35 protein-coding genes and 1 tRNA gene (1 of these 36 cut by a window edge) are annotated in these 43,573 nt (G+C 67.3%); 29 read left to right on the forward strand and 7 right to left on the reverse strand.

The window, feature by feature from the left end; all coding sequences use genetic code 11:
* From trpD to LUTJ29_RS0102755, 4 genes are all read left to right on the forward strand, one after another.
* On the forward strand, positions 1 to 631 hold the 3' portion of the coding sequence (gene trpD / locus LUTJ29_RS0102740) for an anthranilate phosphoribosyltransferase (protein WP_027071206.1). It extends 410 nt beyond the left edge of the window; only the last 631 of its 1,041 coding nucleotides appear in the window; its start codon lies beyond the left edge, outside the window; it ends in the stop codon at positions 629 to 631.
* Between the two features lie 61 nt (positions 632 to 692).
* Positions 693 to 1,049 (forward strand): antibiotic biosynthesis monooxygenase, encoded by a 357-nt coding sequence (locus tag LUTJ29_RS0102745; RefSeq protein WP_027071207.1) that lies wholly within the window; start codon positions 693 to 695, stop codon positions 1,047 to 1,049.
* 97 nt (positions 1,050 to 1,146) lie between these two features.
* The gene (gene trpC, locus LUTJ29_RS0102750; RefSeq protein ID WP_232221138.1) at positions 1,147 to 1,974 is read left to right on the forward strand and encodes an indole-3-glycerol phosphate synthase TrpC; all 828 of its coding nucleotides are present in this window, start codon (positions 1,147 to 1,149) and stop codon (positions 1,972 to 1,974) included.
* The gene (locus LUTJ29_RS0102755; RefSeq protein ID WP_027071209.1) at positions 1,971 to 2,702 is read left to right on the forward strand and encodes a haloacid dehalogenase-like hydrolase; all 732 of its coding nucleotides are present in this window, start codon (positions 1,971 to 1,973) and stop codon (positions 2,700 to 2,702) included. The genes trpC and LUTJ29_RS0102755 overlap by 4 nt, the downstream gene beginning before the upstream one ends.
* A 292-nt stretch (positions 2,703 to 2,994) precedes the next feature.
* Here LUTJ29_RS0102755 and LUTJ29_RS0102760 read toward each other — a convergent pair whose 3' ends face one another.
* The gene (locus LUTJ29_RS0102760; protein ID WP_051322617.1) at positions 2,995 to 3,468 is read right to left on the reverse strand and encodes a GNAT family N-acetyltransferase; all 474 of its coding nucleotides are present in this window, start codon (positions 3,466 to 3,468) and stop codon (positions 2,995 to 2,997) included.
* A complete protein-coding gene (crp, locus tag LUTJ29_RS0102765) occupies positions 3,465 to 4,154 on the reverse strand; it encodes a cAMP-activated global transcriptional regulator CRP (protein WP_027071211.1) in 690 nt (229 codons plus the stop codon). Before crp ends, LUTJ29_RS0102760 begins: the two co-directional genes overlap by 4 nt.
* A 140-nt stretch (positions 4,155 to 4,294) precedes the next feature.
* Here crp and speD point away from each other — a divergent pair, with 140 nt between their 5' ends.
* The gene (speD, locus tag LUTJ29_RS0102770) at positions 4,295 to 5,089 is read left to right on the forward strand and encodes an adenosylmethionine decarboxylase (protein ID WP_027071212.1); all 795 of its coding nucleotides are present in this window, start codon (positions 4,295 to 4,297) and stop codon (positions 5,087 to 5,089) included.
* Between the two features lie 83 nt (positions 5,090 to 5,172).
* Here the strand turns inward: speD and coq7 are convergent, their stop codons facing one another.
* Positions 5,173 to 5,865 (reverse strand): 2-polyprenyl-3-methyl-6-methoxy-1,4-benzoquinone monooxygenase, encoded by a 693-nt coding sequence (coq7, locus tag LUTJ29_RS0102775; protein ID WP_051322618.1) that lies wholly within the window; start codon positions 5,863 to 5,865, stop codon positions 5,173 to 5,175.
* 214 nt (positions 5,866 to 6,079) lie between these two features.
* Between coq7 and rplM the strand changes: the two genes are divergently transcribed.
* The 6 genes from rplM to LUTJ29_RS0102805 all read left to right on the forward strand — a co-directional run bounded on the left by rplM (position 6,080) and on the right by LUTJ29_RS0102805 (position 11,129).
* The gene (gene rplM / locus LUTJ29_RS0102780; RefSeq protein WP_027071214.1) at positions 6,080 to 6,508 is read left to right on the forward strand and encodes a 50S ribosomal protein L13; all 429 of its coding nucleotides are present in this window, start codon (positions 6,080 to 6,082) and stop codon (positions 6,506 to 6,508) included.
* A gap of 2 nt (positions 6,509 to 6,510) precedes the next feature.
* A complete protein-coding gene (gene rpsI, locus LUTJ29_RS0102785) occupies positions 6,511 to 6,903 on the forward strand; it encodes a 30S ribosomal protein S9 (protein ID WP_027071215.1) in 393 nt (130 codons plus the stop codon).
* A 48-nt stretch (positions 6,904 to 6,951) separates the two neighbouring features.
* Positions 6,952 to 7,026: transfer RNA gene (locus LUTJ29_RS0102790), tRNA-Gln, on the forward strand.
* Between the two features lie 122 nt (positions 7,027 to 7,148).
* Positions 7,149 to 7,892, forward strand: coding sequence for a 2OG-Fe dioxygenase family protein (locus LUTJ29_RS0102795; protein WP_027071216.1), 744 nt, complete (start codon positions 7,149 to 7,151; stop codon positions 7,890 to 7,892).
* 34 nt (positions 7,893 to 7,926) lie between these two features.
* Positions 7,927 to 8,478, forward strand: a complete 552-nt coding sequence (locus LUTJ29_RS0102800) for an ECF-type sigma factor (protein WP_027071217.1) — start codon at positions 7,927 to 7,929, stop codon at positions 8,476 to 8,478.
* 5 nt (positions 8,479 to 8,483) lie between these two features.
* The gene (locus LUTJ29_RS0102805) at positions 8,484 to 11,129 is read left to right on the forward strand and encodes a serine/threonine-protein kinase (protein ID WP_027071218.1); all 2,646 of its coding nucleotides are present in this window, start codon (positions 8,484 to 8,486) and stop codon (positions 11,127 to 11,129) included.
* Between the two features lie 13 nt (positions 11,130 to 11,142).
* Here the strand turns inward: LUTJ29_RS0102805 and LUTJ29_RS0102810 are convergent, their stop codons facing one another.
* From LUTJ29_RS0102810 to LUTJ29_RS0102820, 3 genes are all read right to left on the reverse strand, one after another.
* The gene (locus tag LUTJ29_RS0102810) at positions 11,143 to 11,508 is read right to left on the reverse strand and encodes a hypothetical protein (RefSeq protein ID WP_144774633.1); all 366 of its coding nucleotides are present in this window, start codon (positions 11,506 to 11,508) and stop codon (positions 11,143 to 11,145) included.
* Between the two features lie 29 nt (positions 11,509 to 11,537).
* Complete coding sequence (locus LUTJ29_RS15890; protein ID WP_043740067.1) at positions 11,538 to 13,985, reverse strand: hypothetical protein; 2,448 nt, start codon at positions 13,983 to 13,985, stop codon at positions 11,538 to 11,540.
* A gap of 364 nt (positions 13,986 to 14,349) precedes the next feature.
* Positions 14,350 to 15,951: a YadA-like family protein gene (locus tag LUTJ29_RS0102820; protein ID WP_027071220.1), complete on the reverse strand. Its 1,602-nt coding sequence runs from the start codon at positions 15,949 to 15,951 to the stop codon at positions 14,350 to 14,352.
* Between the two features lie 217 nt (positions 15,952 to 16,168).
* On the opposite strand from LUTJ29_RS0102820, the gene LUTJ29_RS0102825 reads away from it, so the two are divergent.
* Positions 16,169 to 17,158, forward strand: a complete 990-nt coding sequence (locus LUTJ29_RS0102825; RefSeq protein ID WP_027071221.1) for a fumarylacetoacetate hydrolase family protein — start codon at positions 16,169 to 16,171, stop codon at positions 17,156 to 17,158.
* Positions 17,159 to 17,352: 194 nt separating this feature from the next.
* On the forward strand, positions 17,353 to 18,021 hold the full coding sequence (gene maiA, locus LUTJ29_RS0102830) for a maleylacetoacetate isomerase (protein WP_043740068.1): 669 nt from the start codon (positions 17,353 to 17,355) through the stop codon (positions 18,019 to 18,021).
* 18 nt (positions 18,022 to 18,039) lie between these two features.
* Here maiA and LUTJ29_RS0102835 read toward each other — a convergent pair whose 3' ends face one another.
* The gene (locus tag LUTJ29_RS0102835) at positions 18,040 to 19,149 is read right to left on the reverse strand and encodes a PilT/PilU family type 4a pilus ATPase (RefSeq protein ID WP_027071223.1); all 1,110 of its coding nucleotides are present in this window, start codon (positions 19,147 to 19,149) and stop codon (positions 18,040 to 18,042) included.
* 91 nt (positions 19,150 to 19,240) lie between these two features.
* On the opposite strand from LUTJ29_RS0102835, the gene LUTJ29_RS0102840 reads away from it, so the two are divergent.
* From LUTJ29_RS0102840 to LUTJ29_RS18580, 16 genes are all read left to right on the forward strand, one after another.
* Entirely contained in the window at positions 19,241 to 19,621 is a 381-nt protein-coding gene (locus LUTJ29_RS0102840) for a DUF4398 domain-containing protein (RefSeq protein WP_027071224.1), read from the forward strand.
* Complete coding sequence (locus LUTJ29_RS15895; RefSeq protein WP_051322619.1) at positions 19,618 to 20,217, forward strand: hypothetical protein; 600 nt, start codon at positions 19,618 to 19,620, stop codon at positions 20,215 to 20,217. The genes LUTJ29_RS0102840 and LUTJ29_RS15895 overlap by 4 nt, the downstream gene beginning before the upstream one ends.
* A gap of 392 nt (positions 20,218 to 20,609) precedes the next feature.
* A complete protein-coding gene (locus LUTJ29_RS0102850) occupies positions 20,610 to 20,828 on the forward strand; it encodes a YdcH family protein (RefSeq protein WP_027071225.1) in 219 nt (72 codons plus the stop codon).
* A 133-nt stretch (positions 20,829 to 20,961) separates the two neighbouring features.
* Positions 20,962 to 22,338, forward strand: a complete 1,377-nt coding sequence (locus tag LUTJ29_RS0102855) for a pyridoxal-phosphate dependent enzyme (protein ID WP_027071226.1) — start codon at positions 20,962 to 20,964, stop codon at positions 22,336 to 22,338.
* Between the two features lie 192 nt (positions 22,339 to 22,530).
* Positions 22,531 to 23,709: a cystathionine gamma-synthase gene (locus tag LUTJ29_RS0102860; protein ID WP_027071227.1), complete on the forward strand. Its 1,179-nt coding sequence runs from the start codon at positions 22,531 to 22,533 to the stop codon at positions 23,707 to 23,709.
* Positions 23,710 to 23,717: 8 nt separating this feature from the next.
* Complete coding sequence (locus tag LUTJ29_RS0102865; protein WP_027071228.1) at positions 23,718 to 24,551, forward strand: ABC transporter permease; 834 nt, start codon at positions 23,718 to 23,720, stop codon at positions 24,549 to 24,551.
* Between the two features lie 4 nt (positions 24,552 to 24,555).
* On the forward strand, positions 24,556 to 25,749 hold the full coding sequence (locus LUTJ29_RS17970; protein ID WP_051322620.1) for an ATP-binding cassette domain-containing protein: 1,194 nt from the start codon (positions 24,556 to 24,558) through the stop codon (positions 25,747 to 25,749).
* Positions 25,750 to 25,756: 7 nt separating this feature from the next.
* The gene (locus LUTJ29_RS17975) at positions 25,757 to 27,136 is read left to right on the forward strand and encodes a methyltransferase domain-containing protein (protein WP_051322621.1); all 1,380 of its coding nucleotides are present in this window, start codon (positions 25,757 to 25,759) and stop codon (positions 27,134 to 27,136) included.
* Positions 27,133 to 30,123 (forward strand): CDP-glycerol glycerophosphotransferase family protein, encoded by a 2,991-nt coding sequence (locus LUTJ29_RS0102880; protein WP_027071229.1) that lies wholly within the window; start codon positions 27,133 to 27,135, stop codon positions 30,121 to 30,123. The genes LUTJ29_RS17975 and LUTJ29_RS0102880 overlap by 4 nt, the downstream gene beginning before the upstream one ends.
* Positions 30,120 to 30,542, forward strand: coding sequence for a glycerol-3-phosphate cytidylyltransferase (gene tagD, locus LUTJ29_RS0102885; RefSeq protein WP_027071230.1), 423 nt, complete (start codon positions 30,120 to 30,122; stop codon positions 30,540 to 30,542). Before LUTJ29_RS0102880 ends, tagD begins: the two co-directional genes overlap by 4 nt.
* Positions 30,542 to 34,864: a CDP-glycerol glycerophosphotransferase family protein gene (locus LUTJ29_RS18295; RefSeq protein WP_084524563.1), complete on the forward strand. Its 4,323-nt coding sequence runs from the start codon at positions 30,542 to 30,544 to the stop codon at positions 34,862 to 34,864. Before tagD ends, LUTJ29_RS18295 begins: the two co-directional genes overlap by 1 nt.
* A 45-nt stretch (positions 34,865 to 34,909) precedes the next feature.
* Positions 34,910 to 36,301 (forward strand): class I SAM-dependent methyltransferase, encoded by a 1,392-nt coding sequence (locus tag LUTJ29_RS18300; RefSeq protein WP_084524565.1) that lies wholly within the window; start codon positions 34,910 to 34,912, stop codon positions 36,299 to 36,301.
* Positions 36,294 to 36,605: a glycerol-3-phosphate cytidylyltransferase gene (locus LUTJ29_RS15910; RefSeq protein WP_343122684.1), complete on the forward strand. Its 312-nt coding sequence runs from the start codon at positions 36,294 to 36,296 to the stop codon at positions 36,603 to 36,605. Before LUTJ29_RS18300 ends, LUTJ29_RS15910 begins: the two co-directional genes overlap by 8 nt.
* Positions 36,606 to 36,782: 177 nt before the next feature.
* The gene (locus tag LUTJ29_RS18305; protein ID WP_186442010.1) at positions 36,783 to 41,054 is read left to right on the forward strand and encodes a CDP-glycerol glycerophosphotransferase family protein; all 4,272 of its coding nucleotides are present in this window, start codon (positions 36,783 to 36,785) and stop codon (positions 41,052 to 41,054) included.
* Entirely contained in the window at positions 41,029 to 42,699 is a 1,671-nt protein-coding gene (locus LUTJ29_RS18575) for a class I SAM-dependent methyltransferase (RefSeq protein ID WP_144774637.1), read from the forward strand. The genes LUTJ29_RS18305 and LUTJ29_RS18575 overlap by 26 nt, the downstream gene beginning before the upstream one ends.
* 17 nt (positions 42,700 to 42,716) lie before the next feature.
* Positions 42,717 to 43,223: a hypothetical protein gene (locus tag LUTJ29_RS18580; protein WP_144774636.1), complete on the forward strand. Its 507-nt coding sequence runs from the start codon at positions 42,717 to 42,719 to the stop codon at positions 43,221 to 43,223.
* The last annotated feature ends 350 nt before the right edge of the window (positions 43,224 to 43,573 follow it).

The following is a 43,573-nucleotide window of genomic DNA, read 5'->3' on the forward strand; positions in this document are numbered from 1 at the left end:
GCAGCCGGCGCAGGTCGCGCGCTGCATCGCCGAAGTCGGCGCCGGTTTCATGTTCGCGCCGATCCACCACCCGGCGATGAAGGCGGTGGCCCCGGTGCGGCGCGAGATGGGCGTGCGCACGATCTTCAACATCCTCGGGCCGCTGACCAACCCGGCCGGCGCGCCGAGCGTGCTGATGGGCGTGTTCCACCCCGACCTGGTCGGCATCCAGGTGCGCGTGCTCAAGGAGCTGGGCACCGAACGCGCGCTCGTGGTGTGGGGCCGCGACGGCATGGACGAGATCTCGCTCGGCGCGGCCACCCTGGTCGGCGAGCTGCGCGACGGCGTGGTGCGCGAGTACGAGATCCATCCCGAGGACTTCGGCATCGCGATGGCGGCCAGCCGCAACCTGCAGGTGTCGGGACCGGAAGCCTCGAAGGCGATGCTGCTCGGCGCACTGCGCGGCGAGGCCGGCCTGCCGCTGGAGATCGTCGCCCTCAATGCCGGCGCCGCGCTGTACGTGGCCGGCGTCGCGGACGGCATCGCCGAGGGCATCGAGCGCGCGCGCGAGGCGATCGCCTCCGGCGCCGCGCTGGCACGGCTCGAGTCCTTCGTCGCCGCCACCCGGAGGCTGGCGCGGGAGGGCGGCTGAGCCGTTCCCGGACACCGCCGATGCTGCGAAAATCCAGGCCAACCCCCACAGGAACGACGAGATGGATCCAGGCCCGTTCGCGACGCTTCCGTCACCGCCGTACTACGCGGTGATCTTCTGTTCCACCCGCACCGCCGACGACGACGCGGGATACGCCGACGCCGCCGGGCGGATGGTGGAGCTGGCGCGCGAACAGCCCGGCTTCCTCGGCGTCGAGTCGGTGCGCGGCGACGACGGCTTCGGCATCACCGTCTCCTACTGGGAGAGCGAGGACGCGATCCTGGCCTGGCGCCGCCACGCCGAGCACACTGCCGCGCGCGAACGCGGGCGGGCGCTGTGGTACGACCATTTCGAGCTGCGCATCGCCCGCGTCGAGCGCGCCTACGGCTGGGACCGGCGCGCGGCCGCGTCCGCGTGAGGACGCGCATCGGCACGGCGCGCGGCGCGCGTGCGATCATGGCCGCCGCGATGCCGCGGCCCGTCGCGGCCAGCGCCCCGGAAGAGGACCCGACACCGTGAACCATCTCCTGCGCCCGTCGCTGCCGCGCAAGGACGACATCCTGCAGCGGATCCTGGCCCGCAAGGCCGAGGAGGTCGCCGCGCGCGTCGCCGCGCGGCCGCTGGCCGAGGTGCGCGCGCGGGCGGCGGACATGCCGCCGGCGCGCGGCTTCGCGGCCGCGATCGAGGCCCGGATCGCCGCCGGCGACCCGGCGGTGATCGCCGAGGTCAAGAAGGCCAGCCCGTCGAAGGGCGTGATCCGGCCCGACTTCGACCCGGGGGCGATCGCGCGCAGCTACGAGGCCGGCGGCGCCGCCTGCCTGTCGGTGCTGACCGACGCCGACTTCTTCCAGGGCGCCGACGCCTACCTGCAGCAGGCGCGCGCGGCCTGCGCCCTGCCGGTACTGCGCAAGGACTTCACCATCGACCCCTACCAGGTGCACGAGGCGCGCGTGCTCGGCGCCGACTGCATCCTGCTGATCGTGGCCGCGCTCGGCGACGCCCAGCTGGCCGAGCTGTGCGGCACCGCCATGGCCATCGGCCTGGACGTGCTGGTCGAGGTGCACGACATCGACGAGCTCGAGCGCGCGATCCAGGTGCCGGCGCCGCTGCTGGGCATCAACAACCGCAGCCTGCGCACCTTCGAGGTCTCGCTCGACACCACGCTCTCGCTGCAGGGCGCGGTGCCGCGCGACCGCCGCCTGGTCACCGAGAGCGGGCTGCACACCGCCGCCGACGTGGCGCGGATGCGCGCGGCCGGCATCGACGCCTTCCTGGTCGGCGAAGCCTTCATGCGCGAGCCTGACCCGGGCCAGGCGCTGCGGCGGATGTTCTTCCCGGCATGAGCACGCCGCAGACGCCGCGCGCGGACGCGCCGCTGGTGGTGTTCGACTTCGACCACACCCTGTACGACGGCGACTCGGGCAGCCACCTGTTCGCCTGGCTGATCCGGCGCAGCTGGTGGCGCACAGCGCTGGCGCTGCTGGCCACGCCGGTGCTGGGGCCGATGGTGGCGTTCCTGCCGACCCGGCGCCGCGGCATCTCCGGCTACGTCTGGATCGGCACCGTGGGCATGCCCGGGCCGCGCACGCTCGACAGCGCGATCGACCGCTACGTCGCCGGCCACGAGGCGCAGATCCGCCGGCGCCTGCTGCCGGTGGCGCTGGAGGTGCTGCACCGGCACCGCGAGGCCGGCGACCGGGTGGTGATCGCCACCGGTGCGCCGCCGGAACTGGCGCGCGCGATCCTGGCCTTCGTCGCCCACGAGGCGGTGCCGGTGATCGGCACCCAGGTCGGCCCGCGGCTGGGCGCGATCGTGGCGGTGCGCCACTGCCACGCCGAGGAGAAGATGCGGATGCTGCGCGAGCGCGGCTACGCCGCGATCGACGTCGCCTACACCGATTCCAGCGCGGACCTGCCGCTGCTGCTGGCCGCCCGCAAGCCGGTCGTGGTCAATCCCAAGCGCGGCAATGTCGGGCGGTTCCGGCGCCTGCTGCCGCCCGGGACGCCGATCCTCAACTGGGGCTGCCGCGACCGCGGCGGCGATCCGGTGCCGGCGCCGGAGGAGGCCTGAGGCGGCCGCCCCGATGCGCGCGGCCTGCCGCGAACCGGCGGACGTGCGGGCAAGGCGCCATCGGAGCGTGGTTGCGCGGGTCGCGGCTGAAGCCGCTCCTACAGGCCACGATCCCTTGCAGGAGCGGCTTCAGCCGCGACCATCGCCAATCAGCGGACCGTAGAAGCGTCTCCAGCCGCGACCATCGCCAATCAGCGGTCCGTAGGAGCGGCTTCAGCCGCGACCATCGCCAGTCGGCGGTCCATGGGGGCGGCTCCGGCCGCAACCATCGCCGGCCCCCCCGCAACCGCCGTCAGGCGTCGCCCATCCGCTTGATGAAGCGCAGGGTCCCGTCGCTGAAGCCGCAGGCCTTGTAGAAGGCGTGGGCGTCGGTGCGCTGCGAGCCGCTGGTCAGTTCCAGCCGGGCCGCGCCGCCGGCCCGGGCGCGGCGCTCGGCCTCGCGCAGCAGCTGCCGGCCCAGGCCCTGGCCGCGGGCGGAGGACGTCACCACCAGCGCCGTGATCCGGCAGGTGACCGTGTCCAGCGGCAGGTAGTACATGAAGTCCAGCGCCACCAGGCCGGACACCACGCCGCCCACGCGCGCCACCACCAGCGCCTGGCGGTCGTTGTCGAGGATGGTGCGGATGCGCCGGGCGGCGTCGTCCCGGTCGCAGGGATAGCCCAGTTCGGACAGCAGGGCGGCGACGTCGTCGGCGTCGACCAGGCTGGCGCTGCGCAGGTCGGCGTCGGGGAGCTCGCCGGGCGGGCCGAAGTGGGCCACGCTCATCGCGTGCCGTAGAGGACGATCGTCTTGCCCCGGGCGTGCAGCTTGCCGTCGGCCTGGAGCTTCTTGAGCACCCGCCCGGCCATCTCGCGCGAGCAGCCGACCAGCCGCGCCAGCTCCTGGCGCGAGACCCGCAGCTGGGTGCCGTCCGGGTGGCTCATCGCCTCCGGCTCGCGGGTCAGGTCGTGCAGGGTGCGGGTGATCCGGTCGGTCACGTCCAGGAACGCCAGGCGGCCGGCCTTGCGGCTGGTGTCGAGCAGGCGCCGGGACAGCTGGGACCCGATCGCGTACATGATCGAGGTGGCGTCGTTGGCCAGGGAGCCGTCGAACAGCTGGTAGAGCCGCTCGTAGCTGATCTCGGCCAGCTCGCAGGGGGTGCGGGTGCGCAGGATCACCTCGCGCACGTCCGACTCGATGAACAGGCCCATTTCCCCGACGAATTCGCCGCTGCCGAAGTAGCCCAGCACCAGCTCCCGCCCGTCGTCCTCCTCGGTGATGATGCTGACCGAGCCGCTGATGACGTAGTACAGGGTCCCGGCCGGGTCGCCCGGGCGGAAGACCTCGGTGCGGGGCGGGTAGCGCCGGCGGTGGCAGTGGGCGAGGAACCGTTCGATGGTCGCGGGGGACGGCGCCATCGGGTGGGCAGGGCGGCGGTAGCTGCTGATGAGGGCCACAGGGCTCGGATTCATGCAGGGGGGAACGGGGGGAGCGCTGAGATTAGGACGTCCGTGCGTGCGGGGCAAACCGTCCGGCAGCGGCCTTGTCCCACCCCCCACCGGCTTTGCCTCATAATTCCGCCCTTCGTCCGCCCGACCGGGGACCGTCCGACGTGGTCAAGCCTCTGCCTCGCCTGAAGCTCCAGGGCTTCAACAACCTCACCAAGTCGCTGTCGTTCAACATCTACGACGTGTGCTACGCCGCGTCGGAGGACGAGCGACGACGCTACATCGAGTACATCGACGAGCAGTACGACGCCGACCGGCTGACCCAGATCCTGACCGACGTGGCCGAGATCATCGGCGCGAACATCCTCAACATCGCGCGCCAGGACTACGACCCGCAGGGCGCGTCGGTCACGATCCTCATCTCCGAGGAGCCGGTGATCGACAAGAAGAGCGCCGGCCGCGAGCTGATCTCCGACGCCGTGGTCGCGCACATGGACAAGTCGCACATCACCGTGCACACCTACCCGGAGACCCATCCGGACAACGGGATCGCGACCTTCCGCGCCGACATCGACGTGTCCACCTGCGGCGTGATCTCGCCGCTGAAGGCGCTCAACTACCTGATCGAGAGCCTCGAGTCCGACATCGTGGTGATGGACTACCGCGTGCGCGGCTTCACCCGCGACATCAAGGGCAAGAAGCACTACATCGACCACAAGATCAACTCGATCCAGGACTTCCTGGCCAAGAACATCAAGTCGCGCTACGAGATGCTCGACGTGAACGTCTACCAGGAGAACATCTTCCACACGAAGATGCACCTGAAGGACTTCGACCTCGACCAGTACCTGTTCGAGGAGAAGGCGCGCAACCTGTCGTTCAAGGAGCGGATGAAGATCGAGGCGCGGCTCAAGCGCGAGATCGAGGAGCTCTACCACGGGCGCAATCTGCTCGACTGAGCCGTCCGCGCGCGCCGCAGCACGACGAAGGCCCCGCCCGGGCGGGGCCTTCGTCATCTGGCGGGGTGGGCGGTCCCGGCCGGTCAGAGCCGGTAGGCGACCGTCTTCATGAACTTCGAGGCGGCCGCCATCAGGGCCGGGATCGGCTGCGGCAGGACCCGGGCCCCGGCCAGCTCGGCGTTGTCGGCGTGGCGGGCCTCGTCGATCTTCATCTGGCGCAGGATTTCCCGGCTGCGCGCGTCGCCCTCGGGCAGCGAGTCCAGGTGTTCGTCGAGGTGGGCCTCGACCTGGCGCTCGGTCTCGACCACGAAGCCCAGGTTCCAGCCGTCCCCGCGCAACCCGGCCAGGACCCCCAGGGCGTAGCTGCCGCCGTACCAGAGCGGGTTGAACAGGCTGGGCCGGCTGTCGAGTTCGCGCAGGCGTTCGGCGCACCAGGCCAGGTGGTCGGTCTCCTCCTGGGCCGCCTCGAGCAGGTGCCCGCGGGTCGATTCCTCGCGGGCGACCGCGGCCTGGCCGTAATACAGGCCCTGGGCGCAGACCTCGCCGACGTGGTTGATCCGCATCAGCCCGGCGGCGTGGCGGCGCTGGGCGGCGTCGAGCTCGGCCTGGGGCAGGTCGCCGGCGGGATTGGGACGGCTGGCCGCCGGCTCGCCGAACACGGTGTCGAGCGCGCGCTGGGCCTCGACCAGCAGCCGGTCGACCGGGCCCAGGCGGCGCCGCGACCGCGGGCGCGGGGCGGGCAGGGGGACGGGAAGGCGGGAAGCGGGGGTGGACATGGTGGCTTGCCGTGGGGGAGGGCATCATGTTGGCCCGCCGGCCCCGCCGACGCCAGCGCGGCCCGGGGGTGGCTTGCGCGGAACGTCGTGCGGGGCTAGAATCCCGCTTCTTTGTTCCGCAGTCCACAACGCGAGGCGAAGTTCCGGGCGCCCTCCCCGCAAGGCGGGACCCGCAACCAGCCCGACCAGGCACCCGCCCGCCCGGAGTCACTTGATGAAGACCTTCACCGCAAAGTCCGAGACCGTCCAGCGCGACTGGTATCTCGTCGACGCCACCGGCAAGACGCTGGGCCGCCTGAGCGCCGAACTCGCGCGCCGCCTCCGCGGCAAGCACAAGCCCGTCTACACCCCGCACGTCGACACCGGCGACTACCTCGTCGTGATCAACGCGGAGAAGATCGCGGTCACCGGCAAGAAGCTGACCGACAAGCTCTACCACCGTTTCACCGGCCACATCGGCAACCTCAAGACCGAGACGCTGGCCCAGGCGCTGGAGCGCCACCCCGAGCGCGTGATCGAGATCGCGGTCAAGGGCATGCTGCCGAAGAACCCGCTCGGCCGCGCCATGTACCGCAAGCTCAAGGTGTACCGCGGTCCCGAGCATCCGCACGCCGCCCAGCAGCCCCAGCCCCTGGATATCTAACGATGGCTATCACCCAGAATTACGGCACCGGCCGTCGCAAGTCCTCCACCGCCCGCGTGTTCCTGCGCAAGGGCAGCGGCAACATCACCGTCAACGGCCGTCCGCTCGACGAGTTCTTCGGCCGCGAGACCGCGCGCATGATCGTGCGCCAGCCGCTCGAGCTGACCAAGACCACCGAGAGCTTCGACGTGGTCGTGACCGCCTCCGGCGGCGGCACCACCGGCCAGGCCGGCGCCATCCGCCTGGGCATCGCCCGCGCGCTGGTCGAGTACGACGAGTCGCTCAAGGGCGAGCTGCGCAAGGCCGGGTTCATGACCCGCGACGCGCGCGAGGTCGAGCGCAAGAAGGTCGGCCTGCACAAGGCCCGCCGCGCCACCCAGTTCTCGAAGCGTTAATGCGGTACCCGCGCCATCGTCCCCCGATGGCGCTACAATCGGTCCCATAGCCCCGTCGCCAAGTGGTAAGGCACCTGACTCTGACTCAGGCATTCGGTGGTTCGAATCCATCCGGGGCTGCCACATCCGGGCCCGGCCGCAAGGCCAGGGCCAGCGAAGGAACCCGCCGCGAGGCGGGTTCCTTCGTTTCGGCGCCGCCATCGCGCCGGGCCGGGAGCGCCCCGGCCGCGCGCTAGAATCCGGCGATGACGGTCCAGCTTCCGCCGCCCCTGACCGATGCCGCCGGCCTGCCGGCCGAAGTGCGCGCGCGCGGGTTCGCGGTGCTGCCGGCGCCGGCGCTGGCCGCGGCCACCGGGGTCGCGCTGCAGGCGTTCGCCGCGCTGGAGCCGGCCTGGGACGACCTGCCGCCCGACGCCTACCTGCGCGACGGCGGCCGCTACCGCCGCCGGCGCCACTCGTGCTTCGTGGTCGACGGCGGGCAGGTGCGCCAGGCCCCGCACCGCGCGCACTGGCAGCCGGTCGAGTACAACGCCCTGCACGGCGGGATGCGGCGCATGTTCGAGCCGGTCGACCCGGCCACCGTCGCCTCGCCCGCCTGGCCGGCGCTGCTGCGCACGCTGGCCGGCTGGTGCTCGCGGCTCGCCGGCGAGCGGCCCTGGTACGTCGAGGCCCACCAGTTCCGGATCGACACCGGCGACGGCATCGGCCGCCCCACCCCCGAGGGCGCGCATCGCGACGGCGTGGACTACGTGGCCGTCATCCTGGTCGGGCGCCACGGCATCAAGGGCGGCGAAACCCGGGTGTTCGAGGCCGACGGACCGGCCGGCCAGCGCTTCACCCTGGCCGAGCCCTGGGCGCTGCTGTTCCTCGACGACGCCCGCGTCATCCACGAATCCACCCCGATCCAGCCCCTGCGCGAGGGCGGGCAGGGGCATCGCGACACACTGGTGCTAACCTTCCGCGCCGGAGCCTTCCAGGGCGACGACTGAGCCGGCCCGGCGGGCCGGTGGGCGGGGAGCGGACATGGACGGAAACCTGACCACGTTGCTGCGGGACTGGCGCGCCGGCGACGACACCGCCCGCGACCGCCTCCTGGCCGAGGTCTACGACACCCTGCGCGGCATGGCCGCGGCCCGCATGCGCCGCGCAGGCGGGGCCGAGACCCTGCAGCCCACCGCCGTGGTGAACGAGGCCCTGCTGCGGCTGCTCGGCAAGGACACCAGCTGGGAGGACCGCGCGCATTTCTTCGCACTGGCGGCGCTGAAGATGCGCGCGGTGCTGGTCGACCACGCCCGCGCGCGGGCCGCGGACAAGCGCGGCGGCGACGTGGCCCTGGTGACGCTGTCGCACGCCGAGCGCGAGGCCGGCCAGGATGCCGAGGTCGAAGTGCTGGCCCTGCACCAGGCGATCGAACGCCTGGCCGGCCACGACCAGCGCGCCGCGCGCGCGCTGGAGATGGCGTACTTCGGCGGCATGGCCCAGGCCGAGATCGCCTGCGTGCTGGGGGTCTCGGTGCCCACGGTCGAGCGCGACCTGCGCTTCGCCCGTGCCTGGCTGAACCGCGAGCTGGGCTGAGCGCGATGGAGGCCGCGCGCTGGCAGGAGGTGCGGCGCCTGTTCGACGCGGTCTGCGAGGAGCCGCCGGCGCGCTGGACGCAGCGCCTGCACGAGCTCGGCGGCGACCCGGCGCTCGTGGCCGAGGTGCTCGCCCTGCTGCAGGCGCAGACGGTCAGCTTCGAACGCGCCGTACGGCCGCTCGGCGAGCTGGTGGAATCGCTGGCCGGCGACGAACTCGAGCCGGGGGCCCGGCTGGGGCCCTGGGTGCTCGAGCAACGCCTGGCCAGCGGCGGCATGGGCACGGTCTGGGTGGCAGGGCGCGCCGACGGATTGTTCCGGCAGCGCGTGGCGATCAAGCTGCTGCGCGGCGGCGTGCTCGGTGCCGCCGCCGCCGAGCGGCTGGCGGCCGAACGCCAGATCCTGGCCGGCCTGCAGCATCCCGGCATCGCGCGCCTGTACGACGGCGGCACCACGCCGGCGGGCCATCCGTACCTGGTCATGGAATATGTCGACGGCCTGCCGCTCGACGCCTACTGCGAGCGCCACGTGCCCGGCCTGCGCGAGCGTCTGCGCCTGTTCCTGCGTGTGTGCGCGCCGGTACAGGCCGCGCACGCGCGGCTGGTGGTGCACTGCGACCTCAAGCCCAGCAACGTGCTGGTGCGCGAGGGCGGCGAGCCGGTGCTGCTCGACTTCGGCATCGCCCAGCTCCTCGGCGAGTCCGGGCAGGACATCGACCCGAGCGGCTACTGCACCCTGCACTGGGCCAGCCCGGAGCAGCGCCGCGGCGAACGCGTGGGCGTGGCCAGCGACGTCTTCAGCCTGGGCGTGCTGCTCACGGGCCTGCTCGCGGCGACCGGGACGGTCCGGAGCGGCGACGATCCGGACGCCCCCGTGCCGCTGCCCAGCGCCCTGGCGGGAAATGGATGCCCCTGGCGACACCTGCTGCGCGGCGACCTCGACGCGATCGCGGCACGCGCGTGCGCGATCGATCCGCGGGCGCGCTATCCGTCGGTGCAGGAGCTGGCCGCGGACATCGCGGCCTGGCTGGACACGCGTCCGGTCGCCGCCGCGGGCGGCGGACGCGGCTACCGCGCACGCCTGTTCCTGCGTCGCCACCGCTGGGGCGTGGCGGCGTCCGCGCTCGCCGTGTTCGCGCTGCTGGCCGGCGCCGGCGTGGCCCTGTGGCAGGCGCAGCAGGCGCGGGTGCAGCGCGACGCGGCGCTGGTGGAGGGCGCCAAGACGCGCGCCATGCTCGAGTTCATGACCGGGCTGTTCGCGCAGGCCGATCCCGCCGCCGCGCACGGTCGCGAACTCACCGCGCGCGAACTCCTGCAGGACGGCCTGCGCCGCATCCGCAGCCGTTTCGGCGACCAGCCCGAGGTGCGCGCCGAACTGCTGGGCGCGATGTCGGCGGCGCATCGCGGCCTGGGCGACTACGACACCGCGCTGCCGCTGGCCGACGAGGCCCTCGACCTGGCGCGCGGCGCGGGCAACCAGGTGCTTGCCGATACCCAGGCCTTGAACCGCGCGCGCGTGCTGCACCATCTCGGGCGCTTCGCCGACGTGCTGGAACTGCTGGATCCGCTCCAGGCCCGCCACGACGGACAGGCAGGCGACCGGCGCCTTGCGTCCGCGGTCGCGCACGCCAGGGCCATGGCACTGCAGGCGCTGGGCCGGGGAGAGGACGCCGAACAGGCCTACCTGCAGGCGCTGCGCCTGCGACGCGGGTTGCCGGGCGAGACCCGGGCCGGCGAGGAAACCGCGATGCGCCTGGTCTCGCTCTACACGTTGCAGCAGCGATACGAGGAGGCCGAGGCGCTCGCGCGTTCGACCCTGGCCCAGGTCCGCGCGTCCACGCCGCCCCCGGATCCGCACCTGGCCGAGGCGATCGGCACCCTGGCCATGGTCCTGGGCAATACCGGGCCGGCGGCCGAAGCGGAGGCGCTGCGCCGCGAGGAGCTCGCCATCGCCGAAGCCGGCTACGGACCCGACCATCCCGAGACCCAGGGTGCGCGCAACGACCTGGCCAGCGTGCTCTACACCCAGGGACGGCTCGACGAGGCCGCCGCCATCTTCGCCGACGTGCTCGCGGCGCGCCTGCGCCACTACGGGGACGCGCATCCGCTGGTCGCCACCGCCGCCAACAACCTCGCCAACGTGGAGCTCGCGCTGCGGCGCCCCGCCGAGGCCATGGCGCATGTCCGCCAGGCGCTCGACATCCGCCTCCAGGTGTACGGGCCGACGCACCACACCACGGCCACCTCGTGGCACACGCTGGGCATCGCCGCGATGGAACTCGGCGACGCGGCCGCGGTCGACCACCTCGCGCGCGCGGTCGACGCCTGGGAGGCGGCCGCCGGGGCCGACAGTGGTCACCTGGTCGCCCCGCTGCGCGATCTCGCCCGCGCGCAGTTGCTGTTCGGGCATCCGGACCACGGCTGCGTCGCGATCGCGCGCGCGCGCCGGATCGCCGGCTCCCAGTCGCCCGCGCAGGCGGCCTATGCGCAGGCGCTCGCCGACGCCTGCCGCGTCGCGACCGGGGAACCGGACGCGACACGCGCCTTCGCCGACAGCCGCAAGGCGCTCGAGGCCCTGGCCGGACCCGGCGACCCGCTGGTGCAGCGGCTCGCGGCGATCGCGCGCGGCCTTGGACCCTCCGCGCGGCGGTAGTCGCCAGCCGACGTCACCGGCAGGCACGGTGTTCGCTGGCAACGTAGCCGCGGCCCGGTTCGACGACCCGGAACCCGAGGCAGATCACGCCGGCGACTGCACCGCCCGCGTCGTGCACCGGCCCGCAGTCGGTCATGCGGCCGGTGGCGGAGCAGGCCACCACGTGGCCGTCAGGACATGCCTGGCGGACCTCGCAGGACCGCGGCGACAGGGACGGCCGCTCGGCCTCGAGGCCGAGTTCCAGCCGCCGCGCCTGCAGGGCGAGTTCCCCCAGGCGCGGTTCGCGCGGCAGTTCCAGCGTCACCCGCGGCGCCGGGCTCGACCTGGGCGGCGCGGCCGCCCCCGCGAACACGGCCGCCGCGGTCGCGACGGCCGCCATGGCCAGGACGCGTCCTGTCGCGTCCATGCTCAGAGATCGACGCCGAAGCCGATGCCGGCCGACTTCTCGCTGCCGCTGAAGGCGCCGCCGATGCTGAAGGACGCGGTCTTGCCGATGCGGCGGCCGTAACCGACCGACAACGCCGCCTCGCCGCCCTGCCAGCCCGCGCCCACCGCGACGCGGCCACGCGTGCTCTGGGTGCCGGCGGCATTGATCGCCATGTTGAGCATGGCGCTGGCCATCGCGCCCTGGCGGTCGATGCGGCGGTCCTGGCGGTGCAGGCGACGGTCGACGTCGTCGAAGCGGTCCTCGAGCGCGTCCAGGCGGCCGTTGATCGAGGACGGATCGAAGCCCACCAGCGCCTTGATCTGGTTGTCGGTGTAGGCGTTGGCGGCCGAGAGCGTCGCCGCGTCGCCGGCGTCGGCNTGCTGCTGCGCGGCCTCGAGGGTGGCGGCGTCGCCTTCGTCGGCATGCGTGTTGGCGGCCGCCAGCGTGGCCTGGTCGCCGGTGTCGGCGTAGGTCTGCGCGGCCGCCAGCGTGGCCTGGTCGCCGGTGTCGGCGTAGGTCTGCGCGGCCGTCAGCGTGGCCTGGTCGCCGGCGTCGGCGTAGGTCTGGGCGGCGGTCAGCGTGGCCTGGTCGCCGGCATCGGCGTAGGTCTGGGCGGCGGTGAGGGTCGTCTGGTCGCCGGTGTCGGCGATGACCTGTACCTCGGCCTCGGTCAGGCCGCCGGTGATGCCGGCGATCTGCAGGTCGGTGTAGGCGTTGGCCACCTGCACCGCGGCGGTGGTGCCCGCGTCGATCAGGGCCTGGATCTCGGCCTGGGTGAGGCCGCCGGGCAGGCCGGCGATCTGGCTGTCGGTGTAGGCATTGGCCAGCGACAGCGTGGTCGTCAGCTGGCTGACGTTGACCGCATCCATGGGATCGAAGCCGTCGGCGACGTTGACGATGCGCCGCTGGAACACGTTGTTGCCCACCGACACGGTGTCGGGTTCCGTGGCCCACGAGCCGAAGCCCAGCGCCACCGAGCGCGTTGCACCCGACGACACCAGGGCGGCCGCGCCGAGGGCGGTCGAGTCGTCGGCCCACGCACGCGCCGCGAGGCCGAATGCCGCACTTCGAAAGCCCTCCGCCTCCGCGCCCGGGCCGACGGCGGTCGCGCCGTAGTCGGTTGCCCGGCTCCAGTAGCCCATCGCCACGGCGCGGTCGCCGGTCGCTGCTCCATCGCCGGTGGCGACGGCGAACTCCCCCGTCGCGCGCGCACCGTGGCCGACGGCCGTGGCCCCGAATCCGGTCGCGTCCGCGGAGGCGCCGATCGCGACGCCGAGCTCGCCGGTGGCCGAGGCGTCCGCGCCGATGGCGATCGTCCTGAAGAAGGCGGCTTCGGCGAGGCGGCCCAGGGCGATGGCCTCGCCGCCGGCGGCCAGCGCGCCGTGGCCGATCGCGGTGGAGATTTCGCCACTGGCGACGCTACGCGCACCGAGGGCCGTCGACAGCGGACCGGTGGCTTCGGCTCCGGCGCCGAGCGCAGTGGACTCCAACGCCAGGGCGTCGGCCTTGTAGCCGATGGCGGTGGCGTATTGCGCGCTGGCCTCGGCTTCGGCGCCGACGACCGTCGTGAAGGCCGCGCCGGCCGTGGCCATGAACCCGAACGCGGTGGCCTGGGTGTCCACGGCCGAACTGGCGTAGCCGGCGGCGGTCGCGAACCCGCCGCTGGCCGAGGCGTCGCCGCCGAGCGCGGTGGAGAACGCCCCGGTGGACGCCGCGTCCGGGCCGACGGCGGTGCCGCGGATCCCACTGGCGTTGCTGCCGTGGCCGTAGGCGGCGGAGGACTGGCCGGCGGCGGCGGCGTCGGTGCCGACGGCGATGGCGTCCTGTCCCTCGGCGGCGGCCGCATGGCCGATCGCGACGCTGCCCACGTTCGCGGCCCAGGCCATGTAGCCGCCGGCGAACGAGTTCGCGCCGTCGGCAAAGCTGCTGGCACCGACGGCGGTGGCGTATCCGACGGCGGCGCTCGAACTTCCCAGCGCGGTCGCCAGCATGCCGTCGGCGATCGTGTACGCGCCCAGGGCGGTGGCGCTCGGGCCGTTGGCCGTGGAGACGAAGCCGACCGCGGTCGTCTCGACCCCCATCGCCCGGGCACGGCTGCCCAACGCGGAAGAATTGACGCCGGTGGCCTCCGCGTTCGCGCCGATCGCCGTGGTGGCGTGCTGGAGCGCCTGGCTGGCCTCGCCGATGGCGACCGAATGGTTGCCGGTCGAGTCGCTCTGGTAGCCGATCGCGACCGAGGCTTCGCCGCCGGCGTCGGCGTCGTTGCCGCAGGCGATCGCTTCGGCGCCGTCGGCGATGCCGGTGCCGCCGCTCTCGCCGGCGCTGGCGAAGTCGCAGACCTCGCCGGCCTGGGCCGTGCCCATGGCAGCCAGCGACAGGGCCAGGGCCAGGGCCAGGCGGCGGCGGGAGCAGGGAATCGAGACGTTCATGGTGTTCTCCGGGATTGAAGGTCGTTGGAATGGATGCGGCCGGCGCGTCGCCGGCTCGCAGGAGGTCTTTCACAAGGCAACCGCGAAACGGCGCTGGACCCCATCACCCACGCCGTGGGGTCGCCGTCCGGCCTTCGGTGGCGTCGGGGTTCGCGCAACACCGGATTGCGTGGTCACGCAGGAGGCCGCGCGTCGGCGCGCCGGCACGGTGTCCGGGTCGATGGCCACGGTTGGAGGGACGGCCGGCACGACCACCGCGGGTCCATCGCGCCGGGAACCGGCGTCGCAAGACGCGGGAAACGATGGAGAGGCGATGGCCGTGCCGGCGCGCGGGAGCGCCCTTGGCGACGCGCCCGCGCGCTGCCTACCAGGACAGGCTGGCACCGCCACCCACGGCACGGTCGCTGCCGCTGAACGCGCCGCTGATCGAAATGCCGAAGTTGCGGTTGACGATGCGCTGGTAGCCGACCGCCAGCGCGGAGACCCCGTTCTGCATGCCCACGCCCACACCCAGCCGGTTGCTGCCCGCCAGGCCGCTGCCGCTGCTGGTCAGGTTGGCCATGGCCGCGGCCATCGCTCCCATCTGGCTGATGCGGCGATCCTGGTGGTGCAGGCGGCGGTCGACGTCGTCGAAGCGGTCCTCGAGTGCGTCGAGGCGCCCGTTGATCGAGGACGGATCGAAGCCCACCAGCGCCTTGATCTGGTTGTCGGTGTAGGCGTTGGCGGCCGAGAGCGTCGCCGCGTCGCCGGCGTCGGCATGCTGCTGCGCGGCCTCGAGCGTGGCGGCGTCGCCCTGGTCGGCGTACGTGTTCGCGGCCGACAGCGTGGCCTGGTCGCCGGCGTCCGCGTAGGTCTGGGCCGCGGCAAGGGTGGCCTGGTCGCCGGTGTCCGCGATCGCCTGCACTTCCGCCTGCGTCAGGCCGCCGGTGAGGCCGGCGACCTGCAGGTCGGTGTAGGCGTTGGCCACCTGCACCGCGGCGGTGGTGCCGGCGTCGATCAGGGCCTGGATCTGCGCCTGGCTCAGTCCGCCGGGCAGGTTGGCGATCTGCAGGTCCGTGTACGCGTACGCCTGGGCCAGGGTGGACTCGAGCTGGGCCATGTTCGCCGCGTCGGTGGGATTGATGCCGGCGGCGACGTTGGTGATGCGGCGCTTGATGTTTTCGTTGCCGACCGAGACCACGTACGGCTCTTCGGCGTACGACCGGTAGCCGAGGGCCACCGAGTATTCCGCGGTGTCGAGGAGGAGCGTGCCCATGCCCAGCGCGGTGGAGTAGTCCGCCATCGCTTCGGCCCACATGCCAATGGCGACGCTGGACTCGCCGAGGGCGATGGACTGGGTGCCCATCGCGGTCGAACTGTCGCCGTGGGCCCGCGCTTCCGAGCCGACGGCGGTGGCACCCAGGCGCATGGCCTCGCTGCCGGCACCGATCGCGGTGGTGGCCGCGTCGTCGGTCAGGCTGCCATAGCCGACCGCGGTCGCGTCCCGGTCCGACGCGACGCTCTGGGCCCCGATGGCCGTGGACTGCAGCCCCTGCGCCTGGCTCGAGTATCCGACCGCGGTGCCGAGATCGCCCTGGACCAGCGTCTCCCGGCCCACCGCCACGCTGTTCTCGCCCGTTGCATAGGCCCAGACGCCGAGCGCCACCGCGCCTTCGCCGCCTGCCGAGCTCATGCCGCCGACGGCCACGGCGCCCGCGGCCGCGGCGGTGCTGTCGGCGCCCAGCGCCACGGCATAACTCGCCATGGCGGTCGCGTCGTAGCCGAAGGCGGTCGACAGCGCGCCGGTCGCCTCCGAGGAGTTGCCGCAGGCCAGGGCGTCAGTGCCGGGCGCGCTGGCGGTGCCGCCGTCTTCGCCCGGACCTGAGAAGTCGCAGGTCTCGCCTGCCCTGGCAGTGCCGGTCGCGGCCAGGGCCAGGGCAAGGGCAAGGGCAAGGTGCCGGGGGAGGAGGTTGGTCGAAGCTTGCATGGTTCGTTCTCCGGATCTGGGTGGAAGCGCGGGGCCGGCCCGTCGCGGGCCGACCCGACTGGGTTCCAGAGACAACCGGTAAGCGGGCGCCGGACCCATCACGCGTCCCGCCGGGCATCGGCGTCCGCGGACGGGCCCCGCGGGGCCGATGCCCGGCGGGGTGGGCCGGTACAATCGCAAGCATCGCGGGCGGCCTCGCCCGCCGGATGGAGTCCCGATGAAGCTTGGATCACTGAAGGAAGGCGGCCGCGACGGCACCCTGGTCGTGGTGTCCCGCGACCTGACCCGTGCGGTCCGTGCCACCGGCATCGCGCCGACCCTGCAGCGCGCGCTGGAGGACTGGAGCAATGTGGCGCCCCGGCTCAACGCCCTGGCCCAGTCGCTGGAGGGCGGCGACGCCGACGGCGTGTTCGACCTGGACGTGCAGGCGCTGGCCGCGCCGCTGCCGCGCGCCTACGAGTTCCTCGACGGCAGCGCCTACCTGCCGCACGTCGAGCGCGTGCGCCGCGCCCGCGGCGCGCAGGTGCCCGAGAGCTTCTACACCGACCCGCTGATGTACCAGGCCACCAGCGCCGGCTTCCTCGGCCCGCGCGACCCGGTGCGGGTCACCAGCGAGGACTACGGCATCGACCTGGAGGCCGAGATCGTGGTCGTGACCGACGACGTGCCGATGGCGGTGACGCCGGAGCAGGCCGCCGGCCACATCCAGCTCGTCGGCCTGGTCAACGACGTTTCGCTGCGCAACCTGATCCCGGCCGAGCTGGCCAAGGGCTTCGGCTTCCTCCAGTCCAAGCCGCGGTCGGCGCTGTCCCCGGTGTTCGTCACCCCGGACGAGCTGGGCGATGCCTGGCAGGGCAACAAGGTGCACCTGCCGCTGGTCACCCATATCAACGACGCGTGGTTCGGCGCGCCCGAGGCCGGGGTCGACATGCAGTTCGATTTCGCCCGGCTGGTGGCCCATGCCGCCAGGACCCGCCCGCTGTCGGCCGGGACCCTGGTCGGTTCAGGTACCATCGCCAACCAGGACACCGCGACCGGCGCGTCCTGCCTGGCGGAGCGCCGTACGGTCGAGGCGCTGGAGCGTGGCGAGCCGGTCACTCCGTTCCTGTCGTTCGGCGACAAGGTGCGGATCGAGATGTTCGACCGCGACGGCCGCAGTATCTTCGGCGCGATCGAGCAGAGGATCGAGCGCCAGCCTGCGTCCTGACGGACGGAAGGCCGGGGCGACGGGTGGCGGCCCCCGGGGCGGGGGCCGGCCCAGGATGGGCAGCCGGGTTCGCGGCCGGGACGCGCCGCGGCCGCGTACAGGGACAGGGGAGGGCCGGCGGAGTCCGTCCGGCGGCGGCAGGGGGAGCGCCGTCCCGGTGCCCGTGCAGGTTCGACTGGCCCAGGGGAGGCTGAGTGAGCAGCGAAGATTTGCGGCTGTATTCGTACTGGCGATCGAGCGCGGCCTACCGCGTGCGGATCGGCCTCAACCTCAAGGGGCTGGTCTACGAGATCGTGCCGGTGCACCTGCTGCGCGACGGCGGCGAGCAGCTCGCCCCCGCCTTCGCCGCCACCAATCCCCAGCGCCTGGTGCCGGTGCTGCAGCACGGCCAGCGGCTGTTCCGGCAATCGCTGGCGATCCTCGAGTACATCGACGAGGTCTGGCCGGAGCCGCCGCTGCTGCCGATCACCTCGCGCGAGCGCCAGCGTGTCCGCTCGCTGGCGCAGCTGGTCGCCGCCGACATCCACCCGCTCAACAACCTGCGGGTGATGCGCTTCCTCGAGCAGGAATGGAACGTGCCCCAGCCCGAGCGCGACGTCTGGATCCGGCACTGGATCAGCGAGGGCTTCGACGCCCTGGAGGCGCTGCTGCGCGACCATCCGGCCACCGGCGCGTTCTGCGACGGCCATGTGCCCACGATCGCCGACTGCTGCCTGGTGCCCCAGGCCTACAACGCGCGCCGGTTCGGCATGGACCTCTCGCGCTGGCCCACGATCGCCTCGATCGAGCGCAACTGCCTGGAGCTGCCGGCGTTCCGCGACGCCGCGCCCGACCGCCAGCCGGACGCGCCGCCGTCGAACTGATCGCCGTGCCCGGCCCCGTCAGTGCGACGGGCCGAACACGTCCGCGTAGGGGTCGTGCTCGCCCTGGGCGCCTTCGGACAGGCGGAACTTCAGGTCCAGGCCCTCGCGCGAGTCGGCCGCGCGCAGCGCGGTCTCGCGGTCGATCCGGCCTTCCTTGTACAGCCGGAACAGGCACTGGTCGAAGGATTCGATGCCTTCCTCCAGCGACTCTTCCATCGCCTGCTTGATCTCGTGCACCTGGCCGCGGCGCAGCAGGTCGCGGATCATCGGCGTGTTGATCAGCACCTCGGTCGCCGGCAGGCGGCGGCCGTCGACGCCGACCACCAGGCGCTGCGAGATCACCGCGCGCAGGTTCAGCGCGAGGTTCATCAGCACGTTCTTGTGCGCGGCCTCGGGGAAGAAGTTGAGGATGCGCTCGATGGTCTGGTCGGCGTTGTTCGAGTGCAGGGTGGCCAGGCACAGGTGGCCGGTCTCGGCGAAGGCGATCGCGGCCTCCATCGTGGTCGCGTCCAGGATCTCGCCGATCAGGATGACGTCCGGCGCCTCGCGCATCGCGTTCTTGAGCGCGTTGTGGAAGGCGTGGGTGTCGAGCCCGACCTCGCGCTGGTTGACGATCGACTTCTTGTGCTTGTGCAGGTATTCGATCGGATCCTCGATGGTGAGGATGTGGCCCGACGTCGTGCTGTTGCGGTAGTCGATCATCGAGGCCAGCGACGTCGACTTGCCCGAGCCGGTGGAGCCCACGATCAGCACCAGGCCGCGCGGGGCCATGATGATGTCCTTGAGCACCTGCGGCAGCTGCAGCTCCTCGATGGTGGGGATGGTGCTGCGGATCGCGCGGATCACCATGCCCACTTCGCCGCGCTGCTTGAACACGTTGACGCGGAAACGGCCGGAGTCGGGCATCGAGATCGCCATGTTCAGCTCGAGGTCGCGCTCGAACTGCGGCACCTGGCCCTCGTCCATCAGCGAATACGCGATCTTCTTCACCATGCCGGGCGGAAGACCGGTGTTGCCCAGGGGATAGAGCTTGCCCTCGACCTTGATGTAGACCGGCGCGCCGGTGGTCAGGAACATGTCCGACGCGTTCTTTTCCGTCATCAGCTTCAGGAAATAGCCGATGTCCATGTACCAATCCCCAATGAGCCGCCCGGACCGTTGCGCATCCGGCGAAGGCTGCCGACAATGGCCGCGCACCGGTAAATGCCACGGCCCCCCTATGGCGTCAAGCTTCGCACAATTCCGCGGCACCCTGCAGGCACTGGCCTGCGGATGCGTGCTCGCGCTCACGTCCTGCGCCTCGACGCCGCCGCCCACCGGCGACATCAACGCCGCGCAGCAGGCGGTGGCGCGTGCCTCCGACGCCGACGCCGAGCAGTACGCGGCGGACGAACTGGCGCGCGCGCAGCGCCTGCTCGCCATGGCCCAGGCCGCGCTGGCCGAGCGTCGCGAGGGCGAGTCACGCGACCTGGCCCGGCGCGCCGCCGCGCTGGCCGACCTGGCCCACGCGCGCAGCCGCGAGGCGGTCGTCGTGGCCGAGCTCGGACAGCGCCAGGCCGAGGTCGCGAGGCTGCGCGACAGCCTGGAGGGCTCGCCATGAAGTTCCGCGTCCTGCTCGCGTGCGTCCTGCTGGCGCTGGCCTTGCCGCAGGCCCGCGCCGCCGACAACCCCGACGTGGCCGCCCTGCGGCAGCGGCTGGTGGCCCTGGATGCCGATCCGGTGGCGGCCGGCATCGCCGCACTCGAACGCCTCCAGGCGCGCCAGGCCGTGGACGAACTCGCAGCCGCCCGTCCGCGCCAGCGCGAAGGTGCGCTGCAGGTGGCGCAGTGGCGGGTCGAGACCGCCGAGGTGGCGACCCGGACCGAACTGGCCCGGCGCGAACTCGACCGGCTCGAGCGCGAGCGTGCCGACCTGCTGGTCGAGGCCAGCCGCCGCGAGGCCGCGCGCGCCCGGCAGGAAGCCGAGCGGCTGCGGATCCAGGCCCAGATCCAGGCCGAGGAGGCCGCGCGCCTGCGCGAGGCGGCCGAGGCCGAGGCCATGGCCCGGCAGGAGGCCGAGTCGGTGCTCGAGGGGGTCTCGGCCCGCGAGGCTGCCCGGCTCCGGGCCGCACGCCAGCGCGCCGAGGAACTCAAGCGCCAGGAAGAGGAGCTGCTGCGCAGCCTCGAAGCCGGCGACACCCCGGGCACGCCGCGCTAACGGCCCGTAATTTTGCGTTAAATCAACAAGTTGCGGCGGCTCATGTGACCGCCGCGTCGTTTCCGGAGGCGCCCGGGCTGAACATCGGCAAGCCGCTGCGCGAACCGTGACGGCCGCCCGGCCTCCGGTCCCCCGGGGGTCCTTGCCGACCCCCTGCGGGTGGAGTAGGGTCGAGTCATCCGGGTGGCCCGCGGAACCCCCTCCCGCCACCCGGACCACCAGACCGGATGCCATGACCGAGCCCATCCAGCCACACCCTCCAGCCGCCGGCAGAGTCGCCGCCGGCGGGGGTGTGCGGAGGAAGGTTCGCGCGTGCCCGCCGGTCTGTGTCCCCCAGTCGACGCCCCGTGCCGTGATGGCCGGGGCGTTTGTATCTGCGCAGGAGGAATTCCATGTTTGAAGGGCAACCGCAGGCGGAAATCGACCGGCTGATCAAGGGCAACCCCGAGTTCAAACAGCTCTACCAGCGCCACAAGGAACTCGACAAGAAGGTCCTGGACGCCGAGCTCGGCGTACTCCCGATCGACGACACCACCCTGGCGCGGATGAAGCGCGAAAAGCTCGCGGCCAAGGACCGCCTCACCCAGCTGTACGCAACCCTTCGCCACTAGAAGCCGCTTACCGGGTCACGGGCGGCGGCGGCCTCCTCGTCGGTCGCCGCCGCCCGTGCGCCATCCGGTGCCGGGGACCCCGGCATCCGGGCCAGTGCCATAATCGGCGTTCCTTCGCTGGCCCGACTCCCGCATGACGATCCACGACTCCGTCCTCGAGCTCATCGCCGAGACCCCGATCGTGCGCGCGCAGCGCCTGGACACCGGCGTGTGCGAGCTTTACCTGAAGCTCGAGAGCCAGAACCCCGGCGGTTCGATCAAGGACCGCATCGGGCTGAAGATGATCGAGGCGGCGGAGGCGCGCGGCGACATCCGACCGGGCGACACCCTGGTCGAGGGCACCGCCGGCAACACCGGCATCGGCCTGGCGCTGGTCGCGCAGCAGAAGGGCTACCGCCTGGTCCTGGTGGTGCCGGACAAGATGAGCCGGGAGAAGATCTTCAACCTCAAGGCGATGGGCGCCGAGGTGGTGCTTACCCGCTCGGACGTGGCCAAGGGCCATCCGGAGTACTACCAGGACCTGGCCGAGCGGATCGCGCGCGAAACGCCCGGCGCCTACTTCATCAACCAGTTCGGCAACCCGGACAATCCCGCCGCGCACGAGCACGGCACCGGGCCGGAGATCCTGCGCCAGATGGCCGGGGTCGGCGGGCTGGACGCGATCGTGTTCGGCTGCGGCAGCTCCGGCACCATGACCGGCCTGTCGCGCTGCTTCGCGAAGCACGCGCCGCACGTGGAGATGGTGCTGGCCGATCCGGTCGGGTCGATCCTCGCCGAATACATCAACGAGGGCACCCTGAGCGAGAAGTCGGGCAGCTGGATGGTGGAAGGCATCGGCGAGGATTTCCTGCCCTCGATCTCGGACTTCAGCCGGGTGAAGAAGGCCTACGCGATTCCCGACAGGGAAAGCTTCCTGGCCGCACGCGAGCTGCTGCGCAAGGAAGGCATCCTCGGCGGCTCGTCCACCGGCACCCTGCTGGCGGCGGCGCTGCGCTGGTGCCGCGAGCAGACCACCCCGAAGAAGGTGCTGGTGTTCGTCTGCGACACCGGCAACAAGTACCTGAGCAAGCTCTACAACGACTACTGGATGCTGGACAACGGCTTCCTCGAGCGCGAGCAGCACGGCGACCTGCGCGACCTGATCCTGCGTCCCTACCAGCAGCGCGACACCGTGGTGCTGGCGCCGGGCGACCTGCTCATGACCGCCTACCAGCGGATGAAGCTGTACGAGATCTCGCAGCTGCCGGTGATGGACGGCGACCGGATCGTGGGCATCCTCGACGAGTCCGACGTGCTGCTGCACGTGTACGGCGACGAGAACCGCTTCCGCGACCCCGTTTCAACTGCAATGGTCAGCAAGCTGGACATCCTCGACGTGAAGTCGCCAGTGGAGGCGCTGCTGCCGGTGTTCGATCGCGGCCACGTCGCGATCGTGGTGGACGGAGAACGGTTCCTCGGCCTGATCACCCGCATCGACCTGCTCAACTGGCTGCGCCGGCGCGTCCACTAGGCGCGGGCGCCCGACCGGGCCCCGCGCGGACGCGAGCGGGAGTCCGGCGCGCGCGCCTTGGCCCTCCCCCGTCCCCGGTGGGGAGAGGGCACTCCGCACCGCCGCCACCATGAACACCCCCGCCCACGTGCACCGGCTCCGGATCGCCCCGATGCTAGAATCCGGGGCCCCGAATCCTATGGATCCAGCAACATGACGGACCCCCGCGAGGCGGTCGACTCGGCGGCCTGGCGGCTCGGGACCAGGGCGATCCACGCCGGCCAGGCGCACGATCCTTCGACCGGCGCCGTGATGCCGCCGATCTACGCAACCAGCACCTACGCCCAGGCGAGCCCGGGCGTGCACCAGGGCTTCGAGTACTCGCGTACCCACAACCCGACCCGGTTCGCCTGGGAGCGCGGCGTCGCCGGCGTGGAGGGCGGCAGCCGCGGCTTCGCATTCGCCTCGGGCATGGCCGCCACCGCCACGATCCTCGAACTGCTCGACAGCGGCGACCACGTGGTCGCGATGGACGACCTTTATGGCGGCAGCTACCGCCTGTTCGAACGCGTGCGCCGGCGCAGCGCGGGGCTGGGGTTCAGCTTCGTCGACATGACCGACCTGGCCGCGTTCGAGGCCGCGTTCACGCCGAAGACGAAGCTGGTCTGGGTCGAGACCCCGACCAACCCGCTGCTCAAGATCGTCGACATCGCCGCGGTCGCGGAGATCGCCCACCGCCGCGGCGCGCTCGTCGTGGTCGACAACACCTTCGCCTCGCCGATGCTGCAGCGCCCGCTGGCGCTCGGCGCGGACATGGTGATGCACTCGGCCACCAAGTACCTCAACGGCCATTCGGACATGGTCGGCGGGATCGTGGTGGTGGGCGAGGACGCCGACCTCGCCGAACGCATGGCGTTCCTGCAGAACTCCTGCGGCGCGGTGCAGGGGCCGTTCGACAGCTTCCTCGCCCTGCGCGGGCTCAAGACCCTGCACCTGCGGATGCAGGCGCACTGCGCCAACGCGCAGGCGCTGGCCGAGTACCTGCAGGCGCACGAGGCGGTGGCGGACGTCATCTATCCCGGCCTGCCGTCGCATCCCCAGCACTCACTGGCGCGGCGGCAGATGGACGGCTTCGGCGGAATCGTCTCGGTGCGGCTCAAGGGCGGGTTCGAGGCCGCCAGGCGGCTGTGCGAGCGCACCCGCCTGTTCACCCTGGCCGAGTCGCTCGGCGGCGTGGAGAGCCTGGTCAACCATCCGGCGGTGATGACCCACGCCTCGATCCCCGAGGCCACGCGCGCGCGGCTGGGCATCGGGCCGGAACTGGTACGCCTGAGCGTCGGCGTGGAGGCGCTGGAGGACCTGCGCGCCGACCTGGCCTCCGCGTTGTCGTGAGCGGCGCCATGCAGGTCCAGGCGGACGCCCCGGGCCACATCGCACCACCGGCGCCCGGCCGGCTGTGGCGGGAGCTGGCCGCCAGCCTGCGCAACCCCGAGTTCTGGCTGCTCACGAGCTGGCTCGACATCCTGGTCCGCGCCCGCCGTTCCTACCTTGGCCCGGTCTGGCTGCTGATGCCGTCGCTGGTCTACGTGTTCGGCCTCGGTTCGTTCTTCGCCAGCCTGCACGGGCGCACGATGGTCGAGTTCGCGGCCTACGTGGCGCTGGGCGCGATCGTGTTCCGCACGCTGATGTCGGCGGTGATCGGCAGCGCCAGCGTGTTCAACGCCAGCCGTGCCTTCATCATGGACGGCCACATGCGGCTGACCGACTACCTGCTGGAGTCGCTGGCCAAGGCGCTGTTCGACGTGCTGATGTTCGTGCCGGTGACGGTCGTCGCGCTGGTGATCCACCCGGGCATCGAGGTCCCGGGCCTGCTGCTCGCGGTGCCGACCACCCTGCTGATCCTGGTCAACGTGCTGTGGGTGGGCGTGGTGTTCTCGCTGGTGGGCGCGCGTTTCCCGGACTTCGCGCAGCTGATCTCCAACGTCTCGGTGTTCATCTTCCTGCTCACGCCGATCATCTGGTACCCGGAAATGGCGCCGCCGGAGAGCCTGCGCGGACAGTTCATGCGGCTCAACCCGTTCTACCACCTGGTGGCGCTGTTCCGGTCGCCGATCCTCGGCACCGAGGTCGAGGCGATGAGCTACTGGTACGTCGGCGTGATGACGGTGGTCGGCCTGGTGGTGGCGACGGTGCTGTACCGGCGCTACGCACGCTTCGTCCCGCTCTGGATCTGACCCGATGACCGCCCACATCCGAGCGCGCGGACTGACCCTGGACGTGCCGATCTTCCTGCAGAGGGAGACGACGCGGGGCGGCTGGCTGGGCATGTACCTCGGCGCGGCGTTCGCGCCGCCCAGGCGCAGCGTGGTGCGGCTGCTGGACCGGATCAGCCTGGACGTCGCCGATGGCGACCGGCTGGCGATCCTCGGGCGCAACGGCGCGGGCAAGAGCACCCTGCTGCGGGTGCTCAACCGGGTCTACCAGCCCACCAGCGGCCGCCTCGACGTGCAGGGCAGCTGCCAGGCGCTGCTGAACATGTCGCTGGGCTTCAACGGCGAGGCCACGGTGCGCGAGAACGTGTTCCTGCGTGGCGTGGCGATGGGCCTGCATTCCTCGTTCCTGCGCCAGGAAATGGATTCGATCCTGGAATTCGCGGGCCTGCGCGAGAAGGTCAACCATCGCCTGCGCACGCTGTCCTCGGGCCAGCGGCTGCGCCTGGGCTTCGCGATCTCCACCTCGGTGCAGCACGACATCATCCTGATGGACGAGTGGCTCGGCACCGGCGACGCCAACTTCATGGCGCGGGCGAAGGAACGCATGCGCAGCCGCGTCGACGGCAGCCGGATCGTGGTCCTGGCCAGCCACAGCGTCGGCCTGCTGCGCGACATCTGCAACAAAGGCATCGTGCTCGAACGCGGCCGGCTGATCCACGCGGGCGACATCGGCGACGCGCTCCAGTGCTACCACGACCTGATGGCGCGCCTGCGCCGGGGAGAGGAGGTGGAACTGGACGAGCCGGCCGGCGAGGAATCGGCGCACGTCTTCGGCGCGGTCGAGGAACTCCGGGCCGAGGCCCGGGGCCGGTTCCTGCTGAAGGGGTGGATGGTCGACGGCCACGGCGGCCTGCCCACCGCGCTGGTCGTGGAATGGCAGGGGCAGCGCTTCGCCGCGCGGGTCCGCGAGCGCATCCTGCGCCGCGACGTGATGCGGCACTTCGGCCTGGCCGACGGCACCTGCGGCTTCCTGGCCGAAGTCGAGCTGCCGGGCGCTGGCGCGCCGGCCGACCTCGGCGCCATCCGCGTGCTCGGCGGCCACGGCGAGGAACAGGCCCATGGCGTGTTGCGCATCGCGGCGCCGGTCCAGGCCGCCCTCGAGGCCCCGGCCGGGTGTCCGCCGCCGGAGCGGCCACCTACAATGCGAGCTCCCGACTGATCTCCACATGGCCCAGTACCAGACCTTCCCGGACGCGGTGGGCGACTCGCTCACCCTCGACAAGCTCAAGGCGCTGCACCTTCCGGAACTGGCGGGCAAGGCGTTCCTGGACGTGGGCTGCAACGAGGGCTTCTTCTGCGGCTTCGCCCATTTCCAGGGCGCTGGGCGGGTGCTCGGCATCGACCAGTCGGCGGCGTTCGTGGAGCGCGCGCGCAAGCGCTTCCCGGGCTGCGAGTTCCGCGAACAGGACTGGAGCCACCTCCCGGACGAACGCTTCGACGTGATCCTGCTCGCGTCCGCGCTGCACTATGCCGACGACCAGCCCGCGCTGATCCAGGCGCTGGTCGAGCGCCTGACCGACGACGGCGTGCTGGTGCTCGAACTGGGCATCGTGTCCTCGCGCAAGGCCGAGTGGCGCCGGGTCAAGCGCGGCATCGACCATCGCCTGTTCCCGAGCATGCCGATGCTGCGGCAGGTGCTGGCCGGATACGCGTGGAAATGGATGGGCCCCAGCGTCGTCCAGGCCGGCGATCCGGTGCCGCGCCACGTGGTCCACGTCAGCCGGCGGCGGCCGGTGGCGTACCTGCTCATGCAGCCGCCGGGCTATGGCAAGAGCAGCCTGGCCTCGGGCCTGTTCCCGAAGGCGGGCGTGGCGGTGGTGTCGGGCGACCAGGCGCTGAGCCTGGCGGCGAAGGGCAAGGCGCCTGCCGGCGCCGCGCTGAAGTCGCTGCTCGACGCGCACTATTCGCCCTACCGCATCGATGCGGTGGTGCGGCGACTGTTCGAGCAGGACATGGCCGGGGACCTGGTCGCGCTGTGGCTCGAGGGACACGAAGGCGAGGACGTCGCCATCGATGCCTACGTGCCGGCCGAGCACCACGGGAAGATCGCCCAGTTGCTGCGGGCCCGCGGTTACCTGCCGGTGCACCTGGACTGGCAGCGTTCGGGGCCCGCGCCGATGCCCGCCGCCCGGGTCGCGGAGCAGGCCGAGGCGTTCTACCTGTCGCTGGCGGCGGGCGAGGGGGCGGCGCCGCCTCCGTACCGGGGGCCGGTGGCCGGACACGTCGACGAGATCGGGATGGAGGATGGCCGACTGTCCATCCGCGGCTGGGCGATCGACGAGGCCGGCGCGCTGCCGCGCGTCTTCTCGGTGCGCATCGGCAGGCGGACGTTGCGGATCGAGGCCTTCGAGCGCCAGCTGCGACCCGACGTCCAGCGCCACCTGGGCCTGCCGCACGCGCTGGTCGGTTACCGGCTGCTGGTCGACGAGCCGGGGATCGCCAGCACCGCCGAACTCGACCGCCACTTCCAGGTGGTCGCCGGCAAGAGCCACGTGCTGGTCTCGGGCGTGCCCACCCATGCGCTTGGCGGGGGAGCGTCGCGATGAACCCGGCCGCCTGGTTCCGGCGCCGCCCCGGGGTCGCCCGGCATCCGGACGTGGCCGCCATCGAGCGGCTGGGCATCTTCGACCGCGAGGGATACCTGCGGCGCTACCCGGACGTGGCTGCGGCCGGGATCGATCCGGTGCTGCACTACGCGACCAGCGGCGCCAGGGAGGGCCGGCGGCCCTGCGACTACTTCGACACGGGCTGGTACCTCGACCGGAACCCCGACGTCGCCGAGGCGGGCATCAACCCGTTGCTGCATTTCTGCGCCCAGGGCTGGAAGGAATCGCGCCATCCTTCGCGCGAGTTCGACGTCGACTGGTACCTGCAGACGCACCTGGCCGGCGCCGGCGGACAGGTCAACCCGCTCGTGCACTACCTGACCGAGGGCCGCGCACGCGGGCTCGAAGTACGGCCGGTGCGCGACCCGGTCGTCGAGGCCATCCGCAACGCGGGGCTGTTCGACGACGCGTTCTACCTCGCATGCCACCCCGACGTGGCGGCAGGCGGCCAGGACCCGCTGGAACACTACCTGGCCCATGGCGCAGCCGAGGGGCGCAATCCTTCGGAGTGGTTCGATACCCGCTATTACCTGCGCAATAACCCCGACGTTGCCCGCGACGGCGTCAACCCGCTGTACCACTTCGTGGAGATGGGCTGGAAGGAGCTTCGCAACCCCAGCCGCGAATTCGACGTCTGGTGGTACTGGGCCAGCTATCTCGATCCGGCGTCCGAGCGCATCAACCCGCTGTCGCACTTCGTGGCCGAGGGGCTGGCGCTCGGGCACCAGCCGCGGCCGCCGCGCGCGGTGGCGCAACTGCCGGGCACCGGCCACCGTCATCCGGCCGATCGGCCGGTGCGGCGCCTGTGCCTGTTCGCCGGATACGACCGCGACGGACTGGTGGACGATTACGTGGTCGCCTACGTGCGGGAACTGGCGCGCTTCGCCGACGTCTACTACATGGCCGACGGCGAGATGCAGCCGGGGCAGCTCGAGCGCCTGGCGCCCTACGTCAAGGGCGCCTGGGCCGAGCGCCACGGCAAGTACGATTTCGGGTCGTACTCCGAGCTCGTGGCCAGGATCGGATGGGACGCCATCGGTGGCTACGACGAACTGCTGTTCGTCAACGACAGCTGCTACCTGCTGCGCGGCCTGGACGACGTATTCGCGCGCATGGACGCCAGGCCGTGCGACTGGTGGGGCCTGCAGGCGACGAAGGGAATCGCCGCGACGCGCCGCAAGGCCTCCAACCGCTTCCGCATGCCGATCCCGATGGACACCGTGCGCGCCGGCATGCTCGAGAGCTTCGAGCGCGAGTACACCTACGACTTCCTCGTCGGCTCCTATTTCGTCGCCTACCGGAGACCGGTGCTGGAGGACGCCGCGTTCCGCAGGTTGATCGACGGCATCGCGCCACAGGCCTCCAAGCGCAACCTGATCCTGAAGTACGAGATCGGCCTGACCCGGCACCTGATCGCGCGCGGCCACGCGTTCGACACGTTCATCGGCGCGCTGTATCCCTTCCATCCGGTCTACACCAACTGGTACTTCCGGCTACTCGACGAAGGCTTCCCGCTGCTCAAGCGCTACCTGCTGTCGGAGAATCACTATGCCGTCCCGCGCCTCTACCGCTGGGCGGAGCGGGTGCTGCAGAAGGTCCCCGGGGCGGACATCGAGACGATCCAGCGCAACCTCGATCGCGTGGTGGATCCGGAACGGCTCCGCACCAACCTCTTCCTCGGGACGTCGCGCCTCCCCGATGACGCGCCGCCGGCCGACGAGGTCCTGGAAGGCGAGGCGTTCGCCGCCGCCGACCGTCTCGCGCCCAAGTACGAGGACTGGTGGGCGTTCCCGGTCTGCGCGTTCAGCCACGTGTTCTCGGGCAACGAACGGGCGGTATTCGAGGAAGTCAAGGACGATCCGCGCATCCGCAAGATCGTGCTGACGCTCGACAGACCGGTCGAAGTGGACGGCATCAACGTCGAGGTCCTGCCGCTGAAGAGCCCGCTCGGGCAGCATCGCCTGATGCGGGCCGGCAACATCTTCATCAAGCACAGCCCGACGCGGAACCTCGTGTACCCGGTCGCGAGCGACCTGCACAACATCATCAACCTCTGGCACGGCATTCCGTTCAAGCGGATCGGCTACGCCTCCGAGGACATGCAGGGTCGGCTCGACCGGATCGCGGACCAGCACCTGCGCTGCAGGGCGGTGATCAGTTCGTCGAAGGTGGACACCATGGCGATGGCCTCGGCGTTCTACCCGCTTTCGATCAACGAGGTCTGGAACACCGGACTTCCGCGGAACGACTTCATCCTGCGCGACGTCGAACGCCTCCCGGCCGACATGCGCGCGCAGCTGGCCATGCTCGAGGAATTGCTGGCCGGGCGCCGCCTCGTGCTGTTCATGCCCACCTTCCGCAACGACCAGGAAGACGCCTATTACCGGTTCACCGACGAGCAGAAACGGTTCCTGCGCGGCTGGCTGGAGCGCCACGAGGCGGTGCTGGGCGTGCGCGAGCACATGGCCGACGAGGCGCGGACCTACTCCAGCCAGCTGTCTGGCCTGGGGCCGCTGGACCTGTCGGACGCGCGATTCCCGAACGTGGAGATGCTGTACCGCGCGTCGTCCGCGCTCATCACGGACTACTCCAGCTGCTTCATCGACTACATGCTCACCGGAAAGCCCGCGGTGAGCTTCGCCTACGACCACGACCGCTACCTCGGCGTCGAGCGCGGCGCCTTCTACGACCTGGATTTCGTGTTCCCGGGCCCGGTGTGCCGCTCGTTCGATGAGCTTGCCAACGCCCTCGAATCCCTGTTCGATCCGCCGAACGACGTGGAACGGGCGGCGCTTGCCTGGAAACGGCGCCTGTTCTTCGACCACGTGGACGACCGCAACGCCGCGCGAGTGGTCGAGCGGGTCAAGCAACTGAGCGACTGCGAAGGACTCGGCATGCCACCGGTCGGCACCATGGAGAGGAAATGAAGACAGTCATCACCTACGGCACGTTCGACATCCTCCATGTCGGCCACATCAACCTCCTGCGCCGGGCGCGGGCGTTGGGTGACCGGCTGGTGGTGGGTCTGTCCACGGACGAATTCAACCAGGGAAAGCACAAGTCGTCACTGCTGAACTACGAGAACCGGAAGGCGGTGCTCGAGTCGATCCGGTATGTGGACGAAGTGTTTCCCGAACATACATGGGAACAGAAGGTGAATGACATCCGAAAGTATGGCGCTTCCATCTTTGTGATGGGTAACGACTGGGAAGGGAGGTTCGACTTCCTTTCCGAACACTGCCAAGTGGTCTATTTGCCCCGGACAGAGGACATATCCACAACGGAAATTAAGCAGTCGATTGCTGATGGTTCCAACGTCCACCGTGGTAATGAAAGGGGGGGTTGATGCTCAGCGTGGTGAAATCATTCCTCTTCCACCGCAGGACTCGGGCAAGCGAGTTGTGGAGAGAAGACGCCGCTTTCATCGCGGCCTCTGGGCTGTTTGATCCGGCTTACTATCTCTCGGAAAACCCTGATGTTGCGGCTAGTGGAATTGACGCGTTGGAGCATTATCTCCGCTTTGGCGAGGCGGAGCTGCGTCAGCCTAGCGCATCGTTCGATACTCGCTATTACGTTGAATCCAACCCCGATGTTCTGGCGTCCGGGATGAGTCCACTGAGGCATTTTTGCGAATTCGGCGTAAGTGAAGGGCGGCTGCCGTTCCCTCCGCAGGGCGACGTGCCCGCGCCGACGGCGCCGTCGGCGGCCACAGGGGAGGACGTCGCTCGATCCAGCATAGAGCGCTCAGGGCTGTTCGATGCGAGGTTCTACATCGCAAAGTACCCGCATGTTGCCGAAAGCGGGCTTGATCCCCTGGATCACTATCTGCGCGTGGGGGCTGCTGCAGGGTTCGACCCCAGTGCCCGGTTCAGCACGGAATATTATCTGTCGGAGAACTCCGATGTTGCGCACGCCGGTGTAAATCCGTTAGCCCATTTTTGCCGTCACGGGTGGAAGGAACTCCGTGATCCGTCGCCCGATTTTGATATGGGCATCTATTGGGCTCTACATTTAATTGGAACCGTTGACGCAGAAGGCGATCCTCTGTCGCATTATAGGGATGCTGGCGGCCGGCTCGGTCTCGAGGTCTTTCCTGTTGCGGCACCATCCAAGGAGCTTTCCCAGCGGTTACTGGAGCGTTGCCAGTGGGCATTGGAGCAGGGCGTGGCTTCGGAGCTGGTGGCGCGGCGCCTGGCGAAGATTCTGACGCGCCTGAGGAAATGGCCTTTAGTCGAGAAGGCTTGGCGCATCGTGCTAGGGTTCAACTGGAGGGAGCCGAAGGCACACGCTCGCCTGGCTGAAGCTTTCGAGCGTCAAGGCCGATGGTGGCAAGCTGCTGAGTCTCTCGCTATCGCTACGAATCTCGATTCGCGCCATCCCGAGTGGTACTTCAGGCTTGGGGAAGCGCAGGAGAAGATGAAGCGGTACGCACTGGCAGTCGATGCATATCGAGCCGCCATTGGCGAGGGTTCTCGGAATCCCCTTTGGCATTACAGGTTGGGGTATGCACTGGAGCAGGCTGGTGAGGTTGACGCTAGTCGTTCGAGCTACGAGCAGGCTATGCAGCTTGACCGCAAGCATTCTGCGGGACGCCTAGGGGAAGGCGTTTTCCACCAGCTTCGAGAGTATTGGCCAGAGGCGCGCGATGCCTATGAGGCGTGGGCCCGTCGTGTTCCGACTGATCCGGAAATCTGGTACAGGCTCGGGTTGGCCAATGACCGCTGTTTCGAGTGGGAGGCCGCATGCGCGGCGTTTGAGAAAGCGGTCGCGTTGAAGCCCGACGCAGCTTACTGGCACTACCGGCTCGGTTACGTTTTAGAAAGACAGCGCAACTGGCTTGCTGCGGCAGAGGCTTATGAGGCTGCGATCATCCTTTCAAGCAAGCCAGTGCCGTACTGGCACTATCGTCGTGGCTACGTTCTGACCGCGGCGGGCGAATTCAAGGCAGCGAGCGAAGCATTCTTGGGCGGCATGCCGGATGGGTTGAAGTTCGAACTGTTGCCAGCTGGTCACCGCAAGCGCATATCCAATCCTAAGTTTGCAGAGTCCCTGCTCGCAGAGGATCGCACCGACGCGCGCCGCTACGTACTACTGGCGCGCCAGTACGAGTACGCGGAGCGTTGGGTCGATGCGGCAGACGCGTACTCAGGCGCCGTGCTGCGAGAGAGCACGCATGACCCGTCGCTTTACTGGCTCCTGGGGCATGCGCTGTCGCGATTGGGATCGTATCAGCGGGCTTGTCAAGCCTTTACTGAGACCGTAATTCTGCGCCGCCCCTTGGGGATAGATAGTCGTCGCTACTCCATGGACCCGCATCAGAAGATGTTGATGGCTTACAGCGAGTATCGGGATTGTCTGCCAGTCCGAAAGGGAACAATTCTTTACGAAAGTTTCGCAGGTCTGTCGATAAGTGATAATCCCCTTGCGGTGTTTGAGCGCATGCTTGAGGGGGAGGGCGTCAACTGGATGCATGTTTGGGTCGTCTCCGAAGACACCCCAATTCCGGAATGGCTACGAACTCTGCCCAATGTTGCCTTGGCTGTAAGAGGGTCGGACCTTTATCTGCGCTATCTCGCGACCGCAAGCCATTTGGTCAACAACTCCACGTTTCCCTCGTGGTTCATTCGCAGGCCGGAGCAGCGGTACCTCAATACTTGGCACGGTACGCCGCTTAAAACACTCATGAAGGACATTCGCGGAAGCTTCATGGAGCGAACTAACAGCGCTCGAAACCTCTTGCAGTGTACTCATCTGATTAGCCCAAACCAGCATACTAGTGACGTGCTGCTGCGAGGGGGTGACGTCGCCAGCATTTTCTCCGGGCACATTGCAGAGACAGGCTATCCGCGTATAGATCGGATGATCAATGCGACGGAGGGCTCGAGGAATCGCTTGCGTCAGAGACTTGGCCTGACGTCAGATCTGCCGGTTGTGCTGTATGCGCCGACGTGGCGCGGTAGATTCGGAAGCGGCGACATAGAAGTTGAGCGCGTAATTTCCGATCTGGAGCGAATGTCCGAAGTTGACTGCCAGATCCTCTTTCGAGGCCATTATACCGTGGCCGCGAAGCTAGATAGTCTTGCCTTGCCGGTCAAAGTTGTTCCTCAGTCGATAGAAAGTTGCGACGTTCTTTCGATCACGGACGTGCTGGTTACCGACTACTCGAGTATCTTCTTCGACTTCCTGCCGCGAGGTCGCCCGATCGTCTATTACGCCTACGATCTCAGCGAGTATGCAGAGCATCGTGGGCTGTATCTCGACATGGCGGAGCTTCCCGGGATCCTGTGTACGGATCCACTTCGAATATCCGGCGTCATCAAGGAGGCGATCAGCCAGATCGGGGGCGTTGCGGAGGAATACGCACGTGCTGCTGAGAAGTTCTGTCCATACGAAGATGGCCGGGCAGCTCAGCGGGTCGTGGACTTCTTTCTTCGCGATGACACCGAGCATATGGTTGGTCGGTATAGAGACGAGCGTACTTCAGTCCTGATGTACGCCGGGGCGTTTCCGCCTCAGGGAATCACGACATCTGCTTTGAATCTCCTGGGAATCATCGATACCACGCAGGATGTTGTTACGGTGGTGGTGGATCCAGGAGCTGTTGCCAGTGCGCCCGAGAGACTGGAGCGCTTTGGCATGATGCCGAGCGAGACGCGGGTAGTGGGACGCACGGGTGCGTTGGTAGACAGCGCGGAAGAACGCTGGGTTCGCGGCATCATGAATCGCCGCCATTCTCTGCCTAACGAAAGAATGCGAGATGTTTATTTGCGGTCCTGTCGGCGTGAGTTTGAGAGAGCCTTCGGAAGCGCTCGGTTCGACGCGATTATTGACTTTGATGGATACTCGATCTTCTGGGCGTCGTTGCTAGGTGTGGGTGGGTCAAGTGAAACGAGAAAAGTGATGTACATGCATAGCGATATGTATGCGGAGTACACGCTAAAGTTCCCGAGCCTGCAAGGACTTTTCTCGATGTTCTCGCTGTACGACTGCTTTGTCGCCGTATCCGAGCGGTTGCGCGATGTGAACAGAGCTAGCTTGGTCCAGCACTTTGGACTCGATGCAAACAAGTTTATGTTCTGCGAGAACGCAATCGATATCGAATCGGTTCAAGTGAAGGCGTTGGCCCCGCTTGACCAGGATGTCGTGGGCTTCGTTCGTGGTCGAACAGCCTTTCTTGCGCTGGGGCGCCTGTCCCCGGAGAAGGATCACGCTAAGCTCTTGCGTGCATTCGCAAGCGTCATTTCATCCGATGAGAGTGCGGTATTGTTGATAGTGGGGGATGGCCCCATCCGGCAAGATATTGAGCAGTTGATACTGCAGCTCAATCTCCAAGATTCAGTATTCATGGCGGGCGCGCGGCTGAATCCTTTCCCGATCCTCGCCGCGTGCGACTGTCTGGTGATGTCCTCCAACCATGAGGGCCAGCCGATGGTGATTCTAGAGGCGATGGCCCTTGGAGTTCCAGTGGTAGCTACGGATATCGAAGGGAATCGCGGGATTCTGTCTCCAAACGGATACGGATTGCTAGTGGAGAACAGCGAGAGCGGTGTAGCGGAAGGCATGCTCGCGTTCTTGCATGGTGACGTTCCGAAGGGCAGGTTTGATAGCGAAGCGTATCAGAGACGGGTTTTAGGTTCTTTTCAGCGGGTTCTCGCGCGTCCGCAATAGTTCAGTTCAGTCGACTCACCGGTTCTGCACGGAGTTTTCCTTTCAATGAATCAAACAGAAGTGTCAGAAAGCATCGTGGGTAGAGGTTCGCCGTCTCTGTTAGGTAGCGAGCCGGTGATGCCGATAGCAATGGTAGAGGAGTTCGAGCCACGGCATATCGTGGGCTGGGTCGAGGCTGACGATGCTGAATTTCCAGTTCGGGTTTCGCTGTGGATTAATGATCTTGAGGTGGCTGCGACTTGGGCGGACGAGCCTTGTCAACATAACTCGACCCGAACTGTTCGTGGATTCCGAATTTTTCTGAAGGATATATGGCAATTCTGTAAACGCTCAGACTTGGTGACTGTGCGTATTGCGGGGCGGCCCATCCCAATAGCTAAGAAGGGGACTTACAAGCGGCCGGGCCGAGGTGGCGGACAGCGTACGCTGGAGGAGCTAAGGTCGTTGCTCGAGGGCGGTCACGTTTTTAGTCAAATGGGGCGGCTACAGCTTTCCAAGAAGCTTGACAAAGAGTGGCAGGAATCGGTCTTGGGGCTGTACCGAAAGGTATCTTTGATAGTGCTTGATAAGCACGGATATGAGCCGTTCGTGGTATACGGAACTCTACTGGGCCTGGTGCGTGAGGGGACCTTCATCGGGCACGACATTGATTTTGATGCTGCATATGTATCGCGGCATCGTGATGGGCCGTCGGCGGCGGCGGAGTTGCGAGATATTGCGTTTACCCTGATCGACGCGGGCTTCGATGTGGAGTGTCGTCGTACGGCATTGCATGTTCACGACCCTGAAGATAGCAGCGTGCGGATCGATCTCTTCGACATCTACTTCAACGATCAAGGGGAGTTGTCGTTTCCCTTTGGGATAGCCGGCACTACCGTTATAACCAGAGACGAGTGGAGGGGGCTCACAAGCGCTAATCTGGCGGGTCGTCAGGTTCGAGTGCCCGTGGACGCAGAGAGGCTCGCGGAGCATATCTACGGGGGTGCTTGGAGAACGCCGATTGCCGGGTCCAACTGGGATCGGGCGCGAACTAGGCGAGCAAGGGAAGGATGGACGCCGCTCGCCTATTCTGAAGAAGTCTATTGGGCGAACTTCTATGCTAGGAACGAGCTTGGGACAGGGTCCACGTTCTTCGAGCTGGTGTCCGGAAGAGACGATCTCCCTCGGACGGTAATCGACGTTGGCTGCGGAGACGGACGCGATACGTTCGCTTTCGCTCGGCGTGGATTCCGCGTTATCGGCATCGACCGCTCTCACGTGGGTATCCGGCAAGCCGGCGAAAAGGCACGCACGAGCGGCCTGACCTCTTCCTTGACGTTCCATGAGATGGATGTCGCAGACGTCACGGCCCTGGGCTCCGCGATCTCCGAGGCCCGTCGGATCGCCAATGACGGGCCGCTGCTGTACTACCTTGCGCCGGGCGCGGGCGTTGGGTGACCGGCTGGTGGTGGGTCTGTCCACGGACGAATTCAACCAGGGCAAGCACAAGTCGTCGCTGCTGAACTACGAGAACCGGAAGGCGGTGCTCGAGTCGATCCGGTACGTCGATGAGGTGTTTCCGGAGAACTCATGGGAACAGATGGTCGACGACATCCAGCGATACGGTGCGTCGGTATTCGTGATGGGTGACGACTGGGAGGGTAAGTTCGACTTTCTATCCGAGTACTGCGAGGTGGTATACCTTGCCCGAACCGAGTCAATATCTTCCACTGAGATCAAACGATCACTTGGGGCCTCCTGAATGGATAGCAAGAGTGCAGTCCGACTGATCATGGGCAAGTTGAGTGTCTTCGCCTCGCATGCCCGCGCGCGCATCCGGCGGCAGCCATGGATTGAAGATACAAGGGTCATATCCGAAGCCGGTTTATTTGATCGCAACTATTACTTGGCGACGTACGGGGATGTTGCCAAGAGCGGAATGGATCCGCTGGAGCATTACGTCCGCTACGGTGCGGCAGAGGGGAGGAATCCAAGCGCTGACTTCGACACGCAGCTGTACTTGGAGTTGAACCCCGATGTTCGCCGTTCTGGAATCAATCCTCTAAGACACTATTGCCAGTTTGGTCGGGAAGAGGGGCGCCAGATATCACCGGTGCAGCCAACAGGTTTCGAAAAGGTTGGCTCAAGTGCGGCCGACGGTTCCCGCCGGCTGGCCTCGCACAATAGTGAGACGGCGAGCCGCGTCATTCTTGACAGTGGAATCTTCGACATCGACTTCTACTACGCCAGAAATCCGCTCTTGGCGCTAAGAGGTGAGGACCCGATCCAGCACTACCTCACGAAAGGCGCCAAGGATCTGAAGGATCCGTCTCCGTACTTTTCGACGGAGTACTACCTTTCGAGCAATCCGGATGTAGCAAAGTCGGGGATGAATCCCCTCGTCCATTTCTGCCGCTATGGGGGCAAGGAGCTGCGGGATCCGTCGCCACGATTCGATATGGGGCGCTACTGGGCAAAACACCTGGTGGGGACAGAGCAAGTCGACGTCAATCCCCTGACCCACTATCTGAAAGTGGGGCGGCGGGAACAGCTGCATGCGTACGGCGTGGGGGATGTCCCACACGACGAGAAGGTTGATCTAATTGAGAGGTGTTCGAACGCATTGGCGAGGGGGTTGCCCAGCGAACTGTCCGCCCTTCGTTTGGCTTCGGTGCTGAGTCGACTTGGCAGCTGGTCTCTGGCCGAGCAGGCACTTCGGTCAGCTCTAGCGTTCAATTGGCGCAATGCAAAGACCCATAGCAGACTCGCCGACGTCCTGGAGCGGCAAGGGAAATGGTGGCAGGCCGCTGAGTACCTTGTGAACGCCACCACATTGGATCCGATGCGTGCCACGTGGTTCTACCGTCTCGGAACCATGCAGGAAAGAATGGGTCGATACCCACTGGCTGCAGATGCATATCGGCGTGCGATAAGCTCTGTGCCGTCCAACTCGATGTGGCATTACCGCTTGGGATACGTGTTGGAGTGCGCTGGGGACACCGATGGTGCGCGATCATCCTATGCCCAGGCGACGGCGCTCGATGAATCGCTTGGCGCCAGCAGGTTGGGAGAGGGCGTATTTCACGAGCAACGGGAGTACTGGCCAGAGGCTGCGCGGGCTTACGAGACGCGCATCTCCGAGTCTCCACTGAATCCTGAGCTTTGGTATCGACTCGGGGTGGCCCGCGACCGCTGCATGGAATGGGAACGGGCCTGCGATGCGTTCAGGAGCGCCATTGCATTGCAACCAGACGCTGCACGCTGGCATTGCGCGTTCGGATTGACTCTTGAGCGGCTGCACCGATTTGAGGATGCCGCCGATGCGTACGGCGCGGCGATTGCACTCGGCGTGGGCGACGCGTCCTATTGGCACTACAGAAGAGGATATGTGCTTCGCCATTGTGGCCGTCATGAGGAGGCATGCGCCAACTTTGCGCAGGTTCGCAGACAAGCCTCGCTCGTGGATGTTCTCCCAGAGAAGTATCGTGCGAAGCTCGCTTTTCCGGAAGGGATTCGTTCAATTGGTCGACCCAACTTGCTGGATCCACAGACGCACTTGATGCGAGGGCGTCAGTGCGAGCTCGCGGGTGAATGGAGCCACGCAGCTGCCTGCTACTGGGAGGCCTGCCGGAGGCAGAACAAGCACGACCCTGACTTGTACCACAGGTTGGGCATTGTGCTGTGGAAAGCGGGGCGGCCAGTTGAGGCCTGCGAAGCGTTCCTAGAGATGGTAGTCGTTCGACGACCTGTCGGGATTGATGCTCGCAGGTACATGAAGAGCGATCACCAAAGAAGATTGGTGCACTACAACGAGTATCGTGAGTGCTTGCCGGTGACCCCGCGGACGATCTTGTACGAGAGCTATGGCGGTCTGTCGATTAGTGACAACCCGCTGGCGGTGTTCGAGTACGTCAAGTCCGCGCCCGAATTCGCTGATTGGACGCACGTGTGGGTGGTGAACGAGGCCGCAGAGATCCCAGAGTACTTCCGAACGATTCCGAACATCATCGTTGTGCTGAAGAACTCGGATCTCTATCTGCGGTACCTGGCAACCGCGAGCCATCTCATCAACAATGCGACATTCCCTTCATGGTTCATCCGGAGGCCGCAACAGCGATACCTAAATACCTGGCATGGGACGCCGCTCAAGACTCTAATGAAGGACATCAAGGGAACCTTCATGGAGAGGGCGAACTCCGCTAGGAACCTATTGCACTGTACCCACGTCATTAGCCCGAACCGTCACACCAGCGACGTGTTGATCAAGGGGGCAGATATAGCGGGAACATTCACGGGGCTGATTGCCGAGACGGGGTATCCGAGACTCGACAGGCTAATTAATTCTACAGAGGAGGAAAGGGCGTCTCTTCGGGCGGAGCTTGGAATACAGGGTGCAGTTCCGGTCGTTCTTTACGCCCCGACATGGCGCGGAACGTTCGGGAGCGGAGAAGTGGAGGTGGACCGTATCCTTGCAGATCTGGAGGGCATGTCCATTGATCAATGCGAGCTACTGTTCCGCGGACACTATAGCGTAGCGGAGAAGCTCAAGAGTCTCGATATTCCGGTGAAGGTCGTGCCGCAGCGGGTAGATACATGTGATCTGCTGGCAATAACGGACGTGCTGGTCACAGATTACTCGAGCATCTTCTTCGACTTCCTGCCGACAGGGCGGCCCATCATATTCTACGCTTATGACCTAGAGGAGTACGAAGAGCAGCGAGGTCTGTACTTCAGTATGGGAGAGCTCCCGGGGCGAGTGTGCACAAGCGTTGGGCAGGTCGCCGAGGCTATCCGGCAGGCGTTGGACTCGACGGTTCAGCACGAAATGCACTCACGGGCCCTTGCATGCTTTTGTCCGTTCGAGGATGGTCAAGCGACGAAGAGGGTTGTTGACTTCTTCTTCAAAGACTCTTCGGCGTTTGTAACGAGACGATATGAAAGAACTCAGCCATCCATTCTCATGTACGTAGGCGCATTCCCGCCGCAAGGAATCACAGCGTCCGCGCTGAATCTCCTCGGCAGTTTGGATCACGATAGCCTGTCCGTCACAGTCGCTATCGATCCAGGTGCAGTGTCGAGTGCGCAGGAGAAGCTAGAGCGATTCTCCATGATGCCGAGGGATGTCAAAGTGCTGGCACGCACGGGCATCGTGGTTGCAGATCCCGAGGAGTTGTGGCTTCGTCATCTGATGACCCAGCGCTACTGCCTCCCTAGTGAAAGGATGATCGAGCGTTACATGGATATGTACGAGAAGGAGTTCCTCAGGCTGTTCGGGGGAGCGCGATTTGATGCGGTCGTCAACTTTGACGGCTACAGCATTTTCTGGACTTCCCTGTTGGCTGCGGCACCGAATGGCGTTCGAAAGGCTATTTACATGCATAGCGACATGCATGCGGAGATGACCATCAGATTCCCTAATCTTCTCGGGGTCTTCGCGATGCTCAAGAAGTACGATGTGCTCGTGTCGGTATCAAAGCAGCTGTGCGAAGTGAATAGGTCGAATCTATCTGAGGCGTTCCAGATTCCAGGGGATAGGTTCCAGTGCTGTGAGAATCCGATTGATGTTGGCCGGATCAGAAGCAAGGCGGAGGCGCCCCTCGACGGGGACATCGCGGAATGGATTAAGGGCAAGACCTCATTTCTCTCGCTTGGGCGTCTTTCTCCAGAGAAGGACCATGCGAAGCTGATACGCGCCTTTGCGGCGGTGCGGAAGTCGCATCCGGAGAGTGTGCTGGTTATCATCGGAGATGGCCCCCTTCGACAGGACATCGAGCAGCTTGTCTCGGAGCTGGGAGTCACAGACGCCGTGCTGATCGGTGGCCCCAGATCCAACCCCTTCCCCATCCTCGCAGCCTGCGACTGCCTCGTCATGTCGTCGAACCACGAAGGCCAGCCGATGGTTCTGCTTGAGGCGATGACTTTGGGGGTGCCAGTAGTGGCCACAGACGTTGACGGCAACCGCGACTTGCTGAAGCCCTACGGATACGGTCTCCTAGTGGACAACAGCATCGACGGGATGACCGTTGGACTGAAGAGCTTTCTTGCCGGCTGCGTGCCCGCCGGCCATTTTGACCCGGAAGAGCATCAGAGACGTGCGATCCACTCGTTCTATCGCGAGATCGTTGGCCGCTCGCCCGCTGTTCTCCTGGAATCCCCTCTGAACAACGGAACCGAGGCCTTCCTGCATGAGCGAGATCAAGACTGTGACTAATGAAGAACATTCAGTCGGGGCCGGGCCATCGAGAACGGGGAACGCTCTGCCGATCGGGATGGTAGAGGAGTTCGAGCAGCGCTACGTCATCGGCTGGGTTGAGGCCGAGGAAGCGGATTTCCCGGTGAAAGTGTCGCTCTGGGTCAACGATTTGGAAGTCGCATCCACCTGGGCTGACGAACCTTCGCGTCACAACACAAGCCGCACGACGCGGGGGTTTCGCATCTTTCTCAAGGACATCTGGCAGTTCTGTACGCGTGCCGACAGGGTCACAGTACGTGTCAGTGGTCGCCCTCTGCCGATCTCGCGGAAGGGCACATTCAAGCGACCGGGCCGCGGAGGAGGAACGCGCAGTCTTGAGGAACTGCGCTCACTCCTCGAGCGTGGCCACGTGTTCAGTCAGGTTGGTCGCCTCCAGCTATCGAAGAAATTGGATTTGAAATGGCAATCGTCCGTGCTTGGCCTCTACCACAGGGTGGCCATGGTCGTCCGGGAGAAGCATGGTTACGATGCCTTCGTGATCTACGGAACTCTGCTGGGACTTGTCCGAGAGAACGGGTTCATTGGGCACGATATCGACTTCGATGCAGCTTATGTCTCCCGTCATCGCGATGGGCCTTCTGCTGCCGCAGAATTGCGCGACATAGCGTTCACGCTTATCGACGCAGGATTTGATGTCGAATGTAGGCGCACGGCGCTGCACGTTCATGATCCAAGTGATCACCGTGTAAGGATCGACCTGTTCGATTTGTTCTTTAACGAGAGCGGAGAGCTATCGTTTCCATTCGGTATCGCGGGGACGGGCGTGATCAGTGAAGCGTCATGGCGAGGAGTCATGGATGCAGAGTTGGCTGGTCATCCTGTGCGGGCGCCCGTGGATGCGGAGATGCTCGTTGAGCACATCTATGGAAGTTCCTGGCGGACACCTATCGCTGGTTTCAATTGGGATCGTGCGCGCACGCGGCGCGCGAAGGAGGGATGGACTCCACTCTCGTACTCGGAAGAGGTCTATTGGGCAAACTTCTACGCGAGGAACGAACTCGCCGCAGGGTCAACCTTCTTTGAGGCAGTCTCTGGGAGAGATGACGTGCCGCGTACGGTAGTCGACATTGGATGTGGCGATGGGCGTGACACTTTTGCCTTCGCCAGGAAAGGGTTCCGAGCTATTGGTATTGATCGTTCACATGTGGGCATCCGACACGCGAACGAGAAGGCTGAGAAGGGTGGTCTTGAAGCGAAGCTGTCCTTCATGGCCGTGGATGTCGCCGACATCAGTGCAGTGCGCGTGGCCATCGCGGAGGCGAGGAAGGCCGCGAACGACGGGCCGCTGTTGTACTACCTTCGATTCTTCCTCCACTCCGTAACGGAGGAGGTGCAGACCGGACTCATGAATGCGATCTCGGACGTGAGTCGTGAGGGGGACTTTTTCGCAGCTGAGTTCCGAACGGAGGAGGATGCCGAGACCCCCAAAGTCTATGGTGGGCATTACCGGCGCTATCAGAATGGCAAGGCGTTCGGGGCGGCGCTGCGCGAAACGTATGGATTCGCTGTCCTTCACGAGGAGGAGGGAAGGGGTCTGTCCCCATTCAAGGGCGAGGATCCCGTTCTGTATCGCGTCATTGCTCAGAGGTCGATTGGGAAATGAAATCACAGGAAACGTTCATGAAGCTTCTCAAGCTAGCTGCTATCGCTTCGATGATCTTGGTTGCGGGTTGTTCCAGTGATGGAGGGGGCGGCGCGAGGGACGATAGTTCGGTCAAGGAGCCGGGTGCAGTCGACGATTTCTCTCGACGCTTTGTCTCGGTGCTCTTGCCCCCTAAAGTAGAGCTGGAATTCCCTTATGTTATTACGAGTGAGCGCCTCTACACTCGGGAGGATGGAGGCGAAACACGTCGCGGGTTGATGCTCGAGTTCCTCGGGGGCGATGAGAAGGGGGTAGCTGACCTGATTGTTCGTGGTTTCGAGAAGGGGGGGTACAAGCCGCGCAAGGCTCCTATGGCTGACGAAGAAGGAAGACTTGCCTTCACGCTGATTCGACGGGGGAATGTGCCCGTGTATGTCGACGTGCGGCCGGCAGGCAATCGGAAGCTTCAGAGCCCAGATGCCCGTGGCACCGTGTGGATCAGTTGGCGGATTCGCGACGACGCTGGTTCCAGCAGCAAGAATTGAGCCCGCTTTCTTTCCGGAAACGCATGTGAATTCTGGAAGTGGCTGGTCCCGACGCTGTCGTGATCGCTCTCGGGCAGCGGCCGCACAGCGCCCATGGCTACAAACCCCCGGCGACCGTTCGCCGGAACTGGTCGGAACCCGATACCATTCACCCCGGACTCACTGCCTGATTGGCTACAAGTTCCATACTCAGGTCATCACCACGTAGTCGGAGGAAGGGAGACTCAAAGCCCCGACAACGCCTCCTCCTCGAAATGCAGCCCGCACTCGCGCTTCAGGCCGAAGAAGCGGGTCTGCTCCTCGGTGATGTCGGCGGTCAGGGGGCGGGTCGTGTGGACGTCGCCGATGGA

This window comes from Luteimonas sp. J29 (genome assembly GCF_000472505.1).
Lineage (GTDB): Bacteria > Pseudomonadota > Gammaproteobacteria > Xanthomonadales > Xanthomonadaceae > Luteimonas.

What these genes read in the sequence shown, in the direction of transcription:
- LUTJ29_RS0102745 (WP_027071207.1), top strand. Translation starts at nt 693, where the DNA reads ATGGATCCAGGCCCGTTCGCGACGCTTCCGTCACCGCCGTACTACGCG.
- LUTJ29_RS0102755 (WP_027071209.1), top strand. Translation starts at nt 1,971, where the DNA reads ATGAGCACGCCGCAGACGCCGCGCGCGGACGCGCCGCTGGTGGTGTTC.
- LUTJ29_RS0102760 (WP_051322617.1), bottom strand. Translation starts at nt 3,468, where the DNA reads ATGAGCGTGGCCCACTTCGGCCCGCCCGGCGAGCTCCCCGACGCCGAC.
- crp (WP_027071211.1), bottom strand. Translation starts at nt 4,154, where the DNA reads ATGAATCCGAGCCCTGTGGCCCTCATCAGCAGCTACCGCCGCCCTGCC.
- coq7 (WP_051322618.1), bottom strand. Translation starts at nt 5,865, where the DNA reads ATGTCCACCCCCGCTTCCCGCCTTCCCGTCCCCCTGCCCGCCCCGCGC.
- rplM (WP_027071214.1), top strand. Translation starts at nt 6,080, where the DNA reads ATGAAGACCTTCACCGCAAAGTCCGAGACCGTCCAGCGCGACTGGTAT.
- rpsI (WP_027071215.1), top strand. Translation starts at nt 6,511, where the DNA reads ATGGCTATCACCCAGAATTACGGCACCGGCCGTCGCAAGTCCTCCACC.
- LUTJ29_RS0102795 (WP_027071216.1), top strand. Translation starts at nt 7,149, where the DNA reads ATGACGGTCCAGCTTCCGCCGCCCCTGACCGATGCCGCCGGCCTGCCG.
- LUTJ29_RS0102800 (WP_027071217.1), top strand. Translation starts at nt 7,927, where the DNA reads ATGGACGGAAACCTGACCACGTTGCTGCGGGACTGGCGCGCCGGCGAC.
- LUTJ29_RS0102805 (WP_027071218.1), top strand. Translation starts at nt 8,484, where the DNA reads ATGGAGGCCGCGCGCTGGCAGGAGGTGCGGCGCCTGTTCGACGCGGTC.
- LUTJ29_RS0102810 (WP_144774633.1), bottom strand. Translation starts at nt 11,508, where the DNA reads ATGGCGGCCGTCGCGACCGCGGCGGCCGTGTTCGCGGGGGCGGCCGCG.
- LUTJ29_RS0102820 (WP_027071220.1), bottom strand. Translation starts at nt 15,951, where the DNA reads ATGCAAGCTTCGACCAACCTCCTCCCCCGGCACCTTGCCCTTGCCCTT.
- LUTJ29_RS0102825 (WP_027071221.1), top strand. Translation starts at nt 16,169, where the DNA reads ATGAAGCTTGGATCACTGAAGGAAGGCGGCCGCGACGGCACCCTGGTC.
- LUTJ29_RS0102835 (WP_027071223.1), bottom strand. Translation starts at nt 19,149, where the DNA reads ATGGACATCGGCTATTTCCTGAAGCTGATGACGGAAAAGAACGCGTCG.
- LUTJ29_RS0102840 (WP_027071224.1), top strand. Translation starts at nt 19,241, where the DNA reads ATGGCGTCAAGCTTCGCACAATTCCGCGGCACCCTGCAGGCACTGGCC.
- LUTJ29_RS15895 (WP_051322619.1), top strand. Translation starts at nt 19,618, where the DNA reads ATGAAGTTCCGCGTCCTGCTCGCGTGCGTCCTGCTGGCGCTGGCCTTG.
- LUTJ29_RS0102850 (WP_027071225.1), top strand. Translation starts at nt 20,610, where the DNA reads ATGTTTGAAGGGCAACCGCAGGCGGAAATCGACCGGCTGATCAAGGGC.
- LUTJ29_RS0102855 (WP_027071226.1), top strand. Translation starts at nt 20,962, where the DNA reads ATGACGATCCACGACTCCGTCCTCGAGCTCATCGCCGAGACCCCGATC.
- LUTJ29_RS0102860 (WP_027071227.1), top strand. Translation starts at nt 22,531, where the DNA reads ATGACGGACCCCCGCGAGGCGGTCGACTCGGCGGCCTGGCGGCTCGGG.
- LUTJ29_RS0102865 (WP_027071228.1), top strand. Translation starts at nt 23,718, where the DNA reads ATGCAGGTCCAGGCGGACGCCCCGGGCCACATCGCACCACCGGCGCCC.
- LUTJ29_RS17970 (WP_051322620.1), top strand. Translation starts at nt 24,556, where the DNA reads ATGACCGCCCACATCCGAGCGCGCGGACTGACCCTGGACGTGCCGATC.
- LUTJ29_RS17975 (WP_051322621.1), top strand. Translation starts at nt 25,757, where the DNA reads ATGGCCCAGTACCAGACCTTCCCGGACGCGGTGGGCGACTCGCTCACC.
- LUTJ29_RS0102880 (WP_027071229.1), top strand. Translation starts at nt 27,133, where the DNA reads ATGAACCCGGCCGCCTGGTTCCGGCGCCGCCCCGGGGTCGCCCGGCAT.
- tagD (WP_027071230.1), top strand. Translation starts at nt 30,120, where the DNA reads ATGAAGACAGTCATCACCTACGGCACGTTCGACATCCTCCATGTCGGC.
- LUTJ29_RS18295 (WP_084524563.1), top strand. Translation starts at nt 30,542, where the DNA reads ATGCTCAGCGTGGTGAAATCATTCCTCTTCCACCGCAGGACTCGGGCA.
- LUTJ29_RS18300 (WP_084524565.1), top strand. Translation starts at nt 34,910, where the DNA reads ATGAATCAAACAGAAGTGTCAGAAAGCATCGTGGGTAGAGGTTCGCCG.
- LUTJ29_RS18305 (WP_186442010.1), top strand. Translation starts at nt 36,783, where the DNA reads ATGGATCCGCTGGAGCATTACGTCCGCTACGGTGCGGCAGAGGGGAGG.
- LUTJ29_RS18575 (WP_144774637.1), top strand. Translation starts at nt 41,029, where the DNA reads ATGAGCGAGATCAAGACTGTGACTAATGAAGAACATTCAGTCGGGGCC.
- LUTJ29_RS18580 (WP_144774636.1), top strand. Translation starts at nt 42,717, where the DNA reads ATGAAGCTTCTCAAGCTAGCTGCTATCGCTTCGATGATCTTGGTTGCG.